The organism is Streptomyces himalayensis subsp. himalayensis (assembly GCF_013778455.1).
Classification (GTDB): Bacteria; Actinomycetota; Actinomycetes; order Streptomycetales; family Streptomycetaceae; genus Streptomyces; species Streptomyces himalayensis.
Map to the genome: position 1 here is coordinate 227,444 of NZ_JACEHE010000009.1, position 48,370 is coordinate 275,813.

Here is a 48,370-nt window from a genome sequence, read left to right on the forward strand (position 1 = left end):
GTGCCGGGTGAGGCGGTCACGGGCGCACTGAGCCTGTGCGGCCGGTGCGTCGTGCCGGTCCGGGCGCTGTTGCCGCTCCCGCCGCTGTTGCCGCTTTCGTTCGCCGTCTGCGACGGCGCCTCGGACTTCTGGTCGTCGGCGTCCTGGCTCGCGTCCTTGTTCTCCTGCCTGCCGGGGGCCGGTGCGTCCTCCGCGCCCGGTGTGGCCGAAACCCGTAGGGAGAGCCGCTGACCGGGGATGATCAGGTTCGGATCCGATCCGACGGTCTTGCGGTTGGTCTCGTACAGCCGCCGCCAGCCGCCTCGCACATCGCGTGCCTCAGCGATCCCGGAGAGGGTGTCGCCGCGGACGACGGTGTACATCTCTGCCGTTCCCGCCTGCGACTGCGGTGTGGTCTCGGGTCTGACGTCCTTGACGTCGCGTTTCCTCTCACCGTGCGTGCCGCTCGCCGTGCCGTCGCCGGAGGTGTCTCCGCCCCTGGTGAGGCCCGCGCGCACCGAGCAGACCGGCCATGCGCCGGGTCCCGGTCCCTTGAGCACCTTCTCGGCGACGGCGATCTGCTGCTCCCTGGTGGCCTGGTCGGCGCGCGGCGCGTACGCCCTGCCGCCGTAGGCCTCCCAGGTGGACTGGCTGAACTGGAGCCCGCCGTAGTGGCCGTTGCCGGTGTTGACGGCCCAGTCGTTGCCCGACTCGCAGGCCGCGACCTTGTTCCAGGTGCCCACGTCGGCGGCCTGCGCCGTTCCGGTACCGATCAGTGGTATCGCCATTCCGGCGCTGCCCGCGGTGACGGTGATGGACGCGCGGTTGATGCGGTTCGGATGATGACGGCGGTGGCGACCGCGTACGGCCATGGGAAGCCCCCCTTGCTTCTCACTGCGACGTACGAGGGCCGTCCCCGCGCCCCCGAGGCATCAGGAGCCGCAAAAGTAGACGCCGGGAACACGCCGTGACAAGACGGCAATCGGCCGCTCAAATCCCCTTGTGCGGCACTGAATTGCCCGGAACGCCCGCCTGCGCTGAACCGGCCGCCGGCGGCGGACGTATGGCCGGTCGGCGGGCCGAAGGAAATTCACCACGTGCGGTTTCCGCCGGGGCGGCACAGTGTCGCTCCGGACAGAGCGCGCCGCGGAGCCATACTGGCCGTCACGACCGGCATTCCCGATTGCAGGAGCTACAGGCATGAGTACTTCAGCCCAGATCGGCGTCACGGGGCTCGCGGTCATGGGGCGCAATCTCGCCCGCAATTTCGCGCGCAACGGCTACACCGTCGCCGTACACAACCGGACCGTGTCCAGGACGCAGGCCCTCATGGACGAGTTCGGGCATGAGGGGGATTTCGTCGCCGCCGAATCGGCCAAGGAATTCGTCGCGGCCCTCGAGCGCCCTCGCCGTCTGGTGATCATGGTCAAGGCGGGTGGGCCGACCGACGCGGTGATCCATGAGTTCGCCCCGCTCCTGGAGTCCGGCGACATGATCATCGATGGCGGCAACGCGCACGTCGAGGACACCCGGCGCCGTGAGAAGGAACTGCGCGACCGCGGCATCCACTTCGTCGGCACCGGCATCTCCGGCGGCGAGGAGGGCGCGCTGCACGGCCCGAGCATCATGCCGGGCGGCTCGGGAGAGTCGTACGCCTCGCTCGGTCCGATGCTGGAGAAGATCGCCGCGAAGGCCCCGGACGGCGCGCCGTGCGTGACGCACGTCGGCCCTGACGGCGCCGGGCACTTCGTGAAGATGGTCCACAACGGCATCGAGTACGCGGACATGCAGCTGATCGCGGAGGCGTACCAGCTGCTGCGGGATGTCGGGGGCTACTCCCCCAGGCAGATCGCCGACATCTTCCGCACCTGGAACCAGGGCCGCCTCGACTCATATCTGATCGAAATCACGGCGGAGGTCCTGTCGCACCAGGACGCCATGACGGACGAGCCGTTCGTTGACGTGGTGCAGGACCAGGCCGAGCAGAAGGGCACCGGCCGCTGGACGGTGCAGATCGCACTGGACCTGGGGGTGCCGGTCTCGGGCATCGCGGAGGCGGTGTTCGCGCGGTCGCTCTCCGGCCACACGGACCTGCGGAAGGCCTCGCGCGGACTCGCGGGCCCGAAGGCGCAGCCGTTGGACAGGGACGAGGCGGGGCGGTTCGCGGACCAGGTCGAGCAGGCGCTGTACGCGTCGAAGATCGTGTCGTACACGCAGGGCTTCCACGAGATCGCGGCGGGGAGCCAGGAGTACGGCTGGGACATCGATCTCGGCGCGATCGCCTCGATCTGGCGCGGCGGCTGCATCATCCGCGCGGCGTTCCTGGACCGCATCCGCACCGCGTACGACGCCCGCCCCGACCTGCCGAGCCTCCTCGCCGACCAGGGCTTCGCGCGCGAGATCGGCACGGCACAGGACGACTGGCGCGCGGTGCTGGTGGCGGCGACACAGCAGGGCGTGCCGACGCCAGGGTTCTCGGCGGCGCTCGCCTATTACGACGCCCTGCGCGCAGAACGACTTCCGGCGGCCCTCACGCAGGGCCAGCGGGACTTCTTCGGTGCGCACACCTACCGGCGTACGGACCGCGAGGGTTCCTTCCATACGCGGTGGGGCGGGGACCGGGCGGAGGTCTCGGCATAGGACTACTGATGAGCGGGCGGGGCACGGAGTTCCGTGCCCCGCCCGCTCACTGACACAGCCGTCGTCCCGGACCGCCGTCCGGCCAGCGACTCACCGTCGTGGCTGGTGGTCCCCGACTGCTCTCAACTGGGCCAGGAAACGGGCCCGGGGTTGGGGTCGGGCACCGGGTCGGGGCCCGGCGGTTTGGGGATCGGGGACGGGGGTGGCTCAGGCAGCGGGTTGGGCTGAGGGCCAGGTCCTGGTCCTGGCCCGGGGCCTGGTCCGGGTCCTGGTCCTGGCCCGGGGCCTGGTCCGGGTCCTGGCCCTGGACTCGGTCCAGGACTCGGGCCCGGGGCCGGCCCTGGACCCGGTCCGGGCCCGGGCGCCGGGTCCGGGCCCGGGTGGGGCTCCGGACTAGGCGCCGGGTCCGGGTCGGGGACGGGACCAGGCGGGGGATCGGGGTGCCCGGGGCCCGGCGTCGGGCCAGGCCGGACCGGGTCGGGGAAGGGATGAGTCATGGCTGGCCTCCAAGCCGGTCGACACGTCGGCTTTCTGGACTTGTCCCCCGCGTACCCTGCGGTTTGCCGGCCACTCACTCTGTCGACGGACAGCGCTGCACCCACGGGGACCTGCGCCTGGGCCGTACGCGGCGCCCCGTACGTCGCGGCTTGTGCCCGTGCCCACCCGTTCCGCCCCTGCGGAGCGACTGCCGACACCGGTGACCCCGGGGCCGCGAGCCGCCATAGCAGGCGCAGACGGCAGGCCCACCCCGACCACCCGGCGCTGCCCCAGCTGATCGCCGCCGTACTGCGCCTGGCCGCCACGCAGCACCACCGAAGACGCGTCATGGCCCAGCTACACCACCAGTGCAGCCGCCGCCCCGCCACCCGCCCCGTCCGCGGCCCGACAGCGCGGGAACTCGCCGACGGAAAGCGCCTGCGGTGCGGGGCGCGAGCACGGCCCGCCCCCTGATGACCGGCACGCCACGCCGGGGCGTGCCCCGCAGCGTTGGTGACGCCCCAAGGCGTCACCAACGCTCCGGATGCGCCGTCGCGAACCGCTTCGCGGCCTGGATCAGCTCCGGCGTGGCCGCGGGTGCCTCATCGCGATGGCGTTCGGCCCACTTGGTGACGTACGGGCACAGGGGCGCGACCGGGACGCCCTCGCGCCGGGCGATGGCATACAGCTCGCGCGCCAGCGACCCGGCGATGCCCTGCCCCTCGTGGGCGGGGTCCACGATCGTGTGCACCGGTACGAGGGCGCGCCGGGGCGACCCCAGCTCCAGATAGACGATGTGGCCCACGACGTCACCGTCCACGTATGCCTCGAGCCGGCCCCGCGCGCGATCGTCACGGATCTCGATGTCGCTCATCGGCTCTCCTCAGCGGTATGGCAGCCGGCGGCAGCCCAGCGCGGGAGGGTGGATCAGACCGTGGCGGCCGCCACGGCCTGGGACGGGACCGCCACGGCCTGGGGGCTGCGCTCCGTACCACTGCCGGGCACCGGCTCCGAGGGGTCGGCGCCGAGCGCCACGACCCGGTTGCCCTCGTCCACATGCACGACACGCGGCCGCAGCGTACGGGCCTCGGCGTCGTCGACCTGCGCGTAACTGATGATGATCACCAGGTCGCCCGGATGGACGAGATGGGCCGCCGCGCCGTTGATGCCGATGACGCCGGAGCCGCGCTTCCCCTCGATGACATACGTCTCCAGCCGGGCGCCGTTGGTGATGTCGACGATGTGCACGAGTTCGCCGGGCAGCAGGTCGGCGGCGTCCAGGAGGTCGGCGTCGATGGTGACGGATCCGACGTAGTGCAGGTCGGCCTGGGTCACCGTGGCGCGATGGATCTTGGACTTGAACATTGTACGAAGCACGGAGAAACTCCCGATCTGTCTGCTCCCTGCCTGCTTTATGCAGGTCAAGGGCGTTCTCCGCAGCGTACAACGATTCGCATGTTCGGTCAGCCGTCCGCAGGTGTTTCAGGACTCGCACCGACCCGCTGCTGACCTTCCTCACGCATCATCAGGCCGGCTTCCCCAACGTAGGTGCGCTTCGGCGCGGTCGACACCGGTGTGCCGATGGGATCAGCGGGTGCGGATCCAGACGGTCTTCTCCCGGTCCACTGGTCGAAGGCGTCGGCCGATTTCTCCACGCCGGCGAATCCGGACTGTTTCCAGCCGCCGAAGGGCGTGGTGATGTCGCCTTCGCTGTAGGCGTTGACGGAGACCACGCCGGCCCGGACGCCGCGGTCGCCCCCGCCCGGCCTTCGCGCACGGCGCCCGCCGGCATATCCCATCGCTTCCACAGAGGCGGCCAGTCAGCATGCTGCCCGTGTGCTTCTGCCTGCTCCGGAGGCGTGTCCTCGTCCCCAAGCACCCCTCCCGAGACGCCGCACGGGAAGAGGTCGTCCGCCGGGAGGCGGGGCACCGTGCGGTGCCTCGGTCGTGTGCCGCTGGGCGAGTCGGCCGATGTCGTGCGCGGTGATGATCCCGCCGAGTCGGCCGCCGTCCATGACCAGGATGGGCAGTCCGCCTTCCTCGGAGCCGACGCGTTCCAGGACGCCGTCCAGCTGCTCGTCCGGTGCGGCGAGCGTGCACCGTGACAGTGGGGTCGCCACATCCCGTACGCGCACTGCGTCCCGCCGCCCGGCCGGCACCGCAGCCAGTCGGCGAAGCTGGACGACGCCGCTGGGGCGGCCCTCGAAGTCCAGCAGTGGGAGCACCGAATGACCTGCGTGCGCCGCGACCTCGGGCAGGAAGCGGTCCACCGTCAGCCAGTCCGGACCGGTCACCACCGGACTGGTCATCGCGTCAGCCACCCGTACGCCCCGCACTGCTGCGCCGATCTCGGCCCACCGCCGCTCGGCCGCGGCGGTGACCGCCATGAACAGGCCGATGAGCGCCAGCCACAGCCCGCCTGGCATCCCCCTCAGAAACACCAGCCAGCCGAACACGGCCAGCGCCGTGCCGAGGACCTGTCCACTGAGTCCGGCCGCCCGCTGGGCGCGGTCCCGGTCGCGGGTGCGCCACCACAGCGCGGCTTGCAGGACCCGGCCTCCGTCCAGTGGTGCGGCGGGCAGCAGGTTGAAGACGCCCAGCAGTACGTTCGTCGCGGCCAGCCAGCCCAGTACGGCAACCGGTATCCCTCCGCCCAGCGCCGCCTGTACGCCGGCCGCCGCTCCCAGCATGGCCCCGCCGAGCACCAGGCTGGCGAGAGGTCCGCTCATGGCGACCACGAACGCCGCCCGCGCCGTCGGCGGCCGGTCCATCTGGGTCATCCCGCCCAACGCCCACAGCGTCATGTCCCGCACCGGGATTCCGGCCCTGCGGGCCGTGAGCGCATGCGCCGCCTCATGCACCACCAAGCTCGCCAGCAACAGAAGAGCACCGACAACCCCGGCGACCGCGTACACCACCGGCGCCAGGCCCGGCTCGTATCCGGGCAGCGTCCGGCTGCCCAGACCATAGGCGAACAGCAGCATCAGCAGCGGCACACTCCAGTGCGCACGCAAAGCCACCCCACGCACACTCCCGATCCGGATGGAACCCTTCATCGCCTTCACCCACCGACACGAAACGACGCGCTGCCGCCGACGAACTGCGATCCCCCTCCTCATGATCCGTCACCATCCCCCCGACCGGAAACTCCCAACGACTCCGGCCGAGCGCGCCGGCGACCGCGCCAGGGACCCGCGACAGTGCCCGGTGATCGCCCCGCGGAGGCACATGCGGTGCCGTGGACCTCCGGTGGTGCGAGAGAGCGCCATCAAACCGAACCGCCGCTACCAAGGAGGCTGCGATGGAGGAGCACTTCGTCTGGGTGACGACGCGCCGCCTTCAGCCGGGCACTCTGGCCGACTTCGAGCGGGCATGGCGCCCGGAGCCGTACCCGCGGGGCCTGCGCCGCGCCTACGCGTACTGGACCGAGGACGGACAGGAGATCACTGGGGTGTCGTTCTGGGACTCCAAGGAGGCATGCGACTCCTGGCGTGCCTCCGAGCCGGAGGCACGGCGGCGTGCAGCCATGGCCCCGTACGTCGTCGAGGAGCGGGAAGGCTTCTACCGCGGCCGTGAACTCGCTGTCCCCAGCGGTAGCGGTGGGTAAGACCACGCCACCGAGAGCCGCCGCGGTCGTACCGGTATGAGGGCCCTATTTGCGGTAGACCTGCTCCGCCTGCGGTCCTTTGGGACCCTGGGTGACCTCGTATTCGACCTTGTCGCCCTCCTGGAGCTCCTTGAAGCCTGTCGACTGGATGGCTGAGAAGTGCACGAACACGTCCGGGCCACCGCCATCCGGTTCGATGAAGCCGAAGCCCTTGTCAGCGTTGAACCACTTCACAGTGCCTGTTGCCATCAATCCGCCCTCATCTCACACCATGGCGCACCCGCGCCCCGCAGCCCCCGTCCGGCTGCGGCTCCTGAACCCTGCCATCCTGACCGAGCTTTCATCGGTGAACGAACCGCCCAAGTCGCCCAGTGTGGCGTCGACCGATAGGGGCCGGCCGGTAGCAGCAGTCGGTTGGTTCGGGTCGAATGCCCCGCGTGCGCCGCAAGAACTGCGCGACGAGTACCACAAATCGCCGGCTCCTATCACAGAGCACCTGACACACTCGCCGATACGGCCGATACCGCGGATACCGCCGGTTCCGTGCCTGGAGCATCGGCCGGGCGATTACCGGCTCCGTCGCCCGCACATGGTGGGCGTGGCCCGTCCCGGCTCAGGAGCGCGGCAGCTCAGGAGCGCGGCAAGTCCACTGCGCGGTGCTTCGCCGCGGTGACACGCTTGACCCCATACCGAGCGGGACCGCGGAGTCCGGCGATGATGAACCCATGGACGTCACCGAGGTACTCCTGCCTGGGGTGGGGCTCCGGTACGAGTTCACCAACCACGAGGGGGACCGGGTCGGCATCGTGGCAGAGCGGACCGGTGACTTCGAACTGGTCGTCTACGTGGGTGGTGATCCCGACGAGGGCCGACCCGTGGTGCGGCTCAACAGCGAGGAGGCCGACGCGGTAGCCGAGATCCTGGGAGCGCCACGCATCGCCGAACGCTTCGCCGACCTCACCAAAGAGGTCCCCGGACTACTCTCGGGGCAGATCGAGGTCCGATCCACCAGCCCTTACGCCAACCTGCCGCTGGGCCGCACCAGAGCCCGGACCCGTACGGGCGCCTCTATCGTGGCGATCGTCCGTGGTGAGGACGTGATCGCATCACCGAAGCCCGACGAGGTGCTCAGGGCCGGTGATGTCCTGGTCGTGATCGGAACCCGCGAGGGGATCGCCGGCGTGGACCAGATCATCCAGGGCTGAGTGTGCACAGTCCCGTCACTCTCCTTCTGGAACTCGGCCTCATCCTCACGGTCCTCAGCGTGCTCGGAGCCGTAGCACGACGCCTCACACTCTCGCCGGTACCGCTCTATCTGCTCGCGGGACTGGCCCTCGGTGAGGGAGGCATCGCTCCCGTCCCGGCCGCCGGTGAGTTCGTCGAGACCGGGGCGGCCATCGGGGTGGTCCTGCTTCTGCTCACTCTGGGCCTGCAGTTCTCCCTCACCGAGTTCACGGGCAGCCTGCGTCGGCACGTACCCTCCGCTCTCGCCGACCTGGTACTGAACGCCGTGCCGGGCGCGGTGACCGGATGGATTCTCGGCCTCGACGCCATCGGCATCCTGGCGCTCGCAGGCGCCACGTACGTCTCCTCATCGGGCATGGTCGCCCGGCTCCTCGCGGACCTGCGGCGACTGGGCAACCGCGAGACGCCTGCCATCCTCTCCGTGCTGGTCATGGAGGACTTCGCCATGGCCGCCTATCTTCCTCTGCTTGCGGTCCTCGCTTCCGGTGGCCCGTGGTGGCAAGCCGTGCTGGGCGTCGCAGCAGCGGTCGGTGCGATGCTCGCAGCCTTCACCGCCTCCTATCGGTGGGGCCACCACCTCGGCCGGCTGCTGTCGCACCCGGACGCCGAACAACTCATGCTGAGGGTGCTCGGCCTGACCCTGATCGTCGCCGCGCTGGCCGAACTGGTCCATGCCTCCGCCGCGGTGGGAGCCTTCCTGGTCGGGCTGTCCCTCACCGGCGAGACCGCCGACCGGGCCCGCGCTGTTCTCAGCCCCCTGCGGGACCTGTTCTCCGCCATCTTCTTCCTCGCCATCGGACTGTCGATCAGACCGGACGAACTTGTGCCGCTCCTGCCCGCCGCGCTCGCGCTGTCCGCGGTCACCGCCGCGACGAAGCTGGTGACCGGCCAGTACGCCGCCCGGCGCGACCAGGTCGGGCCGCGCGGTCAAATGCGGGCCGGAACGGTGCTCGTGGTGCGCGGCGAGTTCTCCATCGTCATCATCGGACTGGTCGGCACGATGCACGACGCCCTCGCCCCGCTCGTGATCACCTACGTCTTCGTCCTCGCCATTGCAGGACCGCTCCTCACCCGCCTTGCCGGTGCCGCACCTCTCCGGCTGCACAAGGGCCATCACAGATGAGCAGTCAGACGGTCTCGGCCACCACGCCGTTACGGAGAACGCCGATGCCCTCGATCTCGACCTCGATCTCGTCGCCCGGCTCGATCGGCCCGACACCGGACGGGGTTCCCGTCATGATCGCGTCGCCCGGCAGCAGCGTGACGTATCGGCTGAGGTAACTGACGATGTCGGGAACGGCGAGCAACAGGTCGGCGGTGCTCGCCGACTGCATCACGGTGCCGTTCACCCGTGTCGTCAGCGAGAGCCGCGACGGGTCGAGTTCCGTGGCGATAACCGGCCCCATGGGCGCGAACGTGTCCTGGCCCTTCCCGATCAGAAGGGCACCGAACTTGCTTTCCTTGCGCTGCATTATTCGGTCACTGACGTCGTTGCCGCATGTATAGCCCAGTATGTACTCATGGGCCTCGGAGGCCTTCACATGGCGGGCTTCCTTTCCGATGACGACGACCAACTCGCCCTCGAAATGGACCAGCTCGCCATCCGACGGATAGACGATGGCTTCACCCGGCCCGATCACGGCCGTGCTCGGCTTCATGAAGACCACGGGGACTTCCGGAACCTCTCGGTCGGTCTCGTCGATGTGTGATGCGTAGTTGTAGGCGAACCCGAAGATCCGCGGCCGCTCCAGCGGAGAGAGAATCCGGACGTCCCGAGCCTCGTCGATGTCTCCGGTAGGGCGCACTGCGTCGAATGGATCGCCTTGCAGCCGCGCGATCCGCGTGTCGCCGTCCTCGAGCTTCCCGTAGTAGTTCAGGCCGCCGACGGCATATCTGACGATGCGCACGAACACCTCCGCGATCGGCAGCCACGGTCCACCGCACTGCGCACTCCGTACAATCCATTATGCTAACGTTAGCATACTGGGTCTAAGGGAGGGGCAGTCAACCGTCTGGCGCACATGATTGCCGCACGGGTGGACTAGCTGTAGCACTTCAAGTGATGGCGGCGAAACTCGTTCCGGCACGACGACAGCCACCCCGACTTGTCACTTCGCCCGTTATCGCATGCTTGCTATCGTTAGCACAGAGAGAGTTACAGGGCAAAGCCGCTGTCGGTGGTCAGGGAGCCGGTAGCCGGATCGAAGCGCAGGGCGGCGATCCCGGCGCCGTCACCGCCGGTGTCCGGCATATAGGCGCCGGTGAGCCTCGGCATCACCATCGACGAGGACGCGGTCCGCGCCGCTTCCGAACGCGGGCAGCGCTGGCGCAACCCGGTATGGCACCGTGCCGACGGCTCGATCGCCCCCTGGTAGCAGCCGTCGGCAGACGCTGAGAGCCAGCCGTACGGGCCGATCGCGAGGAAGGACTGTCATGCCCGCAGAGGACGTGCCCGGGCGGCGCGTACTGCATTTTCAGTAGCCGGGATTGTCGGCAGAGGCACGACGACGTATCGGGCCCGCCCGGAGAGCCTGGGGCGGTACCCGAAACAGGGTGTGGCGACCCGTGCCGCCTGCAAGAAAGAGAGTCATTCCATGGCAACGATGAAGTCCGTACAGACCGGCGCAGTCGGCACAGTCGACGTAATCGACGTCGAGCGCCCGGTTCCCGGGCCCGGCGACGCGCTGATGCGGGTCCGTGCCTGCGGTATCTGCGGCACCGACGTCGCCTTCCTGCACATGGGAGGCATGCCGCAGGGTCCGGGCGGGCAGACGGCCCCGATACCGCTGGGGCATGAGCCGGCGGGCGAGATCGTCGAGGTGGGCGACGAGGTCACCGGCCTGAAGGCGGGCGACCGCGTCGTCGTCAACCCGCAGGGCGCCCCCTCCGGCATCATCGGCTGTGGCGGTGCGCTGGGCGGCATGAGCGAGTACCTGATCATCGAGAGCGCCGTCGTGGGGAAGAGCGTGGCGGTGATCCCCGACTCGGTGCCCTTCGACGTCGCGGCGCTCAACGAGCCCATGGCGGTCGCGCGGCACTGCGTCAATCGCTCCGAAGCGCGGGCGACGGACAAGGTCGTGGTGTTCGGCGCCGGGCCCATCGGGCTCGGCGCCACGATCTGGCTGAAGCTTCGCGGGGTCCAGCACGTGACCGTGGCCGACGTGATCCCCGAACGACTCGAGACCGCTCTGGCGGTCGGGGCCAACGCCGTCATCGACTCCTCCCGCGAGGACGTGACGACGCGCCTGGCGGAACTGCACGGCCAGGGCGCCAACGCCCTCGGCCAGCCCCGCCCGGACACCGATATCTACATCGACGCGGCAGGGGTCGCGATCGTCGCCAACACCGCCCTGCGGTCGGCGAAGTGGGGCGCCAAGCTCGTCGTCGTGGCCGCCCACAAGGAGCCCGAACCCATCGACCTGGGCGCGATGCTCAGGAGCGAGATGACCATCGTCGCGTCCCAGGGCTACCCCACAGAGATCTTCGAAGTGACCGAGGAGATCGCCCAGCACCAGGAGCTGTTCGCGCGACTGATCAGCCACCGCGTTCCCTTCTCCGATGTCGAGCGTGCCTTCGAGCTGACGCTGACACCGGGGGCGGCCGAGAAGGTCGTCGTCACCTTCGACGAACAGCCCTAGCGGAAAGCAGCACTTGACCAGGGCGACAGGGCTCGATCCGATGCGGATCGGGCCCCGTTCGCATCGCAGTGACGTTTTCCAGCCATCCCGCCTCAGGATTGGTCGATATATCGCATATGGACCGAACTTCCGAACCGATTCGCCGCTGAAAGTAGGGCCCTCGCCACCCCCTAGTCAACGCACCGCCACTACTCAATTTCCCGGCCACCGGCTCGGCTGGGCACACCCCCGGCCCACCGCCGCACGTTACGTAAACGTGACATCGTCATGACGCATCACTTCTTGACTGCCGAGGATTGTTAGCGCTCACAATGACCCTTGCATTCGCCGGTTCAGCATCCGAGGAGGAACTGCGATGGCACAAAAGGGAGTTGCTGTACCGCCGCCATGACCGACGGACCGACCTCGGCGGCAACCCGATCCGGCCCGAGAGTTCCTCGCCGGGAAGCTTCGACCCTGGGGGACCAGGCCCGGCCGCACGGAGATACACCAAGCTCGTAGAACCGCCCCGACGACCGCCCAAGGAGGTGCGGCCATGACACAACCATCGCTTCGGCCGCCCACCATGGCGGATGTCGCCCGACGTGCCGGGGTGTCCCACCAGACCGTCTCCCGCGTACTGGGAGATCACCCCAACGTGCGGGACGGCACACGCGCCAAGGTGCTGAACGCCATCGGGGAACTGGGCTACCGCCCCAACTCCTCCGCACGGGCCCTGGTCACCCGGCGCACACGGACCCTGGGTGTCGTCGCCTCCAACACCACCCTCTACGGCCCGGGCTCCACCCTGTTCGCACTGGAGGAGGCAGCCCTCGCCAAGGGTTACCTGGTCTCCACGGTCAGTCTGCGTAAGCTGACGGTGCAGACGCTGTCCGAGGCCCTGGACCGCCTCATCGAGGGCGGCGTGGACGGCTTGCTCACCATCGTCCCGCAACTGTCCGCGACCGCCGCACTCACCGAACTCCCCCATCCCTTCCCCGTGGTGACGGTCGGGAGCGGGATCGCCGCGGAAATCCCCTGCGTAACCGTGGATCAGCACCGGGGCGCACACATGGCCACCGGTCATCTGCTGGCGGCCGGCCATCGCACGGTCTGGCATGTTGCCGGGCCAGAGGACTGGCAGGACGCACAGGGCCGGACCGCCGGCTGGCGTGCGACCCTCGAAGCGGCGGGGATCGAGCCACCCGAGCCGCTGACCGGAGACTGGAGTCCGCGGTCGGGCTATCTGGCGGGCCAGGAACTCGTTGGACGGGCGGGCCGGGAGCTGACCGCGGTCTTCGTGGCCAACGACCAGATGGCCCTGGGGGTGTTGCGAGCCCTGCGCGAAGCCGGTCTGGGAACTCCCCAGGACGTGGCGGTGGTCGGCTTCGACGACATCCCGGAGTCGGAGTTCTTCGCTCCCCCGCTCACCACGATCCGCCAGGACTTCACGGAAGTGGGCAGGCGAAGTATCGCCCTGCTCCTGGACCGGGTCGAAGGCCGGGACTCCTCCGGAACGCCCCGGATCGTCATCGAGCCCCAGCTCATCGTCCGCACCAGCAGTTCTCCGCCCTCACCCTGACGCTCGGCAGTAACCGCCACCCGACCGCCACCCCGGACCTGTCCACCATCCACTCTCATGATCGATATCTCGAACGCCGACCGACACGCTGAACACAGACCAGCCTCCCCAACCATCACCAGCGGTCCGTCCCGGACCGGCTCCTCAAAGGAGAAGCACATGCTCAACAGGCGCAACTTCATCGCGGCGGCAGTAGGCGTGGCGGCCGCGGGCGGGCTGGCTGCCTGCGCCAAGAAGGAAGACTCCGCCTCCAACACCTCCGGCAGCAGCGGGGACAAGGCGATCACCCTGGGCTTCTCCCAGGTCGGCGCGGAGAGCGGCTGGCGCACCGCCAACACCGACTCGGTGAAGGAAGCCGCCAAGGAGGCGGGTTACACCCTGAAGTTCTCCGACGCCCAGCAGAAGCAGGAGAACCAGATCTCCGCGATCCGCAGCTTCATCGCCCAGAACGTGGACGTCATCGCCTTCTCACCGGTGGTCGTCACCGGCTGGGACGCGGTGCTGAAGGAGGCCAAGGCCAAGAAGATCCCGGTCGTCCTCACCGACCGCTCCGTCGAGACCTCGGACGAGTCTCTGTACGTCACCCTGGTCGGCTCCGACTTCACGGACGAGGGCCGGCGCGCGGCCAAGATCCTGGAGAAGGTCCTCGAGAAGGCCGGCCACAAGGGTGCCGTGAAGATCGCACAGCTGGAGGGCACCACCGGTGCCGCCCCGGCGATCGAGCGCGCCAAGGGCTTCAAGGAGGTCATGGACGCGGACCACAAGGACGACTGGAAGATCGTCGTCAGCCAGACCGGTGACTTCACCCGGGCCGGCGGCAAGCAGGTCATGGCGGCCTTCCTGGAGTCCAACCCGGACATCAACGTGCTGTTCGCCCACAACGACGACATGGCCATCGGCGCCATCCAGTCCATCGAGGCGGCGGGCAAGAAGCCCGGCAAGGACATCCTGATCGTCTCGATCGACGGCGTGAAGGACGGCTTCGTGGCCATGTCCGAGGGCAAGATCAACGCCATCGTCGAGTGCAACCCGCTGCTCGGCCCCCAGTTGATGGAGGTCGTGAAGAAGGTCCACGACGGCGAGTCGGTCGAGCGGTGGATCAAGACCAAGGAGGGCGACTTCATGCAGGACCAGGCCGAGGCCGAGCTCCCGAACCGCAAGTACTGACCGACGGCACCACCGGCGGGAGCCTCCGGCCGACCGAGCCCTCGGTCGGCCGGGCCCCTGCGGGCCTGCAGCGATTCGATTCCATGAGGAGCGCTGCCGTGACTCCACCCCCCACATCAGGGGGCTTCCAACCCGAAGGTTGCGGTCCAGCCCGAACCGACCCCTTCCGGGGGCGGAACGAACGTAACGCAGATCAGGTAAGTGAATTTCCCCACCGGACAGAACCGGTGGTCCCCTCGCTAGGAGTCTTATGGCAGAGCCGCGGCCCGTCCTGGAGATGACGGGCATAGTCAAAGAGTTTCCGGGGGTACGGGCTCTGTCGGGTGTCGACTTCCGGCTCTTCCCCGGCGAGATCCACGCCCTCCTCGGCGAGAACGGGGCCGGGAAGTCCACCCTCATCAAGGTGCTGACGGGGGTTCACTCCCTGGACGGTGGCACGATCACCCTCGACGGGCAGTCCGTACGGTTCGCCAGCCCCCTGCAGGCGCAGCAGGCCGGCATCAGCACGGTCTACCAGGAGGTCAACCTCTGCCCCAACCTGTCGGTGGCGGAGAACATCTTCATCGGACGCGAACCGACTCGCGCGGGCCGCATCCAGTGGAAGCAACTGCGCCGGAAGGCGGCCGAGTTGGTCGACCGGCTCGGCCTCGACATCGACGTCACCGCGCCCCTCTCCTCGTACCCGCTCGCCGTGCAGCAACTGGTCGCGATCGTACGGTCGGTGGGCACCGGCGACAGCGTCGCCGAGGGATCGGGCACCAAGGTGCTGATCCTCGACGAGCCGACGTCCAGCCTCGACCGCGACGAGGTCCTCGAACTCTTCGCCCTGATGCGGCGGTTGAAGGAACAGGGCGTCGCGATCCTGTTCGTGTCGCACTTCCTCGACCAGATCTACGAGGTCTGCGACCGGATGACCGTACTGCGCAACGGCACCCTGGTCGGCGAGCACATGGTCAGCGACCTCGACCAGGTCGGCCTTGTCCAGCTGATGATCGGCAAGGCTCTGGACCAGCTCGAGGAGCTCCACGACCACCAGCTGCACTCCGGCGTCGGTGAGCCGCTGCTCCAGGCGGACGGCCTCGGCAGGACCGGCGGCATCGCCCCCTTCGACCTGGAGATCAAGAAGGGCGAGGTGATCGGACTCGCCGGTCTCCTCGGGTCGGGCCGTACCGAACTCGCCCGGCTGCTCTTCGGCGCCGACCAGCCCGACAGCGGCAAGGTGACCATCGGCGGCAAGCAGGTCTCCATGAGCGCCCCGAACGACGCGATCGCCGCGGGCGTCGCGTTCTGCTCGGAGAACCGCAAGACCGAGGGCCTCGTACCGGATCTGACGGTGCGTGAGAACATCATCCTCGCCCTGCAGGCGGCGCGCGGCTGGACCCGGCCCATCCCGGTCTCCCAGCGCGACGAACTCGTCGCCAAGTACATCAAGGCGCTGGACATCCGGCCCGCCAACCCGGAGGCCCGCGTCGGCCAGCTCAGCGGCGGCAACCAGCAGAAGGTGCTGCTGGCCCGCTGGCTGATCACCCAGCCGAAGCTGCTGATCCTGGACGAGCCGACGCGCGGCATCGACATCGGCGCCAAGGCGGAGATCCAGAAACTCGTGGTGTCGCTCTCCGAGGACGGCATGTCCGTGCTGTACATCGCGGCCGAGCTCGAGGAGGTACTCCGGCTCAGCCACACCATCGGAGTGCTGCGCGACCGCCGGCTGGTGGCGCAGATCGCCAACGGGCCCGAGATCACCACCAGCCGGATCCTGGAGACCATCGCGAGCGGAGAGCACCAGTGACCACCACTTCCCGATGGCGAGCGCTGACGCACCACCAGCTGTTCTGGCCGGTCGCGGTCCTGGTGGTACTGCTGCTCGTCAACATCCCTTTCACCCCTGACTTCTTCTCGATCCGGATGTCGGACGGCCACCTCTACGGCAGCCTCGTCTCCATCGTGCTGTTCGGCTCGCCGCTGATCCTCGTGGCGGTCGGCATGACACTGGTGATCGCCACCGGCGGCATCGACCTCTCCGTCGGTGCGGTGGTCGCGATCGCCGGGGCGCTGGCCTGTTCCTACATGAGCGGCCAGGCCGATCAGAACGCGCTCTCCGGGGTGCTGCTCGCGATGGGCCTCGCGCTGCTGGCCGCGCTCGTCTGCGGCCTCTGGAACGGCTTCCTGGTCGCCAGGATGGGCATCCAGCCGATCATCGCCACGCTGATCATCATGGTCGCCGGACGCGGTGTGGCCCAGCTGATCACCGACGGGCAGATCATCACCGTCAACAGCGAGCCGTACAAGCTGATCGGCGGCGGCTACTGGCTGACGCTGCCGTTCTCCATCTTCGTGGTGGCCGTCGTCGTGGCCGTCACCGTGGCGCTGACCCGCCGCACGGCCCTCGGGCTGCTCGTCGAGTCGGTCGGCGGCAACGCCGAGGCCAGCCGCCTGGTCGGCATCCGCTCGCGGCGGATCAAGATCATGGTCTATGTGTTCTGCGCGCTGTGTGCGGGCATCGCGGGCCTGATGATCAGCTCCAACACGTCGGCCGCGGACGGCAACAACGCCGGTCTGTGGATCGAGCTCGACGCGATCCTCGCGGTGGTCATCGGCGGCACCTCGCTGCTGGGCGGCCGGTTCTCCATCGGCGGCACGGTCGTCGGCGCCCTCGTCATCCAGACCCTGACCACCACGATCTACACCATCGGCGTGCCGACCCAGACCAACCTGGTCTTCAAGGCCGTCGTCGTCATCGTCGTCTGCCTGCTGCAGTCCCCGAAGTTCCGCGCCAAGGTGTTCGGCACGAAGGGCCGCGGGCGGGCCACGGGCCCGGCGGAGACCGCCGCGGTGGCCGAGGCCGCTCCCAAGATGGAGGTGTCGCGATGAGCGCGACCACCCAAAGCCGTACGGCCCCGGACCGCCGCACGACGTCCAAGACCGCGCGCCTGCTCGGCGACCGGCGCCTGCCCGTCCTGGTGACGGCCGCGCTGTTCCTGGTGATGTACATCGCCGGCCTGAGCCGCTACCAGAACTACGGCTTCGCCGAGCCCCAGGTCTTCATGAACCTGTTCATCGACAACAGCTATCTGCTGGTCGCCGCCGTCGGTGCCACCTTCGTCATCCTGTCCGGCGGGATCGACCTGTCCGTCGGCTCCGTCATCGGCTTCACGACCATGTTCACGGCATGGCTGGTGGAGCGTCAGGGCATGCCGATCCTGCTCGTGATCCCCCTGGCCCTGGCCGTGGGCGCAGTCGGCGGCTTCCTGATGGGCTATGTGATCCAGAACTTCGAGATCCAGCCCTTCATCGTGACCCTCGCCGGCCTCTTCCTCTTCCGCGGCCTGTGCCTGGTCATCAGCAAGGAGTCGATCTCCATCACCGACTCCTCCGTGAGCAGCATGGCTCAGGCACAGGTGTCGCTGGGTGCCGGGTTCCTGTCGGTCGGCGCGATCGTCGCCCTGGTCGTCCTCGCCGCGGCGTTCTACGTACTGCACTACACCCGCTTCGGACGCCGGGTGTACGCCATCGGCGGCAACGAGCAGTCCGCCATGCTGATGGGCCTCCCGCAGGGCGGCACGAAGATCGCCGTCTACACGGTGAGCGGCTTCTGCTCGGCGCTCGCCGGGCTGCTGTTCACCCTGTACATCCAGTCCGGTGACCCGTTGCACGCCACCGGCATGGAACTCGACGCGATCGCCGCGGTGGTCATCGGCGGCACGCTGCTCACGGGCGGCTCGGGCTATGTGCTGGGCACCGTGTTCGGTGTGCTCGTCCTCGGCCTCATCAAGAGCATCATCCAGTTCGAGGGCACGCTCAGCTCCTGGTGGACGAAGATCGCCACGGGTGTGCTGCTGTGCGCCTTCATCCTGATCCAGCGGGCGATGACGGCACGTAAGAAGACCTGAGCCGGGGCAGGTCGAGCTGTCGGACCCGGAGCGGTCCGCTGCGCGGGTACGCATGGCGTCCCGCTCAGTGGGCCGCTCCTGTCGTTCCGGCTCAGGTGGTTCGGCTGATCCAGGGCCCCACCCTGTCGGTGGCGCCTCGCGTGGCACGCGCCTGTTGCCTCCACCCTTCCGGCACCACTGCTCACGGCACGGAAGGCCAGAAAATGGTGGAAACGGCACAGAAGGCCTCGTACGCCTCCTGGCGCACGCGGGTCGCTCCCGGGCGGGCTGGATGTCCAGCCCGCCCTGGACTGCTGTCTTTGTGGAGCGGGCGGCGGGGGCTCATGTCCGCGTAGGACGTACGGGCGTCGTGTACTGCGTTCTCAGTAGGCGGGATTGTCGGCAGACGCACGACGACGGTTCGTGCCCTGGCCGGGGAGCCTGGGGAGGTTCCCCCCTGATCACAGTGATCGGGTTCGGCCGCCGGGACTCCACGACGCCTGCCCCCGATCCGGGCGACATGGCCGACCTGGAGGTGGCTCACGTCTGATCACGAGCGCCCCGCACGGTTGAGGGCCGCGCGTGATGTGAAGCACACGGGCCGCCCTCACCGACCGTTCCTGCGCCTCTTCGTCCACCATTGCCCCAGCCCACCCACCGGAGAACCCGAAGAATGACCCCCAACCTGGAGCAGTACGCGGCCCGCTATCCCCGTGCGGGAGAAGTGGCCGTGTCCCTGGTGATGTTCGGCCTCGCGGTCTTCGGCAGCTCCCTCACGACGCCGGACAGCGACCAGCCGACCCGCATGTGGCCCGCCGTACTGCTCGCGGGGATCGCCTGTCTCGCCCTGCTGAGGCATCGCACCCACCCCCGCACAGCGGTCGCCGTGTCCGCGGTCTGCACCATGATCACCAGCGCACTGGGCTACCTGCTCACCCCCCTGCTGCTGGCGCCGGTCATGGCAGCGCTGTACTGGTTGGCCGCTCTCACCGACCGGAAGACCACACGTGTCTACGCTTCCGCCACGACCGCACTTCTGGTGGTCACGGCGGTGATCGCGGACCCCGTCGACCATCCACTGGTGCTCAGGACGATCGGCCCCGCCTTCTGGCTGCTGGTGCCGGTTGCCGGCGGCACCGCGTCACGGCTGCGGCGCGCCTATGTCGGGGCCATTCAGGCCCGCGCCGAGCACGCCGAGCGGACCCGTGAGGAGGAGGCGCGCCACCGGGTCTCCGAGGAGCGCATGCGCATCGCCCGCGAGCTGCACGACGTCGTCGCCCACCATCTGGCCCTGGCCAATGCGCAGGCCGGCACCGCCGCGCACCTGGCGCGTACCAATCCCGAGCAGACGCAGAAGATCCTCAGTGATCTCGCCGCCACGACCGCCTCGGCGCTGCGCGAGATGAAGGCCACGGTCGGCCTTCTGCGCCAGGCGGACGACCCCGACACGTCGCTGGAGCCGTCGCCGGGACTCGCCCGGCTTCCCGAGCTGACCTCCGCGTGCGAGTCCGCCGGGCTCAAGGTCACCGTCACCACCGAAGGCGAACCGCGGCCGCTCTCACCAGGCGTGGACCTGACGGCGTTCCGGATCGTGCAGGAGGCGCTGACCAACCTCAGCAAGCACGCTGCCGCGGCGGCAGCGCACGTTCGGCTCTCGTACTCGTACAACCAGCTCACCATCGCGGTCACCGACGACGGGACGTCCAAGACCCCCACCACTCCCGCGCCGGGCAAGGGCTTCGGCCTCATCGGCATGCGGGAACGCGCCCAGTCGGTCGGCGGCGACCTGCAGGCCGGCCACCGCCCCGAGGGCGGCTTCGAAGTCACCACGTCACTGCCGCTGCACTCCTACGACACGGAACCGGAAGAGGCCACGACCCCATGACCATCCGCGTCCTGCTCGCCGACGACCAGGCCCTCCTGCGGGCGACCTTCCGGATCCTGATCGACTCCTGCGCCGACCTGGAGGTGATCGCCGAAGCCCCCGACGGCAAGGAGGCGATCGAGCTCACCCGCGCCCACCGCCCCGACATCGTCCTCATGGACATCCGTATGCCCGGCACGGACGGTCTGGCCGCGACGTCCGCCGTCTGCTCCGACCCGGACCTGTCCGCCACCCGTGTCCTCATCCTCACCACCTTCGAGACCGACGAGTACGTGGCCCAGGCCCTGCGCGCCGGCGCGAGCGGCTTCCTCGGCAAGGACGTGGGCGCCGACGAGCTCCTCAGCGGCATCCGTACCGTGGCCGCCGGCGACTCGCTCCTCTCCCCCGTGGCCACACGCGCCCTCATCACCCGTTTCCTCACCACTCCCGAACCCGGCAACCACCTGGCGCCACCAGAGCACCTGTCCGCTCTCACCGACCGCGAGCGCGAGGTGATGGCCCTGGCCGCCGAGGGCAAGTCCAACAACGAGATCGCCGAGGAGCTCTTCGTCAGCCCGCTGACGGTGCGCACCCATGTCCACCGCGCCATGCCGAAGCTCGACGCCCGCGACCGGGCCCAGCTGGTCGTCATCGCCTACCAGTCGGGCCTCGTACGGCCCACGCCGCCGTCTCCCCAGTGATCGCCGGTATGTGGTTGCCGGCATGGGCGGCATACGCCGGCGCCGCGAGCAGATACGTCATCCCGCCGTGGCAGATCCCAGCGAACCGCCCCGGGCAAGTCAATAATCGCTCGCCGTCGTGCGCTAACTGCTACATCTCCACGCTGACGGGCACACCACTGTCAACAGGCCGTGGGTCACGGATGAGCTTTGAGGTCGTGTTCTCCACCGCAGCTGCCGATGCCGCTGCCGGCACCACCCCCGCCGGGGGCTTCTCGAACTGCGTACGGTGCAGTTCCGCGTACCGCCCGTCCGCCGCCAGCAGCTCCTCGTGGGTACCGCGCTCCACGATCTCCCCGTCCTCGACGACGAGGATCAGGTCGGCGGCGCGCACCGTGGACAGCCGGTGGGCGATCACGACGGCGGTGCGGCCGTCCAGCGCCTCGGCCAGGGCCTCCTGGACGGCGGCCTCCGAGGTGTTGTCGAGGTGGGCGGTGGCCTCGTCGAGGATGACGACGCGCTGGCGGGCGAGGAGCAGGCGGGCGATGGTCATGCGCTGGCGTTCGCCACCGGAGAGCCGGTAGCCGCGTTCCCCGACGACCGTGTCGAGGCCGTCGGGCAGCGAGCGGACGAGGTTCTCGAGGCGGGCGCGGCGCAGTACGTCCCACAGGTCGTCGTCCCCGGCATCGGGTCGCGCGAGGAGCAGGTTGGCGCGGACCGAGTCGTGGAAGAGGTGGCCGTCCTGGGTGACCATGCCGAGCGTTTCGCGCAGGGACACGGCGGACAGGTCGCGTACGTCGACGCCGCCGATGCGTACGGCCCCCTCGTCCGCGTCGTACAGACGCGGCAGCAGCTGCGCGATGGTCGACTTGCCCGCTCCCGACGAGCCGACGAGCGCGACGGTCTGGCCGGGCTCGGCGCGGAAGGACACGCCGTGCAGCACCTCCGCTCCGCCGCGGGTGTCCAGCGAGGCGACCTCCTCGAGTGAGGCGAGGGAGACCTTGTCCGCGGAGGGATAGCCGAAGCGGACGTCGTCGAACTCGACCGCCACAGGCCCGTCAGGGACGCTTCGCGCGTCCGGCTTCTCCTCGATGAGCGGCTTGAGGTCGAGGACCTCGAAGACCCGCTCGAAGCTGACCAGTGCGCTCATGACCTCGACGCGGGCGCCGGCGAGGGAGGTCAGCGGCGCGTAGAGGCGGGTGAGCAGCAGGGCGAGCGCGACGACCGCGCCCGGCTCCAGGCTGCCGCGCAGCGCGTAGTACCCGCCGAGGCCGTAGACCAGCGCGAGAGCGAGCGCGGAGACGAGGGTGAGGGCGGTGATGAAGGCCGACTGCGCCATGGCGGTGCGTACGCCGATGTCCCGTACGCGGCGCGCCCGCGCGGCGAACTCGGCGGACTCGTCGTCGGGCCGCCCGAAGAGCTTGACGAGGGTGGCACCGGGCGCGGAGAACCGCTCAGTCATGCGGGTGCCCATCGCGGCGTTGAGGTTGGCGGCCTCCCGCTGCATCTTCGCCATCCGGCTGCCCATACGGCGTGCGGGCACGACGAAGACCGGCAGCAGGACGAGCGCGAGCAGGGTGATCTGCCAGGACAGGGTGAGCATGACGGCGAGGGTGAGCAGCAGCGTGACGATGTTGCCGACCACGCCGGACAGGGTGTTGCTGAACGCCCGCTGTGCGCCGATCACATCGTTGTTGAGACGGCTGACGAGCGCGCCCGTACGCGTGCGGGTGAAGAACGCGACCGGCATCCGCTGCACGTGGTCGAAGACCGCGGCCCGCAGATCGAGGATGAGCCCTTCGCCGAGGGTCGCCGACAGCCAGCGGCCGACCAGGCCGAGCCCTGCCTCGGCGAGCGCGATGAGGGCGATGAGGGCGGCGAGCCGGACGACCGTGCCGGAGTCGTTCCCCTTCACGATCGCGTTGACGACGCCTCCCGCCAGGACCGGCGTGGCAACGGCGAGCAGCGCGGTCACCACGCTGATCAGCACGAACAGCGCGATGCGCCGGCGGTGCGGGCGGGCGAAGGCGGCTATGCGGCGGAGTGTGGCGCGGGCGAAGGGACGGCGGTCCTGCTGCGCGTTCATGACGCTGTGCAACTGGACCCAGGCGGTGGTTTCCATGCTCATGAGTAGGACGGTAGAACCTCGAGCAAGGTTGAGGTCAAGGAATTTCAGGTGCGGCAGGTCGTGACCGTCACGTCAGCCCCCGTCTGCGCGCCCGCAACCCGGAGTTGGGACGGTATGGCAACCTCTGGCGATGTGACTGCCGTACGCGTGCGACGCCCTGAAGGGCTCCCCCGGCGCTTGCCCGTGCGGGAGGTGCTCTGTCTGCTTCCGCTCGCCCTGGTGGCGGTCGTCGCGGTGCAGCACTGGGCGGTGCTCGCTGAGGGGTTCCGCAGGCTGGGCGGTGCCGAGTGGCCGTGGCTGCTCGCGGCGGCCGGGGCCACCTGCCTCACCTGGGTCGCGGCGGCGGTGACACGGCAGGGCGCGCTGGTCGAGAGGCTGCCGTCACTGCGGCTGCTCGCCACGCAGTTCGCGGCGGGCGCGGCGAACCATCTGCTGCCGTCCGGCCTCGGCGCGAGCGCGGTGAACCTGCGGTTCATGGCGGTGTGCGGAGTACCGCTCGCCCGTTCCTCAGCCGCCCTGGCGCTGTATCTGCTGGCCGAGTCGATCGGCCGCGTGGGCCTGCTGCTGATGCTGCTGATCGCCTTCCCCGGCGCGCTGCGGCTGGGGACTCTGCTTCCCGAGGGGGCGGTCGGGCCGCTGATCGTCGCCGCCGGTGCGGCCGTCTGTGTCGCGGTGGCGGTGCTCCTTCTCGTACGCCGCCTGCGTACGGCCGCACTCCGCTTCCTGCGCACCGCCCTCGGAGAGGCCCGCGGTGTGCACACACGGCCGTCCCGTGCGCTCGCGCTGTGGGGCGGCTCGCTGGCCTTCCCCGCACTGCAGGCGGCCGGTCTCGTGGCGGTCGGACGAGCGCTGGGACTGGAGATCCCGGTGGCGCACATGGCGGTCGCGTATCTCGCGGCGACGGTCGCGGTCGCGCTGGTGCCCACACCCGGCGGCCTCGGCTCGGTGGAGGCCGCGCTCGTGGTGGCGCTGGTGGCGGCGGGCGGCCCTGCGGCCGTGGCGACCGCGGTGGTTCTGGCGTTCCGGATCATCACGTTGTGGCTGCCGCTGCTGCCGGGGGCGTTGATGCTCGGCGCGTTGGTGCGGCTGAAGGTGATCTGAGGCCGTACGGCACGTCTGCCGCTGTCGGCGAAGAGCGGCGCGGTGATGACAACGGCCGACGTTGGCGGAGAGCGGTCCGGCGGTGACACGCGGATACTGGACGGCGAGTGGACGAGGACGGCACCGGTGTCCGGACCGTCCGTCCCGGACACGGAGGTGTCTTGCGATGTGTCCTGGACACGGAGGTGTCTCGCGATGCTTGATTCCCGTGCCGTCGCCGCGGGCCTGGACGGTTCCCGCGAGAGTCTCGCCGCCGCCGAATGGGCTGCACGCGAGGCGCAGCGCCGCGCGCTTCCGCTCCGCTTGGTGCACGGCTGGATCTGGCAGGCGCACGACATGCCGGCCCCCGCGGACCTGGAAGCCCAGAAGCAGTGGACCCGCGACATGCTGGCCGGCGCCGAGCAGCATCTGCGCGCCCGTCATCCCGGGCTGACCATCACCACCGAGGAGCTCTCCGGCGCGGCGTCCGAGGCTCTCGCAGACCATGCGGAACACGCCGAGATGCTGGTGCTGGGCTCCAGCGGGCACGGAGCGGTCGCCGGTTTCGTGCTGGGATCCGTCGGCCTGCGGGTGCTCGCCCGGGCGAAGGGCCCGGTGGTGATGGTGCGGGCGAACGAGCAGTCCGCCGCCGAGCACGACCGCGACGAAGTGGTCGTCGGCGTCCAGGATCTCGCCGATCCTGCCGGACAGCTGCTGGACTTCGCCTTCGCCACGGCTGCCGCCCGCGGTGCGACGCTGCGGGCCGTACACGCCTGGCGTCTGCGGCCGGTGTACGGATACGGCGAGTCCGCCGAGGAGATGTCCGCCGGCGGGACGGAAGGCGTGCCCGCGCAGAAGGAGCGGGCCCTGTCCCAGGCCCTGGAACCGTGGCGGAAGAAGTATCCGCAGGTCAACGTGGAGCAGACCGTCGATCTCGCCTACCCGTCAGGGGTGGTTCTGGACGCTGCCCCCCGGGCCGGGCTCGTCGTCGTCGGCCGCCGCATGCGCCGACTCCATCTGGGCATGCGCCTCGGCGCGGTCGCCCACGCGGTACTCCACCACGCCGCCGCGCCCGTGGCGGTCGTCCCGCACGCCTGACGTAACCCGCAGGCCTGAGCAAAAAAAGTGAGTCACTAGGGACTGATGTGATCAGGATTCCCGCACCGCGATCTCCCGCCCGGAGATGCTCACGGTTTCGATGCGCACCCACATGTCGCGTTCGCCGCCCGCCCAGGGCGCGGTGTACGCCTGCTCCTCCAGCCGGCGTACCTCATCAGGCTCTGTCACGGCCCGGGCGTGGCCTTGGACGAGCACGCTCCAGCCCCGGCTGAGCGCATCGTCGATGCGGTCGATCTCGAAGCCGACCTCGGTACCGGCGGCGGCCGCCGGCTCGGTGCCGTGCGCGGTGCAGTAGACGACCGCTCCGTCGATGACGCTGTAGTTGACCGGCATGATGACCGGCCCCGTGGGGGTGGGCACGGCGAGCCGTCCGACGCCGTGCGTGGACAAGCGGGCGCGGCATTCCTCGGCGCTCAGCTCGACCAGCTCGGGGTGGTACGCGGCCCGTCCCGTCCCCGGGGGGAGCTCGGCGCCCCCGCCCAGCAGCGCGGCCACCGTGGTCTGCAGGGCGTCGGCCAGCCTGATGAGGATGCCGATGCCCGGCGCCGCCGCGGGATTCTCCTCCAGGTATTGCAGATACCCGGGGGCCGTGCCCGCCCGGACGGCCGCCTCCTTGCGGGTGAACCCGAGCTCCTCGCGTCGCTGAGCGATGCGGCGCCCGATGTCTCCCCGCGCCGTCCCCGTCGTAGCGGACCTTGAACGTGCCTGCTGGGACACGGCCGGTCACTTCCTTTCGTCAGCCACCCTTGACCAGCAGGGCATCGTGCTGCTGCCCGAGGATGACCTTGAGCGCTCCGGTGTCGGCGGCGCGGGCGAAGACGTCGTACGCCTCCTCCATCCGGTCCGGCGGGAAGGTGTGGGTGATCAGGGAGGACACGGGCAGGCGTCCGGCGGCCATCATGCGCAGCAACGTCGGGGTCGAATGCGTGTCGACCAGCCCGGTGGTGATCGTCACGTTCTTGATCCACAGGTCTTCGAGGTGGAGCGTCGCGGGCTTGCTGTGCACGCCGATGTTGGCCACGTGCCCGCCGGGCCGCACCATGCGTGTGCACAGCTCGAAGCTCTCGGGCTCGCCGACCGCTTCGATGACCACGTCGGCTCCGAGCCCGTCGGTGAGGTCGGCGACCAGCTCGTCGGGTCCCTCGCCGGGGGCGGCCACCGCGTCGGCGCCGAGGTGTTTGGCCGCGTCCAGGCGGGTGGGCGCGAGGTCCACGGCGATGATCCTCTCGGGCGAGTACAGCCCGGCCGTGGCGATCGCGGCGAGCCCGACGGGCCCGGCCCCGACGACGGCGACCGTGTCTCCGGGCCGTACCCGGCCCTTCAGCACGCCGACTTCGTAGGCCGTGGGGAAGATGTCGGCCAGCAGCACGGCGTCCCTGCTGTCCACCGTGCCGGGCAGGACGTGCAGGGACATGTCGGCGTGGGGCACGCGGACGAACTCGGCCTGGGTGCCGTTGATGAGATGGCCGAGGATCCAGCCTCCGCCGCCGTGGCACTGTCCGTACATCGCCTCGCGGCAGAAGCGGCAGCGGCCGCATGCCGTGATGCACGAGACCAGCACCCGGTCACCAGGGCGGACCGTTCGCACGTCGCTGCCCACCTCGACGACCTCGCCGACCGCTTCGTGGCCGAGTACCGTGCCGGGGCGCACCTCCGGTATGTCGCCGTTGAGGATGTGCAGATCGGTGCCGCAGATGGTGACGACGTCGACGCGGACAACGGCATCGGTGGCGTCCACGACGTCGGGATCCGGAACGTCCTCCCAGGCGGACTGCCCGGGGCCATGGAAAACGAGTGCCTTCATGACGCCCTCCTCCTCCCCTCCGTCCCCCGTCCCTGCGTCGAAGCGGCCCTCACACTCACCGCGTTCGGGGCGGTCTGTGGGGCCTCCCCCGTGTCCGAGAGGCACACGAACAGAGTCCCACGGGCTCCCGGAGGGGACCATTCGGACCTTCCGGACTCCCCTGGCTCCCGGCTTCCCTGACGGCCGGATCCGACACCCGGATCCGGCCGACGCGCTCAGCCGAGCCCCGCCTCAGCGAGCCCCCGCCTCAGCCGAGCCCCCACCCGCGGCCCATCCGGTAGGCCGCGCACAGGTTGACATCCAGGATGTAGGCGCCCGCGGTGCCGCACTGCTCGGCACCGCTGCCCGGATCGACGGGCTGGCCGTGGCCCATGCCGGTGATGCTGTACGTCTCCACCACGGCGTTTCCGGCCGGGTCTCGGAAGACCTGGTGCGGATACCCGCCGACGGTGTCGCTCACGTCCGCGGTCTGGTCGGCGCCATGCACATTGGTCCACTGCTTCATGAGGTCGGTCATGTTGACGGGCTTCACGGTGTAGTCGGCCGTCCCCTGGAACACGGTGAGCGTGGGCCATGGCCCGGTGTAGCCGGGCCGGGCGGCCCGCACCCGGTCGCCCCACTGCTGCGCGGTCTGCGTCGCGCCGACGTACATGCACACGTACGGGGATCCGGCGGCCTGGGCGCAGCCGTACGGCAGTCCCGCCACGACGCCGCCCGCGGCGAACTTCTCCGGGTACGCCGCCATCATCACCGAGGTCATCCCGCCGCCCGCCGAGAGCCCGGTGACGTACACGCGTGACGCGTCGCCGGACGCGTCGGCGAGCTGCCGGTCGGCCATCTGCGCGATGGAGGCAGCCTCGCCCTGGGAGCGCTGGATGTCGCCGGTCTGGAACCAGTTGAAGCACAGAGAGGCGTTGTTGCCGCTCTGCTGCTGCGGCAGTACGAGTGAGAAGCCCCAGCGGTCGGCGAGTTCTGTCCAGCCGCTGCCGGTGCCGTATCCGGCGGCGTTCTGGGTGCAGCCGTGGAGGGCCACGACGACGGGCCGGCCGGCGGGCAGCCCGTCGGGGACGTAGCGGAACATCCTCAGGGCTCCCGGGTTGGAGCCGAAGCCGGTGACCTCCTGAAGGGACGCTGCGGAGGCATGGGGCGCCGGGAGGAGAAGAGTGGAGACAAGTGCGGAGAGCAGAGCGGCCAGTACGGCCATCAGCGCCCCGCGCGGACGAAGTGTTGCGGCTCTGGTCGATGTCATGCCGGGTGACTGTAGGAGCGCAACCGCACCCGTGATATGGCCTCGGCGACCACAACTGAGGTCGATGCACTGTGAGTTGACAACCCATCAGGTAGGGGAATGCGCCCCATCAGGGCGGGCGTCCCGAGCGGAGCAGCAGCAGCGCGATGTCGTCGGCGCGTTGGCGCGCGGTGCGGGCGTGGCTGACGAGGATGTCGGCGAGCGCCTCGAGGGACAGCGCCCCGGCCTGCTCCAGCCGGATCGCGAGGCCGGCCACGCCCTCGTCGATGTCGGTGCCCGGGGACTCGACGAGGCCGTCGGTGTAGAGGGCGAAGGTCGTGCCGTCGGGCATCGGGAACACGGTCTGGGAGTAGTGGACCTCCGCCTCGATGCCCAGCAGCAGACCCGTGGGGGCGTCCAGGGTGCGGACGGCCCCGTCGGGGGTGCGCACCAGGATCCGGGGGTGCCCGGCGCTGGCCGCACAGGCGACGTGCTTGCCCAGGTCGAGGCTCAGGCAGGCGCAGCTGGCGAACAGACCGGCGTCGAGGTCGGCGAGCAGCCGGTTGGTCCCGGCGAGGATCCCGCTGGGGCGGGCGTCGGCGGTGGCGTAGGCGTGCACAGCGGTGCGGATCTGGCCCATGAGCGCTGCGGCGGTGACGTTGTGGCCCTGGACGTCGCCGATGACGGCGATCGCGGCGTCCCGGCGGACCCTCACCAGGTCGTAGAAGTCACCGCCGATGTCCATCCCTTCGGTGCCGGGCAGATAGCGTGTGGCCGCCTCGAGGCCGGACACGATCGGCAAGGTGTGCGGCAGCAGCCGCTCCTGGAGGGCGTGGGCGATCTCCAGTTTCTTGTCGTACAGCCGTGCGCGGTCCAGCGCCTGGGCGATCAGGCCGCCGAGCGAGGTCAGTACAGCACGCTCGCCGGTGGTGAAGCGGTGCGGCCCGGCGTACGCGAGGATGCAGGTGCCGATGGTGCGGCCGGAGGCGATCAGCGGCAGGAACGCCCAGGCGCCCATGCCGTCGTGCACCCCGGCCCGTGCCGGGAATGCCTGGTCCAGCTCCGCCATCGACTCGAAGAACATCGGATGGCCGAGGGCCACCGACCGGGCCCCGGGCTCGCTGGAGCGCCACAGGCTGTCGTCGTAGCGGGCGACCACCTCGGGCGAGTAGCCCCGGTGGCCTATCAGGCGCACCCGTCCGCTTTCGGCGGTCAGTATGGCCAGTGCCCGGCTGCCGTAGGCGGGCAGGATGTCGTCGGCGACGGTGTTCACCACGTCCTCGACGCCGACGGCCTCGGTCAGGGCGCTCGCCAGGTGAAGCACGTGGTAGAGCACGCCGGCGTGCGTGAGAGGCGGTTCGTTGTCCCGGGCCGCCGGGATGGGCTCTGCGCCCGGAACCGCGTCTGCGCCGTTCCCAGGAGCCTCGCTGATGCGGACCGTGAGGCCCGAGGCACCCGGATACACCGCGAAGTTCAGCCACTGGTCGGGCGGGCGCAGGCAGGCCTCCGAGGTGGGCCGGCCGCTCACCACGGCCGCGCGGTAGGGGTCGTACAGCGCGTCGCGCAGCCAGGGGGCGACTTCCCATGGCCGGGCGCCGATGAGGTGCTCGGCCGGCGCGCCGAGGAGACGGGCAGCAGAAGGGGTGACCGAGGTGACGCGGCCGTCGATGTCCAGCGCGCAGACGCCTTCGGGCAGCCGGGCGACCATGTGTTCCGCGGCCTCGGCGGTCCCCGGTGGCGGGCTCGGACCGGCGGGGTGGACCAGGGGTCCGCGTTCGTGGTGCACGGGTCGGTCACCGGACAGTCGCTCCACCGCCCCGGCGGGGTCTACGGACTGCACCGCACGGGTCCGCTCCCGGGACTCCAATGTCCGTGCCAGGTCCGCGGCGAGCTGCCACATCCCCGTCTCCAGCTTCGGCGGGATGCGGGACGGCAGCGTGCCCGGCCACAGCGCGAACACCGACCCGAGGGGGCCGTGCGTGCCGATGACCGGGACGGCGGCCAGCGTGTAGTCGTAGGGCGTGGCGACGGCGATGCGGGGATACTGGCGCATCCAGGCCTCGTGTCCGTTCACCCAGACCAGGTCGCCGGTGCGCACAGGATCGGCCGTCGGCATCGCGGTGGCCGGGTTCACCAGTTCCCAGGGGGCGGCGATCTCGCGCGGTATGCCCACGAGGACCGTGAGCTTCAGCAGGTGCTCCGCGGGGTGGAGAAGGAAGACTCCGCCGGCATGCGCGCCCAGCCCCTCCAGCGCACGCTCCAGTTCCTCGGCGAGCTGCTCCCTGTAGTCGCCGCTGTGGCCGTTGTCGCCACTGTCGCCGTTGTCGCCGGCGAGCACTGGGGCCTCGCCCAGGCCGACGGGCGATCTCTTCCCGTCGCCCATAGCAGAACCCTACGACCGCACTCGCGGCCCAGCATGTTCGACAGGTGCTCACCCGTGCCCTGCAGTGCGCCCGGAAACCAGCACGTGACGCCCCACCTGGCATGATCCCCGCCGAGATGCCGCACAGGTGGAGCGGTGCCAGCCTGGAGACGACATGGCATGTTCGGACCATCCGTCCGAAAGGGCGGGCGCTTCTCAGGCGTTTCTGTGGAAGGAGCCACGACATGGCCACTCATGTCAGCGGCGCAGGCAGGGAGCAGGGCCGCGCTGCGGCCGTAAGCCCCTGGGTGACGGGATGGACCGCTGCCGCCGCGGTTCTGATGGTGTTCGGCGGCATCATGGCGATCTTCGCGGGCATAGCGGCGATCGCCAACGACCCCGTGTTCGTGGTGAACGACGATTTCGTCTACGCGTTCAACCTCACCGGCTGGGGCTGGGTCCACCTGCTTCTCGGTGTGGTCATCGCCATCGCCGGTGTGGCGCTGTTCACCGGGGCCCCCTGGGCCCGTGCCGTCGGCGTGGTGCTCGCCGGCCTCAGCATGATCGCCAACTTCCTCTGGTTGCCCTATGCCCCTGTCTGGTCGATCGTGCTGATCGTCGTGGACGGTTTCATCATCTGGGCGCTGTGCTCACCGCGCCGCGAATCGGCGACGTAGCCGTACGGGTCTGCTCAGTCGCGGGCACGGCTCCGTCCGTGCCCGCCTTGCTGCGTCCGGGGCTCCGCTGACAACCGCGACGGTTCCACCCCCCGACGGCTCGCCACCGAGAAGCCCTTACCGGACAATGAGGACACCTCGGGGAGTCTGGGGGGTCTCGACGAGAGACAGTCGCATGGACCGCTATCCGCCGATCGCCGACCACGGCCTCGTGGGAGATCTGCAGACCGCCGCGCTCATCTCGGCCCAGGGAGTCGTGGACTGGTTTCCGGCACCGCGCTTCGACTCGCCCAGCGTCTTCGCCGCCCTGCTCGACCACGACGACGGGGGCCACTTCGGCTTTGCTCCCGATCCGCGCGGCAGCAGCCGCAAGCAGCTCTACTACCCCGACACCGCCGTGCTCGTGACCCGCTACCTGTCCCCCGACGGGGTCGGCGAGGTCCTCGACTTCATGCCTCCGAACGACTCGGACACGCCGTCCGACCGTCACACCCTGGTCCGGCTCGCACGCGCGGTGCGCGGCACCGTCCGCTTCGAACTGGAGTGCCGACCACGATTCGACTACGCCCGGGCGCGGCACGAACTGGCCCTGGACGGCGAAACGGACGGCGAAGCCCTGGCGGTTTTCCGCGGCCCGGGTGTCACCGCGTATCTGCAGAGCAGTTTTCCGCTCGAGCGCGACCAGGACGACGTCCGCGGCGGGGTCACGCTGCGCGGCGGCGAGGCCGCGGCCGCCGTGTTCACCGTGTGCGGCACGGACAGCCCGGCGCCCCGGCCCGTCACCGCCTCCTGGGCCACCGAGCAGCTGTGGGCGACCGTCGACTTCTGGCAGTACTGGATCCGTACTTCCCGGTACCGCGGCCGGTGGCCGGACATGGTCAACCGTTCGGCCATCACGCTCAAGCTGCTGACGTACGCACCCACCGGCGCCCCCGTGGCGGCGGCGACCACCGGCCTGCCCGAGCAGGTGGGCGGCCAGCGCAACTGGGACTACCGCTACACCTGGATCCGGGACGGTTCACTGTCCGTACGGGCCCTGCTGGACCTCGGATTCGTCGACGAGGCGGCCCGCTTCACGCGCTGGCTCGGGGACCGGATGCGCGCGGAGGCGGACAGCGGCGGCGAACCCTTGCAGATCATGTACCGCGTCGACGGAGATCCCCGGCTGCCCGAGCAGCTCCTGCCCCATCTGGAGGGCTACCGCGGCTCGTATCCGGTACGCGTCGGCAACGCGGCGACCGGACAGCTGCAGCTCGACATCTACGGAGAGGCGCTGTACGCGCTCGCCGAAGCCCGGGATGTGGGGGTGCAGGTGGACTATCACGGCTGGAAGGGCCTCGCCTCGACCCTGGACTGGCTCGCGGACCACTGGGACCGGCCCGACGAGGGCATCTGGGAGACGCGCGGCGGACGAAAGGACTTCACCTTCAGCCGTGTCATGTGCTGGGTGGCCTTCGACCGCGGCCTGAAACTGGCCGCCGAACACAGCCGTCCCGCCGACACCGCCCGCTGGACGGCCGCGCGCGACACCATCCTCGACCAGGTGATGGAACGCGCCTGGAGCGACAAGGAACAGGCCCTCGTCCAGCACTACGGCGACGACGTGCTGGACGCCTCCCTCCTGCTCATCCCCCGGCTCGGCTTCCTCGCCCCCAGGAGCCCCAGCTGGCTCTCGACGCTCGACGCCATCGACCGCGCCCTCGTCTCGGACAGCCTCGTCCATCGCTACGATCCAGCCGCCTCACCCGACGGGGTGCAGGGCTCGGAGGGCACGTTCAGCCTCTGCACCTACCTGTATGTGGACGCGCTCGCCCAGGCGGGCCGACTGCGCCAGGCCCGGTACGCCTTCGAGAAGATGCACACCTACGCCAACCACGTCGGCCTCTTCGCGGAGGAGATCGGCCCCAGCGGAGAGCAGCTGGGCAACTTCCCGCAGGCCTTCACCCACGTCGCGCTCATCATGGCGGCCACGACGCTCGACAGAGCGCTCGACGAGGCATGGTACGGGCCCGGAGCGCCCCGTCGGTGACCGCCTCGCCGGGGCTCCAGGGGAATGCCCGAGTGGCCGGACCGCGTTGAGGATCATAGGGTGAGCTGGAGTTCTCCTATCGGGTAGGAACGTTCTCCCGTGAAGGACTTCCACAGGGCTCCCGCAGCGGAGTGCCGAGGGGCTTCCGTGAGGGAGTCCCGAAGGCTTCCGCGGAGGAGCACCGAAGGGCTCCTTTCGAGGAGTGCCGCAGGGCGAGGTAGGTGCTGGCGATGGCGCTGCTGTCCACGTTCATCGCAGTCGCGGATCGGCCGGGCCGCACGGCCCGGGCGGCGGCAGCGTACGTCCGTCGTCACCTGGTCCCCGGGCCGCCCCGGCCGGGTGGTGCGGTCCCGCATGAGGCGGGGACGGTCGTGGTCCCGCCCCGGGCGGCGTCCTTCGTGGAATGCCGTGCCGCGGGCCTGGGGCCGGTGACGGTGGCCTATGAGCGGCAGGGCACCGGGGAGCCGCTGGTTCTGCTGCACGGACTGGGATATCACCGGCAGGCCTGGGGCGCTGTCGGGCCGCTGCTGGCCGGCTCACGCGACACGATCGCCATGGATCTGCCGGGCTTCGGAGAGTCACCGGATCTCGATCCTGCGGTCCCGCGTGACCTGGAGACGGCTGTGGCCTGGCTGGGTGCCGTCTTCGAGGAGCTCGGCGTGGACAGGCCGCATGTGGTGGGTCATTCACTGGGCGGGCTGATCGCGCTCCGTCTGGGCCAGGCAGGGCTCGCGCGCAGCGTGACGGCACTGGCCCCGGCCGGGTTCTGGACCGGCGCGGAGCGGCGGTACGCCTACGCCATGCTGACCGCGGCACGGCAGGGTGTGCGGTTGCTCCCCGACGAGGCCATGGCGTGGCTGGCGCGCAGCCCGGCCGGACGCGCCGCCCTGACCGGCACCCTCTACGGCCGCTCCCTGTGCCCACAGGAGACGGTGGTCGCCTCTCTGCGGGCGCTGCGGGACGCGGCGGCGTTCGGGTCCACCCTGCGGGCCGGCCGCGAAGGGGTGCTGTTCAGCGGCGACATCCCCGATGTGCCGGTCACCATCGCCTGGGGCACCTGGGACCGTGTCCTGCCGCCCTGGCAGGCCTACCGGGTCAAGGCCATGATTCCCGACGCACGGCTGGTGCCATTGCCCGACTGCGGCCATGTGCCCATGAACGACGCTCCCGAGCTGGTCGCCCGCGTGATCCTGGAGGCCACCGGCCTTCCGGAAGACGCTCACTAGTTCAACGAGTTCAACAGTTCAACGGGTTCAGCTTCAACCGCAATCGGTCCTGGTGGCCGCCCTCAGGAACTGATGCTCCGCCAGATCCGCCGAAGCCGGTGTGGTGATCACGTCAGTGGGTACCCAATCGCCGCATACCCGGACAAATCTGTTACGGAGGTGAGCTGTATGACTCTGCCTGTGCGACGTGGTACGCCTGGAAGGCTTGCCGAGCGGCGGTTCCCCGGCTGGGCCAGGGACCCGCTGGCCGAGTTCGACGACTTGTTCGGCCGTATCGGGAGCTTGCTGGAATCCACGGTCGGCGGGACGCTCACCCCTGTGACCGAGGGGATGGCCTGGTCACCGCTGGCCGATGTGTCCGAGACCGACGACGCGTACCTGATCGAGATCGATGTGCCGGGCGTCAAGCGCGAGGACATCGACATCGAGATGGGCGAACGGGACGTGACCGTCCGCGGCGAGTTCAAGGAGCGGGAGGGCGCCGGGACGCTGCGCCGCGGCACCCGCCGCACCGGCCGCTTCGAGTACCGGACACTGCTGCCCGGCGACGTGAACACCGAGGAGGTCAACGCGGCACTCCGCGACGGCGTGCTGACCATCACCGTCCCCAAGGCCGAGACGACCAAACCCCGCCATATCGAGATCACAGCCGGAGACTGACACCGACCCCGGTGCATCCCTGACGGCGGGTACGGATCCCTGCTCTGACGGCCCCCACCCGCAGCGGTCACCATGCAGGCCCCCGCCGCACTCGGCTGCGGCACGCCAACCGCACCACCGCGCGCGCGTCCCCCGACACCACAAGCGCACATGGCCCACCAGGAACACGGTTCACCTGGATGGGGCGTTGTGCCACCGGGTGTGGCGCGTGCCGAACGCCGCGGCCGGGCAACGCGCCTCTCCTCATGGATGCTCCGACGAACTCTGCTCGCCGAGCGTCCCCGGCGCTGTGGCCGGACCGACCATGCCATGCGGACGGATCCGTGCCACCGCCGCACGGCTGTGCCATGCGGCAGCAGCTCCTCACGCACGGCGGGCCCACCAGCCGCCCGACACCACCAGGGAACAGCCATGACAGTGACGACCGATGTCCTCATACCGGCGTTGGAAGACGCCCGCGAGGCCCAGGCCGCAGTCGTCGACCGGTTCCGGTCCGACATGGCCCTCACGCCGGAAGGCCCGCACCGACAGGTCCTGGAGCGCCATGTCGCCGACGCACAGGACCACATCAACCGTATCGACCACCACGTGAGCGAGATCCGTCCGCGCAGCCCGCTGCGGTTCGCCGCCGGCACGGTCCGGACCATCGCAAAGGGCACCGTCCGCACGACCACACTGCCTCTCGAGATCGGCGCGTCGATCGCAGGCCGGACTCTCCGCGGGCGGCACGAGGCCGACGAGCGCCGCCTGCTGAAGAACGCCGAGGACGAGTACGCGATCACCGCCCGGGCGCTGGCCACGTGCCGCGCCGGTGAGAGCATCGCCGCCGAGGCCGACGACGAAGAAGCGGCTCGTCTGCTCGCCTCACTGCGACGCCAGGACGAGAAACTCCTGGACGCCCTCAAGGACAGCGTCGCCGAACACGCCCGAGCCGTGGCGACGGCCGACGGCGGCCGATCGACTGAGCCCGACGGCGGGCTGGCCGGCGCGACCACGCGTGTGGTGCGCACCGCCGTCGGCCGGGTGCGCGACGCAGCCCAGGCTGGTGGGCGGCAGACGGCACGCACGGCCACCGGCGCGCTCCGCGAGATGCCGGGCGTGAGCCGGATGACCAAGGAGGTCCAGGGCGCCGCGGCCCGGGAAGAGGACCTGCCGATTCCCGGATACGGGCAGCTCACGGTCGCCGACATCACCCAGCGGCTGCGCACGCTCCCCCAGAGGGATCTCACCGTGGTCGAGGGATACGAACGCGCCCACGCCAACCGCGCGGGTGTCCTCACCGCCGTCGAGCGCCTGCGCGGCGACGAGCCGTGGCCCGACTACGACACCATGAACCTCGACCAGATCCACCGTCGGCTGCGGACGGCCGACCCTGCCCTCGCCCTGGAGACCCTGGACTACGAACGGCGCCACCGGCAGCGCAAGTCGGTGATCAACGCCGCCCGCCAGCGCACGACCACCTGACGGCGCACAGCCGTGGGACGGCCCGCGGCCGGCCACTCCACGTGGCCGCATCGCCGCGGGCCGCCTTGCAGCCGCATCGCCGATGGTCGCCTTGCATCCGCATCGCGCCCGGCCGTCCCGGCGCCCGGGTCACCCGGCCGATCCGAGCAGGGTCTCCACCGGAGCCGCCCGGTACGCCGCAGTGCCCCGCATCTCGGCGAGGAACTCGTCCAGTTCCGCCCTGCCGACGGGGGGCGGGACCGGATGCCGCTCGGGCAGGGCGGCGAGCGCGGACCGGTACCGCAGCATGCTGCCGAGATCCTCCGGGTAGGCCCGCTCGTCCACGCCGATGGTCCCCCCGGTCTCCACCGCGTACCGTCGGGCGAGCCCGCGCCAGTGCTCCACCGGCACGAGACCGACCGAGCGCAGTCCGTTGGAGAACAGGTTCACGTGGATGCGCTGGTACGGCTCGGCGTGCATCAGATATGCGGTGGCGCAGCGGTACGAGGGCCGGGTGGTGAACTGCACCCAGAAGGGCACGACGCCGAGCCGCAGCGCCCAGTACGGCTCCCACTGGTTGTACGTCTCGATGAGCAGCCGGTCGTCCGGCAGACCCCGTCGGCGGTACCACCAGCGGTGGAACTCGGCGACGAGCGGACTGAGATGCTCCGGCTCACCGATGGTGATGCGACGCACCTGGTATCCACAACGGCGCGCCAGCGCCAGAACGTCGGCCGTGAGCGCGTCGTCGTAACCCCATTCCGCCTCCGGATACGACTCGTCCGGTGGTGGCGCGTCCCACTGCCGCACGCTCGCGCCCTGCTCGGCGAGGAACCGGGCGATCCGTTCGCTGCCGTTGGCGTACTCGTCCGCCGTCATCCCTCCCAGCGCGCCGAACTGGAACCGGTGCCGCTCGCCCACCACGGACATCGGCCAGGTCAACGTGCAGTCGACGACGAAGATGGTCGCGCCGGGCGCGAGTCGCCGCTCGAGGAAGCCCTGCAGCGTCGCCCCGAGCCGAAGGCTTTTGACGCGGAAATAGGCGAACCGCACGATCATCGCCCGGTCCTGGCTGGGATCGTGCATGTGGCAGAGCGCCAGGTCGGGGTTGGCCTCGACCATGCCGCGGCCGAGTTCCCGGACGGCCAGCATCGCCGCGCGCGGCCTGTCGGGATCGAGCCGCGCCCGTACCGGTACGAGGTAGGTCTGCGGCAGCACGGGCGCGCCGAGGGCGGCGGCCAGGTGGACGGCGCCACCGCTGCCGGCCCCTATGAACACGGCCGGGTAGGGGCCCTTCCCGTACTGGCCGGCCGTCCACGCGGCCAGGTCCTCGCTGCTCAACCGGCGCACCTTGGATGCGGGCGCGGCCTGCATACGGGCCGCGAGGACGTATGCCCGGTGCCGCGCACTTGAGGGAGAGCGTGAGAGCACGCCTGCCAGCCACGCGGAGCCGGGTCCCAGACCGAGGGCGGGGAAGTCCTGGCCGCGCAGAAACCGGCTCACTGCCCGCACCGCCGTTACGGAGGAGTCGAAGTCGCACAGGCAGCAGCCCGACCGCAGGTGCTGGAGCACGGTGCGCCTCCTACTGTCCTGTCGCGAGTCGGCTGCTCCCTCATTTCCTGGTTGCGGCGCCGCTGACGGCCGGGTTCCCCGCTCACGCGGACAAAACTGGCCACATCGGTCACGCCTGGTGATGCGCCCGTCTCGTACAACGGCGAGACGGCCCGTACAAGCCGAGACGGCCCGTACAAGCCGAGACGGCCCGCCCGGGACGTCCGGCGGGCCGTCGTGAAGCGCTGGCTAGGAAGCGGTGGGGGTCCAGTCGCCCAGCCAGTCCACGATCTCCTGACCGGCGGCCTGCGCGTCGGTCAGCTGCGGGCGGTCGCTGCTCGCGGTGCCCGCGCCGGGGCCGGTGTTCTTGTACTCCGCGAAGCGGTCGTCCTTCCAGGCGAAGCCGCCCATGTCCGACCACGGCGTCGACTTGATCGCGTTGCTGAGGGTGGAGTTGCGGACGGTGGTCTGCGGGTCGAGGGCCGCGTCACCGCCGGCGTGCCAGTTGCGGCCGAGGTAGAAGCTCCCGGCGGACACGTCGCCGTTCACCGTGGTGTTGGCGATCAGGAAGCCCTTGCGGTCGGCGGGGGTGCTGGGCGCAGTGATGTAGCCGGCCGACGTGCCGTCCCAGCGCTTCTTCAGCGTGATCACCGAGCGGTCGATCACGGCGCTGGCCCGGCCGAAGATGAAGTCGACGTTCCCGATGACGTAGGAGTTCCTGACGTAGACCCGGCCGAGCTTGTCCGGGGCAGCGGTCTCCAGTTCGAGGGTGTCCTGGTCCCCCGTGATGATCACGCTGTCGAGGAAGACCTTGTCGGCGCTGGTGCGCAGCGCGACGGCCTGGTGTCCGCCGGCGTTCTGGTTGGCCTTCTCGTCGAAGTCGTTGGAGACCGTGAGGTTGCGCGCCTGGAAGTCGTCGGCCTCGACCGCGACGGTGGCGCTTCCGGCGGTGCCGTAGGTGCCGCCGCCGGGTTTGGCGGTTCCCGCGGAGTTGTTGTAGACGATCACGGTGTCCTTGCGGCTGCCGCCGGTGCCCTGGAGGGTGACGTGCGGCTTGTTGGACGGGATCTTCATCGTCTCCCGATAGGTGCCGGGCTTGATGGAGATGACGATCCGTGAGGTGTTGTTCGCCGGTACGGCGTCGACGGCGGCCTGCACGGTCTTGTACTGGCCGGAGCCGTCCTGCGCCACGGTGAGGGTGGTCGCCGCAGCGGCGGTGGTCGTGGCCGTGCCGATGGTCGAGCGGGGTCCGGCACCGGACTTCACCTTCGCCGGGACGTCGGCGGCGCTGTCGAGGGTGTAGTTGTAGTACGTCTTCGGGTCGAAGGCCGTGCCGCCGCTCTCGTTGCGGCCGCTGGTTCCGGAGAACACGTTGCCGCGCTGCACGAGGGTGGCCGTGCTGTCCTTGATGACGGGGTTGTTGAAGCCCTGGAAGTAGCTGTTCTCCAGGACCATCTTCGTCTGGCCGCGGGAGTAGTTGCCGTACGACGAGGTGATGTCCGTGCCCGCGTCGTCCTGAAGGTAGTTGTTGTACAGGTGCGCGTGCGCCGCGTTGTCCGTGGACGGGTTGCGCTGCTCGGTCTCGCGGATCCAGTTGTGGTGGATGGTGATGTCGGTGACGACGTTCTCGGTCCAGCCGATGCCGAAGGTCTTGTTGTTGTTGCCCAGCTTGTTCCAGGACACCGTCACGTTGGTGGAGTCCTTGCGGACGTCGATCAGTCCGTCGGCCATGTGCCGCAGGTCGTTGTGGTCGATCCACACGTGGTGTGCGCCGTCCATCTGGACGGCGTCGAAGTCGTGGTCCTTGTCGTTCCAGATGCCCTGGTAGGAGTCCCGGATCGTCAGGTTGCGGATGATGACGTTGTGTACGCCCTGGCCGAGGAAGAAGCCGCCGCCGACGATGTGACCCGATGTGCCCGAGCCGACGATCGTCTTGTCCGAGGCGACCTTGATCTCCTTGCCCACGGGGTTCATGGTGATCGTCCCGGCCACGACGATGACGTACGGCTCGGAGGCCGTGGCGTACTTCTCCAGGTCGGCGAGGGTCTTCACGGTGACGGTCTCGCCGCCGCGTCCGCCGTACGTTCCGTTCTGGCCCAGCGCGTTGACGGAGGCGAAGCCGTCGGCGACGTCGTCGGCCCAGGCGGCGGCGGTGGCCGCCGAGGCGTTCGGCTGCGCGTCCTCGCCGAAAACGCCGAAGACCGTGCCGTACGACAGGCCGACCGCGGCGACCAGCGCCATCGGCACACCGGCCGTCAGGCCGAGCCTGCGCCTGCGCCTGCGGTGCCGCGCCTTGTCCTGAGTACTTTCCATAGCGTCGTCTGCCCTGCTGTCTATGGGGGGGTGTGACGCAGGGCAGTCGCCGCCGGGTGGCGAAAGGTTGCCGCTCAGGCCGCGGCTGTGGTCTCGGGCCGGTGCGCGTCGTGGAGCACTCGGCAGACTTCGCTCACGACCCTGCGGTGCAGAGGAAGCGACACATGGCCGACGGCCCGTACCGGAATGTTGCTGGTGCGCAGGTCCGGATGGGCAAGCCTGGCGTTGCCGGTGGGGATGACAAGCTCGTCGAGATCGCTGTGCAACGCGACGAAGCGGGTCGCGCATCCGGGGGCGGGCTCCGCGAGCTCGGTGAGCAGGTCGCTGCCCGGCCTGAGCTGTCGCATCACCGGGTGCGGCAGGGGGAGCATGGCGACCAGCGTGCCGTGATGCGGCGTGCCGAGGGTGACCAGTGTGTGCACGCGCGCGTCGCCGCCCAGACGCTGCACGTAGTAGCGGGCGATCAGGCCCCCGAGGCTGTGGCCGATCACATGGACGCGCTCGTGCCCTCCGCGCTCGCACAGCCGCTCCACCTCCGCGGCCAGCATCCGTGCGGCGCTGCGGACGTCGGTGGTGAGCCAGCTGTAGTTGGGCACGGTCACCTGCGGGAAGCCCGCTCGGCGCAGGTCGCGCCGGAGGATGTGAAAGATCGCCCTGTTGCTGCTCATACCGTGCACCAGCACGACGGGGATGTCATCGGCGGTGGGCTCACGCAGCGTACGAACCCGTGGAGTGCCGTCGTCCGGCGGCTCGACGGTCCGGACGCCGGCGGTGGCGTCGTCCGCGCCCATACCGAACGGATACAGGGCCAGTGCCGTGGTCATCGCCACCACCTCCACGGCCGCTGCGCACATGGCTCCGGTGAGCACACGGAGCGGGAACGAGCTCATGGGGCGGGGGTACAGGCAGTGAGGGATACGGCGTCGGCGGCGGTGACACCGCGGACCGTTCGCCCGTCTCGCGTGTGGGGGCATGCGAAAAGAAGCATGGGGGAACTCCCTGCTGCCTGTGGGATGAGGTGCCGGGTGCGGACCGGGAAGGGGCCGGCCACGCAGCGGCACGTTGTGCTCGACGACCCACCGGGCGAAGATCCACCGGGCGTAGCAGTCGACCCGGCATCCGGCTGCGGAGGTTCCGCTCCAGCAGGTTGCGAGGACGTTAGCCACAGGTTTCAGGCGTCTACAAGGAGAGGTGATCCACCTCACGCCGCCGAATTCCCGCTATGTCTGAATTGGCATTTGGTGTCCGGTTGCCCCGCCACGGTCTGGTGGGGGCCGGGGGCTGTCCGTCACCGCTCTCGTGGCGCCACTGAGGGGTGGTACGGCGCATACCGGGGAGGTGCGCCGTACCACCCGGCGCCGACGGGCAGCCGTCCCGTGGCTGCCGTGCGTCGGCCCCTCCTCAGTGGCCCTACTTGGCGTACATCAGCGTGCCGAAGCCGAGCTGGTCGTAGCCTCCGCTGGTGGAGCCGTAGTCACCGCCGCCACCCTCGGTCCCGACGAGGTTGTAGTACATGTCCGAGATGTACTTGTCGTTCCAGAACATGCGCTTGTTGTAGTGGAAGTGGAGCATGGCCCACACGGGGCGCACCAGGCCACGGGCGCCAGAGGCGACCACGGTCTGCTCGTTGTACGCGCAGTTCTGACCGCTGCCCCAGCTGTAGGTGGTGAACGGCACGTCCAGGCCGATGTTGTACTTGGCGACGTACTGGGCCGCCTTGAAGAACCTCCTGTTGTCGTAGCTGTACAGGTCGTCGCCCTGGTTCCAGGCCATCTCGCACAGCGCGCCCATCTGGCCCATGCCCATGATGCAGTGGCCCTGGTCGCGGCCGGCCTCCTGCCACTGGCCGAGGTCGTAGCCCTCGACGCCTGAGTACAGGAACGGCACCGCGTGCTGGATGGAGCCGTTGCCCGCGCCGGTCTTGAAGTAGTTGACGGCCTCGTCATACTTGGCGCCGTCGTCGCACAGGATCCCGATGGCCATGATCGAGGCCATGTTGCACAGGTCCCAGTTGGCCCAGTAGTTCGTGATGCAGGCGAAGTTGTGGTCCCTCAGGAACCCGTGGTTCATCGGGTAGAAGACGTTCAGCATCATCTGCTGAAAGGCTTCGAGGTCGAAGCCGCTGTAGCCGCGCAGCAACTCGCCCACGTTGGCGAACTGCCAGCCGTAGATGCCTGCGGCCAGGTTCGCGTCCGTGGTGCCCTGGATGGACGTCAGAGTGCTCGACCAGGCGTTGCAGATGCGGGCCGCGCAGTCGGCGTTGGCCGTGGTACCGCCGACATGCCAGCGCAATGCGTTCTGGTAGGCGGCGGCGATGTCGTTGTAGAGGATCGTGTAGTTGTTCGAGGTCCCTGACCCGCGGTAGACGACGGACTGCGGCCTCGCCGTCCAGGTGGACTGCGAGTGGGAGTTGGCGGTCAGGCGGTTCCAGCCGGACAGCCAGGGGTCGTTGCCCGCGGCGACCCTGACCTTGGCGCGGTTGATGTCGCCCCAGTTGTGCAGCATTCCGGGGTGGGTGAAGGTCGCGGGTGCGGCGCCGGCGGTGCCGCCGGTCAGCGCCGTGGTGGCGCCGCCGACGGCGAGGGCGGCGGTGAGACCGCCCGCGGTCCGGAGCAGACCGCGGCGGCTCACCTCCCCCCGGTCCCGCTCGTTCGTGTGGGGGTCTATGCGGCTCATTCTGTTGTGCATCTCCAATCCCGTTGGGGGATTTACGTGGGGGTGATGCTCACCTCGTCGAAGTGCGAGGTGCAGCGGGCCAGGGGTGCGCGCGAGCACACCACGAGACCCACGTAGTAGGGGGCGTCACCGAAGCCGGGGATCTCTCCCGCGGCGAGGGGGGTCCAGGTGACACCGTCATCGGTGGAGACGGCTGCGCTGAAGGCGGTCCCGGTGCGCTTCAGTCGCAGCAGGCTGGGAAGGGTGGCCGCGCCGTTCCCGGTGAACGTCGACCTTCCGGCCACCGTCGTGCGCAGCATGAGCTGCGCGGTAGTCCCGCCCGTGACGATCGCCCCGGCCGCCTGGTCGAACGGCGACAGGGACTTGGCCATGAGCAGCCCCACCCGGTCGGCGGTCGCGCCGGTACGGGAGACGAGCCGAGCGGTGATCTCACAGTCTCCGGTCACAGGCCGTCGTACGAACTGGCCTGTCATTCCCTGGTTGTTGACCGTGAGATCCGTCCCGGCACCCCGCACGACGAAGGTCCCGTCTTCGTATGCGGTGCTGCCGGGGGTGGTGACGGCCACCACGCCGAACGTCCCGAAATCGCGGTCGCCGAGGACCACGTCTCCGAGGTCGCCGTACGTCCACGGGTCGGGCGGCGGCGTGCCGACGGTGAGCGTGAGCTTGCCCGACGCGTCACCGGCCGCGTTGCCCGCGGAGGTGGTGACGGTGAACTCGCCGGTCACGTTGGGCGTTCCGGAGATGAGGCCGGTGCGCTTGTCGATACGGAGGCCGTCGGGCAGGCCGTCCGCGCTGAACCGTATGGGCTCGTGTGAGGCCCGCAGCTGATGCCGGACGGCCACACCCTTGTTCGCGAACGCGGTGGTCGCGGAGGTGAGTTCGGGCACGGACGGTGTCGGCATCTTCGCGGCGGCGGAGTCCGACAGCCGGCCTCGCCCACCGCAGTTGGTCTTCGCGACGGCGTAGTGGTACGTGGTGCCGGGCGCGCCGGTGGCGTCGGCGTACCGGATACGGGTGCCGAAACCGACCGGGCCCACGCCCGTCGCGACGGTCACGTACGGACCGTCGGCGCCGGTCGCCCGCAGCACCTTGTAGGAGGCCGACAGGTCCGGGTCGGTCCAGGCCAGCTCGACGGCGTCGGCGCCGGCGGTCGCCGTCAGGTCGGTCGCGGCGCGCGCGGGGCGCGGCACGGACCAGACCTCGCCGGACGTGGAGGAGATGACGCTGACGTTGTCGAAGGCACCGGTGCCGGTCTCGGCGTACTCCTCGTCGACGCCCAGGCAGGAGGTGAGGACGAGGCCCGCGTACGCCGTCCGCCCCAAGTCGACCTCGGTGGAGCCGACTTCGGTCCACCGGATGCCGTCCGGGGAGATCGCTCCGGTGCAGCGCTTGCCCTTGCGGGTCACGCGGACCCAGTACGGCATCCGCAACCGGTAGCCGTCGCCCGCGCCCTCCACGTACGGCGCCTCCAGCGGTGTCGCCGACTCCGGCAGGGCGCCGAGGTCGGAGATCGGGAACGAGGCGGAGGTGGTGATGGCCTGCTGCTGGGTCGGCGGTACGGGTGTGCTGCCGGTGGCGGAGACGTTCGCCCCGGCCGACGGGCGCACGGTCCACACACCGCTCCAGGTGTGCAGCGGCAGCCCCTGGATCAGCATCGAGGCTTGCGGGGCGTCCGCGTCGAGAGAGTCGCGGAGGGTTACGCCGATCTTGGAGTACTGCGAGGTCAGGGGCCACACGACCCGTGCGGTGACGGTGCCGTCGCCGTTCAGCGGCAGGTGCACCAGCCGGTAGGTGTCCGAAGTGCCGCTCGCTTCCAGCACGAAGCGCTCGCCATCGAAGAGGGCGGAGCCGGGGATCTTCACGTCGCCCACATCACGGGTCGACCAGGGCTCGGGGAGACCCGCGGCCGCCGGCGCCCAGACCGAACTGCCGCTGTCACCCATCGAGTTGGTGGCGGTGACCGTGTAGTAGTACGTCCGGCCCACGCGTACGTCGCGGTCCGTGTACGTCGGCGTATCGATACCGGACGCGACGTTCTCGTACTGCCCCTCGGGGCTGGTCGCCCGTAGGACCGTGTAGCCGGTCGCCCACGCGGACGGCAGCCAGGCGACAGTGACACCGTCGCCTGAACCCACCGCCGTGACACCCGCGGGAGCTGTCGGCGCGCTCGGCGAGGGGGCCGTCGCGCCGGCGTAGGCGAAAGTGCCCCAGCTCGGCAGGTCGTCGTTGCTGCCCTCCACCACGCGGATACCGCCGGTGCCGCGGAAGACGGCGTTCTTGGTGTACGGGGCGTCCAGGCCGCGTACGCCCGCGTAGTGCGCGTACGCCATCTCGTATATCGGCGGCAGGGTGCCGCGGCCCCTGTCGGACACGGACTTCTTGATGTACTTGCCCGTGCGGTCCAGGTCGGGGGTGAAGGGGACGTCGCCGCCGAGGTTGTAGCGGGCTGCGTACTCGAAGTTCGCGAGGATGCGGTTGCCGTCGAAGCCCCACAGGTCGACGCCCTGGTTCCAGGCGACCTGCGCGGCGTCGGCGAGCAGACCGGCGGCGAGCTGTTCGTGACCCTGATCGCGGCCGCTCTCCTGGCCCTGACCCGCATCGGTGACGATCCGGTTCCGGACGCTGCCGTTGCCCGCACCGGCCGCGGCGAAGCGCAGGGCGTCCTCGAAGAGCGTCCACTCCTCGCAGAACACACCGATGGCCAGGATGGACTGGACGGACGTCAGGTCCCAGTTGCCGTTGGCGTAGAGCATGTAGCCGGAGATGGCCGGATACCAGACGTTCAGGAAGGAGTCCTCGCAGCGCGCGATGTCCGCGTCCGCCCATCCGTCGTAGTCGCTGTGCCGCAGCAGCTCGGCCGCGTTGACGAACTTGAAGACCTGGAGGCCGGCGCCGAGCGGGCCGTCGGCGCCCGTGATGGCGGTGAGCGACCTGGCCCAGACGTTGAGGATGTCGCGTGCCTTGTCGGCGTGGGCGCGGTTGCCGGTGACACACCACATGAGGGCGTTCTGGTACGCGGCGGCCGAGTCGGCGACGGCCTGGTTCTGGAAGTTGGTGGGACCGCGGCCCCAGGAGGTGATCTGTCCGGTGTTCTGGACCGTGTACGTGGCCTTCGACCGGACGTGGGCCGCGAACGCCAGGTATCCGTCGTAGATGGGCGATTCCTGCGCGGCGACCGCGGCTTTCATGCGCGCGAGATCTGCGGCGCTGTGCAGCAGTCCGGGGTGGGTGAAGGCCCGAAGCCCGGTCTTGTCGTCCTGGGCCCACGCCGCCGCGGCGGAGGCGGACATTAGTCCGCCTCCGGCCACGGCCACGAGCCCCGCCGCGCCGAGAAAGGACCGTCGGCTGAGAGGAAGCACGGGGATGACTCCTAGTTCAGAGGTGGTGCGTCACGCGTGCTGGATGGTGAGTGAGACGGTCTGCGTCGCGGTGCCCACGCTGTTGGTGGCGGAGACGGTGACCGTGAAGCTGCCGACGTTGTCCTCGGCGGTACCGGAGATCAGACCGGTGGCGGTGTCGATGTCCAGCCCCTTCGGCAGCCCTTCCGCGTTGAACGACGTCGGCAGCGCGCTGGCCGTGATCAGGTGGTTGAAGACCTGGTTCTTGATGGCCGTGGCCTGGTCCGGGCTGGTGATCTGGGGGGCAACCGTGGAGGCCGGGGTGGCGGCGTCCAGGAAACGGAGGTCCTTCACATGCTCGTTGGCGAACATCGGCACCATGTCGGTGGTCAGGTACCAGCCGGGCTTCCGCATCTTGTCGTAGACGACCGTGCCGTTGATCGCCAGGTTCTGGAAGGTGAGGTTCTTGATGGGGCGGTCAGCGTCGTAGCCGGTCAGAATCGCCATGTTGGCGTGCGTGCCGTCGTACGTCAGGTTCCGCACGTACACGTCCTCGATGCCCCGGCCGGGTGCGGCGTTGTACCGGTTGGCCATGACCCGCATGTTGATCAGCTGGCCCCAGGTGAAGTCCTCCACTCGGACGTCCTGGATGCGGACGTTGCGTATGAGGTTGCGGTCGCCGGGGTTCAGGGCGAAGCAGCCCTGGTAGAGGACCTGCGGCTCGCGGTGCTGGAGGACATCGATGTTGCTGAACACGATGTTCTCGATGACCTCGGGCTTGTCCGGGTTGCCGTGAGTGCCCATGTTCACCGGGTGCGCGACGTCGGCCCACAGGGTGGAGTTGCGGACGGTGACGTTGCGGCAGTCGCCGTAGTAGTCCCAGCGGTGGGCGTAGATGGCGATGCAGTCGTCGCTGTTCCGCATGAAGACGCCCTCGATCAGGACGTCCTCGCTGCTGAACACGTCGATGCCGTCGCCCCACTGGCCGAAGCTGTAGGAGTGCAGGTTGCGGACGGTGACCTGCTTCGACTGGCCGATGGTGCAGGAGTAGCCGGTCTTGGGGTTGAGGGCGAGGATGCCGTCGATCTCGATGTTCTTGGAGAATGCCACCAGGGTGGCGGCGTCCGAGTCCCAGATGATGCCCCGGCCGAGCAGCCGGGCGTTCTCCACGTTGACGAACTCCACCCGGGCCTTCAGCACCGCGCCGCCGGCCAGGTACACCGTCTTTCCGCTGGGCACCTTCACCACGTTGTTGGGGACGGTGTGGATGCCCGGCCCGAAGTAGATGACGTCGGGGTCGTCCTCCTCCGGCTGCGCCTCTATCGGGTTGGCGTGCAGGTGCAGGTTGTCGTAGATGTCGCCGCCGATCTCGATGGAGAGGTTGCGCGGCTCGGTGAGGCTGAAGGTGATGGTGTCGCCGCTCACCTCGTGCGGGATGTCGTACGACAGGGGGCGGATCCGCGCGGAGCTGATGGCGCCCTTGGAGGAGGTGACCTCGACCTCGACGGTGCCGGTGAAGTCGAGGCTGGCGACCGAGGAGCTTCTGACGATTCCGGCGCCGGTCTTCTCGTTGATGGTCTTCGTTCTTGCGCGCACGACCGGCACCGTCTGCCATTCGCCGCCGGGCTTACGGGCCTTGACGGAGAAGCTGGTGTTGAGCGGTACCCCGGTCGGGATGGGGTACACCACCAGCCGGTCGGACGCTCCAGGCGTGTCGTCGGCTCTCGCGGTGCCGGCGGCCGCGCCGATCAGGGAGTACGCGGCGGCGGTGGCGCCGGCGGCCTGGAGGACGGTGCGCCGGGTCAGACCAGTGCCCTGGGGTTCAGCCATGGGAGGTTCCTTCGCGATAAGGAGGGTTGGAGGGTGGATCTGGTCCTGAGGTTGCTGAGGTCTGGACCCAAGAGTCCGGAGTGTGCGGTCACGGGAGTCCGGCCGGTCGGTCACGCGAGTGGTCGCAGCGGATCGGTCACGTGAGATCGGACCGGTCAAGGAGGCGCGGACCGGCC

Annotated in this window: 37 protein-coding genes and 1 pseudogene (1 of these 38 only partly in view); 20 read left to right on the forward strand and 18 right to left on the reverse strand. The window is 69.7% G+C overall.

Translation table 11 applies throughout. The features are described from left to right. On the reverse strand, nt 1-851 hold the 5' portion of the coding sequence (locus H1D24_RS17440; RefSeq protein WP_181658495.1) for a transglycosylase family protein. 367 nt of this gene lie to the left of the window's left edge; 851 of the gene's 1,218 nt are visible here — the first part of the coding sequence; the start codon lies at nt 849-851; the stop codon falls past the left edge of the window. A 328-nt stretch (nt 852-1,179) separates the two neighbouring features. Here H1D24_RS17440 and gnd point away from each other — a divergent pair, with 328 nt between their 5' ends. Both gnd and H1D24_RS17450 read left to right on the forward strand, forming a co-directional pair. After that, the gene (gene gnd / locus H1D24_RS17445) at nt 1,180-2,619 is read left to right on the forward strand and encodes an NADP-dependent phosphogluconate dehydrogenase (RefSeq protein WP_181658496.1); all 1,440 of its coding nucleotides are present in this window, start codon (nt 1,180-1,182) and stop codon (nt 2,617-2,619) included. A 202-nt stretch (nt 2,620-2,821) separates the two neighbouring features. Next, nucleotides 2,822-3,016, forward strand: coding sequence for a hypothetical protein (locus H1D24_RS17450; protein WP_181658497.1), 195 nt, complete (start codon nt 2,822-2,824; stop codon nt 3,014-3,016). A gap of 609 nt (nt 3,017-3,625) precedes the next feature. Here H1D24_RS17450 and H1D24_RS17455 read toward each other — a convergent pair. The 4 genes and pseudogenes from H1D24_RS17455 to H1D24_RS17470 form a co-directional block, all read right to left on the reverse strand. Next, nucleotides 3,626-3,970 carry a GNAT family N-acetyltransferase gene (locus H1D24_RS17455; protein ID WP_181658498.1) on the reverse strand — a complete coding sequence of 115 codons (345 nt, stop codon included), beginning with the start codon at nt 3,968-3,970 and terminating at the stop codon, nt 3,626-3,628. A 53-nt stretch (nt 3,971-4,023) separates the two neighbouring features. Further along, nucleotides 4,024-4,473: an aspartate 1-decarboxylase gene (gene panD, locus H1D24_RS17460; RefSeq protein ID WP_181658499.1), complete on the reverse strand. Its 450-nt coding sequence runs from the start codon at nt 4,471-4,473 to the stop codon at nt 4,024-4,026. A 210-nt stretch (nt 4,474-4,683) separates the two neighbouring features. Further along, nucleotides 4,684-4,847, reverse strand: a pseudogene (locus H1D24_RS44065) (aldehyde dehydrogenase family protein); the annotation flags it as partial. 69 nt (nt 4,848-4,916) lie between these two features. Beyond that, nucleotides 4,917-6,152, reverse strand: coding sequence for a site-2 protease family protein (locus H1D24_RS17470; RefSeq protein ID WP_181658500.1), 1,236 nt, complete (start codon nt 6,150-6,152; stop codon nt 4,917-4,919). A gap of 245 nt (nt 6,153-6,397) precedes the next feature. Between H1D24_RS17470 and H1D24_RS17475 the strand changes: the two genes are divergently transcribed. After that, a complete protein-coding gene (locus tag H1D24_RS17475; RefSeq protein WP_181658501.1) occupies nt 6,398-6,703 on the forward strand; it encodes a hypothetical protein in 306 nt (101 codons plus the stop codon). 45 nt (nt 6,704-6,748) lie between these two features. On the opposite strand, the gene H1D24_RS17480 is transcribed toward H1D24_RS17475, so the two are convergent. Further along, on the reverse strand, nt 6,749-6,952 hold the full coding sequence (locus H1D24_RS17480) for a cold-shock protein (protein WP_181658502.1): 204 nt from the start codon (nt 6,950-6,952) through the stop codon (nt 6,749-6,751). A 476-nt stretch (nt 6,953-7,428) separates the two neighbouring features. Here H1D24_RS17480 and H1D24_RS17485 point away from each other — a divergent pair, with 476 nt between their 5' ends. Beyond that, entirely contained in the window at nt 7,429-7,908 is a 480-nt protein-coding gene (locus H1D24_RS17485; protein ID WP_181658503.1) for a cation:proton antiporter regulatory subunit, read from the forward strand. 2 nt (nt 7,909-7,910) lie between these two features. Continuing rightward, nucleotides 7,911-9,071: a cation:proton antiporter gene (locus H1D24_RS17490; protein ID WP_181658504.1), complete on the forward strand. Its 1,161-nt coding sequence runs from the start codon at nt 7,911-7,913 to the stop codon at nt 9,069-9,071. Between the two features lie 4 nt (nt 9,072-9,075). Here H1D24_RS17490 and H1D24_RS17495 read toward each other — a convergent pair whose 3' ends face one another. Beyond that, a complete protein-coding gene (locus H1D24_RS17495; RefSeq protein ID WP_181658505.1) occupies nt 9,076-9,855 on the reverse strand; it encodes a fumarylacetoacetate hydrolase family protein in 780 nt (259 codons plus the stop codon). Between the two features lie 687 nt (nt 9,856-10,542). On the opposite strand from H1D24_RS17495, the gene H1D24_RS17500 reads away from it, so the two are divergent. The 8 genes from H1D24_RS17500 to H1D24_RS17535 all read left to right on the forward strand — a co-directional run bounded on the left by H1D24_RS17500 (nt 10,543) and on the right by H1D24_RS17535 (nt 20,748). Continuing rightward, nucleotides 10,543-11,586: a zinc-dependent alcohol dehydrogenase gene (locus H1D24_RS17500; protein WP_220136831.1), complete on the forward strand. Its 1,044-nt coding sequence runs from the start codon at nt 10,543-10,545 to the stop codon at nt 11,584-11,586. A gap of 535 nt (nt 11,587-12,121) precedes the next feature. Then, complete coding sequence (locus H1D24_RS17505) at nt 12,122-13,147, forward strand: LacI family DNA-binding transcriptional regulator (protein WP_181658506.1); 1,026 nt, start codon at nt 12,122-12,124, stop codon at nt 13,145-13,147. Nucleotides 13,148-13,306: 159 nt separating this feature from the next. Beyond that, nucleotides 13,307-14,314 (forward strand): ABC transporter substrate-binding protein, encoded by a 1,008-nt coding sequence (locus tag H1D24_RS17510; RefSeq protein WP_181658507.1) that lies wholly within the window; start codon nt 13,307-13,309, stop codon nt 14,312-14,314. Between the two features lie 250 nt (nt 14,315-14,564). Then, nucleotides 14,565-16,103 (forward strand): sugar ABC transporter ATP-binding protein, encoded by a 1,539-nt coding sequence (locus tag H1D24_RS17515; protein ID WP_181658508.1) that lies wholly within the window; start codon nt 14,565-14,567, stop codon nt 16,101-16,103. Beyond that, on the forward strand, nt 16,100-17,185 hold the full coding sequence (locus H1D24_RS17520) for an ABC transporter permease (RefSeq protein WP_181658509.1): 1,086 nt from the start codon (nt 16,100-16,102) through the stop codon (nt 17,183-17,185). The genes H1D24_RS17515 and H1D24_RS17520 overlap by 4 nt, the downstream gene beginning before the upstream one ends. After that, nucleotides 17,182-18,204: a galactofuranose ABC transporter, permease protein YjfF gene (gene yjfF, locus H1D24_RS17525; RefSeq protein WP_181658510.1), complete on the forward strand. Its 1,023-nt coding sequence runs from the start codon at nt 17,182-17,184 to the stop codon at nt 18,202-18,204. Before H1D24_RS17520 ends, yjfF begins: the two co-directional genes overlap by 4 nt. Before the next feature lie 652 nt (nt 18,205-18,856). Continuing rightward, nucleotides 18,857-20,068: a sensor histidine kinase gene (locus H1D24_RS17530; protein WP_181658511.1), complete on the forward strand. Its 1,212-nt coding sequence runs from the start codon at nt 18,857-18,859 to the stop codon at nt 20,066-20,068. Then, nucleotides 20,065-20,748, forward strand: coding sequence for a response regulator transcription factor (locus H1D24_RS17535; protein WP_181658512.1), 684 nt, complete (start codon nt 20,065-20,067; stop codon nt 20,746-20,748). Before H1D24_RS17530 ends, H1D24_RS17535 begins: the two co-directional genes overlap by 4 nt. A 130-nt stretch (nt 20,749-20,878) precedes the next feature. On the opposite strand, the gene H1D24_RS17540 is transcribed toward H1D24_RS17535, so the two are convergent. After that, on the reverse strand, nt 20,879-22,849 hold the full coding sequence (locus H1D24_RS17540) for an ABC transporter ATP-binding protein (protein WP_258564140.1): 1,971 nt from the start codon (nt 22,847-22,849) through the stop codon (nt 20,879-20,881). 120 nt (nt 22,850-22,969) lie between these two features. On the opposite strand from H1D24_RS17540, the gene H1D24_RS17545 reads away from it, so the two are divergent. After that, nucleotides 22,970-23,956, forward strand: a complete 987-nt coding sequence (locus tag H1D24_RS17545; RefSeq protein ID WP_181658513.1) for a lysylphosphatidylglycerol synthase transmembrane domain-containing protein — start codon at nt 22,970-22,972, stop codon at nt 23,954-23,956. A gap of 195 nt (nt 23,957-24,151) precedes the next feature. Beyond that, on the forward strand, nt 24,152-25,033 hold the full coding sequence (locus tag H1D24_RS17550) for a universal stress protein (RefSeq protein ID WP_181658514.1): 882 nt from the start codon (nt 24,152-24,154) through the stop codon (nt 25,031-25,033). 51 nt (nt 25,034-25,084) lie between these two features. On the opposite strand, the gene H1D24_RS17555 is transcribed toward H1D24_RS17550, so the two are convergent. From H1D24_RS17555 to H1D24_RS17570, 4 genes are all read right to left on the reverse strand, one after another. Continuing rightward, on the reverse strand, nt 25,085-25,771 hold the full coding sequence (locus tag H1D24_RS17555; protein ID WP_309484357.1) for a helix-turn-helix domain-containing protein: 687 nt from the start codon (nt 25,769-25,771) through the stop codon (nt 25,085-25,087). Between the two features lie 19 nt (nt 25,772-25,790). After that, nucleotides 25,791-26,858 carry a zinc-dependent alcohol dehydrogenase family protein gene (locus H1D24_RS17560; protein ID WP_181658515.1) on the reverse strand — a complete coding sequence of 356 codons (1,068 nt, stop codon included), beginning with the start codon at nt 26,856-26,858 and terminating at the stop codon, nt 25,791-25,793. Nucleotides 26,859-27,105: 247 nt separating this feature from the next. Beyond that, the gene (locus tag H1D24_RS17565) at nt 27,106-28,107 is read right to left on the reverse strand and encodes an extracellular catalytic domain type 1 short-chain-length polyhydroxyalkanoate depolymerase (protein ID WP_181658516.1); all 1,002 of its coding nucleotides are present in this window, start codon (nt 28,105-28,107) and stop codon (nt 27,106-27,108) included. A gap of 109 nt (nt 28,108-28,216) precedes the next feature. Further along, nucleotides 28,217-30,469: a SpoIIE family protein phosphatase gene (locus H1D24_RS17570; RefSeq protein WP_181658517.1), complete on the reverse strand. Its 2,253-nt coding sequence runs from the start codon at nt 30,467-30,469 to the stop codon at nt 28,217-28,219. Nucleotides 30,470-30,693: 224 nt separating this feature from the next. Here H1D24_RS17570 and H1D24_RS17575 point away from each other — a divergent pair, with 224 nt between their 5' ends. The 5 genes from H1D24_RS17575 (at nt 30,694) to H1D24_RS17595 (ending at nt 36,504) form a co-directional block, all read left to right on the forward strand. Next, a complete protein-coding gene (locus H1D24_RS17575) occupies nt 30,694-31,125 on the forward strand; it encodes a DUF7144 family membrane protein (protein ID WP_181658518.1) in 432 nt (143 codons plus the stop codon). Between the two features lie 175 nt (nt 31,126-31,300). Then, nucleotides 31,301-33,154 carry a glycoside hydrolase family 15 protein gene (locus tag H1D24_RS17580; protein ID WP_181658519.1) on the forward strand — a complete coding sequence of 618 codons (1,854 nt, stop codon included), beginning with the start codon at nt 31,301-31,303 and terminating at the stop codon, nt 33,152-33,154. Nucleotides 33,155-33,384: 230 nt separating this feature from the next. Continuing rightward, nucleotides 33,385-34,380 (forward strand): alpha/beta fold hydrolase, encoded by a 996-nt coding sequence (locus H1D24_RS17585; protein WP_181658520.1) that lies wholly within the window; start codon nt 33,385-33,387, stop codon nt 34,378-34,380. 168 nt (nt 34,381-34,548) lie between these two features. Then, on the forward strand, nt 34,549-35,040 hold the full coding sequence (locus H1D24_RS17590; protein WP_181658521.1) for an Hsp20/alpha crystallin family protein: 492 nt from the start codon (nt 34,549-34,551) through the stop codon (nt 35,038-35,040). A gap of 411 nt (nt 35,041-35,451) precedes the next feature. Next, a complete protein-coding gene (locus tag H1D24_RS17595) occupies nt 35,452-36,504 on the forward strand; it encodes a hypothetical protein (RefSeq protein WP_181658522.1) in 1,053 nt (350 codons plus the stop codon). A gap of 129 nt (nt 36,505-36,633) precedes the next feature. Here the strand turns inward: H1D24_RS17595 and H1D24_RS17600 are convergent, their stop codons facing one another. The 6 genes from H1D24_RS17600 to H1D24_RS17625 form a co-directional block, all read right to left on the reverse strand. Beyond that, nucleotides 36,634-38,055 carry a hypothetical protein gene (locus tag H1D24_RS17600; RefSeq protein WP_181658523.1) on the reverse strand — a complete coding sequence of 474 codons (1,422 nt, stop codon included), beginning with the start codon at nt 38,053-38,055 and terminating at the stop codon, nt 36,634-36,636. A gap of 228 nt (nt 38,056-38,283) precedes the next feature. Next, a complete protein-coding gene (locus H1D24_RS17605) occupies nt 38,284-40,347 on the reverse strand; it encodes a pectinesterase family protein (RefSeq protein WP_181658524.1) in 2,064 nt (687 codons plus the stop codon). Nucleotides 40,348-40,421: 74 nt separating this feature from the next. Then, nucleotides 40,422-41,237, reverse strand: coding sequence for an esterase/lipase family protein (locus H1D24_RS17610; RefSeq protein ID WP_220136832.1), 816 nt, complete (start codon nt 41,235-41,237; stop codon nt 40,422-40,424). 520 nt (nt 41,238-41,757) lie between these two features. Continuing rightward, nucleotides 41,758-43,023 carry an alginate lyase family protein gene (locus tag H1D24_RS17615; protein ID WP_181658526.1) on the reverse strand — a complete coding sequence of 422 codons (1,266 nt, stop codon included), beginning with the start codon at nt 43,021-43,023 and terminating at the stop codon, nt 41,758-41,760. 32 nt (nt 43,024-43,055) lie between these two features. Then, a complete protein-coding gene (locus tag H1D24_RS17620; RefSeq protein WP_220136833.1) occupies nt 43,056-46,316 on the reverse strand; it encodes an alginate lyase family protein in 3,261 nt (1,086 codons plus the stop codon). 99 nt (nt 46,317-46,415) lie between these two features. Next, complete coding sequence (locus tag H1D24_RS17625) at nt 46,416-48,194, reverse strand: Ig domain-containing protein (protein WP_181658528.1); 1,779 nt, start codon at nt 48,192-48,194, stop codon at nt 46,416-46,418. Nucleotides 48,195-48,370: the final 176 nt, after the last annotated feature.

Bases quoted from the DNA above. Each gene is read 5' to 3' on its own strand.
- H1D24_RS17500 (WP_220136831.1), top strand. From the start codon at position 10,543: ATGGCAACGATGAAGTCCGTACAGACCGGCGCAGTCGGCACAGTCGAC.
- H1D24_RS17560 (WP_181658515.1), bottom strand. From the start codon at position 26,858: ATGAAGGCACTCGTTTTCCATGGCCCCGGGCAGTCCGCCTGGGAGGAC.
- H1D24_RS17550 (WP_181658514.1), top strand. From the start codon at position 24,152: ATGCTTGATTCCCGTGCCGTCGCCGCGGGCCTGGACGGTTCCCGCGAG.
- yjfF (WP_181658510.1), top strand. From the start codon at position 17,182: ATGAGCGCGACCACCCAAAGCCGTACGGCCCCGGACCGCCGCACGACG.
- H1D24_RS17515 (WP_181658508.1), top strand. From the start codon at position 14,565: ATGGCAGAGCCGCGGCCCGTCCTGGAGATGACGGGCATAGTCAAAGAG.
- H1D24_RS17590 (WP_181658521.1), top strand. From the start codon at position 34,549: ATGACTCTGCCTGTGCGACGTGGTACGCCTGGAAGGCTTGCCGAGCGG.
- H1D24_RS17510 (WP_181658507.1), top strand. From the start codon at position 13,307: ATGCTCAACAGGCGCAACTTCATCGCGGCGGCAGTAGGCGTGGCGGCC.
- H1D24_RS17570 (WP_181658517.1), bottom strand. From the start codon at position 30,469: ATGGGCGACGGGAAGAGATCGCCCGTCGGCCTGGGCGAGGCCCCAGTG.
- H1D24_RS17625 (WP_181658528.1), bottom strand. From the start codon at position 48,194: ATGGCTGAACCCCAGGGCACTGGTCTGACCCGGCGCACCGTCCTCCAG.
- H1D24_RS17585 (WP_181658520.1), top strand. From the start codon at position 33,385: ATGGCGCTGCTGTCCACGTTCATCGCAGTCGCGGATCGGCCGGGCCGC.
- H1D24_RS17535 (WP_181658512.1), top strand. From the start codon at position 20,065: ATGACCATCCGCGTCCTGCTCGCCGACGACCAGGCCCTCCTGCGGGCG.
- H1D24_RS17485 (WP_181658503.1), top strand. From the start codon at position 7,429: ATGGACGTCACCGAGGTACTCCTGCCTGGGGTGGGGCTCCGGTACGAG.
- H1D24_RS17455 (WP_181658498.1), bottom strand. From the start codon at position 3,970: ATGAGCGACATCGAGATCCGTGACGATCGCGCGCGGGGCCGGCTCGAG.
- H1D24_RS17595 (WP_181658522.1), top strand. From the start codon at position 35,452: ATGACAGTGACGACCGATGTCCTCATACCGGCGTTGGAAGACGCCCGC.
- H1D24_RS17540 (WP_258564140.1), bottom strand. From the start codon at position 22,849: ATGGAAACCACCGCCTGGGTCCAGTTGCACAGCGTCATGAACGCGCAG.
- H1D24_RS17480 (WP_181658502.1), bottom strand. From the start codon at position 6,952: ATGGCAACAGGCACTGTGAAGTGGTTCAACGCTGACAAGGGCTTCGGC.
- H1D24_RS17470 (WP_181658500.1), bottom strand. From the start codon at position 6,152: ATGAAGGGTTCCATCCGGATCGGGAGTGTGCGTGGGGTGGCTTTGCGT.
- H1D24_RS17615 (WP_181658526.1), bottom strand. From the start codon at position 43,023: ATGAGCCGCATAGACCCCCACACGAACGAGCGGGACCGGGGGGAGGTG.
- gnd (WP_181658496.1), top strand. From the start codon at position 1,180: ATGAGTACTTCAGCCCAGATCGGCGTCACGGGGCTCGCGGTCATGGGG.
- H1D24_RS17610 (WP_220136832.1), bottom strand. From the start codon at position 41,237: ATGAGCTCGTTCCCGCTCCGTGTGCTCACCGGAGCCATGTGCGCAGCG.
- H1D24_RS17605 (WP_181658524.1), bottom strand. From the start codon at position 40,347: ATGGAAAGTACTCAGGACAAGGCGCGGCACCGCAGGCGCAGGCGCAGG.
- H1D24_RS17475 (WP_181658501.1), top strand. From the start codon at position 6,398: ATGGAGGAGCACTTCGTCTGGGTGACGACGCGCCGCCTTCAGCCGGGC.
- H1D24_RS17575 (WP_181658518.1), top strand. From the start codon at position 30,694: ATGGCCACTCATGTCAGCGGCGCAGGCAGGGAGCAGGGCCGCGCTGCG.
- H1D24_RS17545 (WP_181658513.1), top strand. From the start codon at position 22,970: ATGGCAACCTCTGGCGATGTGACTGCCGTACGCGTGCGACGCCCTGAA.
- H1D24_RS17565 (WP_181658516.1), bottom strand. From the start codon at position 28,107: ATGACATCGACCAGAGCCGCAACACTTCGTCCGCGCGGGGCGCTGATG.
- H1D24_RS17620 (WP_220136833.1), bottom strand. From the start codon at position 46,316: ATGTCCGCCTCCGCCGCGGCGGCGTGGGCCCAGGACGACAAGACCGGG.
- H1D24_RS17530 (WP_181658511.1), top strand. From the start codon at position 18,857: ATGACCCCCAACCTGGAGCAGTACGCGGCCCGCTATCCCCGTGCGGGA.
- H1D24_RS17505 (WP_181658506.1), top strand. From the start codon at position 12,122: ATGACACAACCATCGCTTCGGCCGCCCACCATGGCGGATGTCGCCCGA.
- H1D24_RS17580 (WP_181658519.1), top strand. From the start codon at position 31,301: ATGGACCGCTATCCGCCGATCGCCGACCACGGCCTCGTGGGAGATCTG.